Source organism: Sporosarcina sp. D27 (assembly GCF_000586555.1).
GTDB lineage: Bacteria > Bacillota > Bacilli > Bacillales_A > Planococcaceae > Sporosarcina.
Genome location: NZ_AZUC01000047.1, coordinates 173,015 through 230,685 on the forward strand (window position 1 = coordinate 173,015; position 57,671 = coordinate 230,685).

Below are 57,671 nucleotides of genomic sequence, written 5' to 3' on the forward strand. Positions count from 1 at the left end.
GTGAAGTGCGTATCCTTTAGTCCATAAAGATCCGCCTGTTCGTTCATAAGATGAACGAACCCTTCTTCAGATCCACCTGCATGCTCAGCTAGTGCCATGGCAGCATCATTTCCTGATCGAAGCATGAGTCCATGCAGTAAATCTTTCGTCGGAACGGTGCTACCCGGTTCTAAATATATCGACGATCCTTCCGCTGATGCCGCCCGCTGCGAAATCTCTATTTCTTCACCAGCTGCACCTGATTCAATAAACGTCAAAGCCGTCCAAATTTTTGTTAAGCTCGCAATCGGTAACTGATCGTGTGGATTGTCTCCATCCAGTATTCTTCCTGTATCAGCATCGATGACCACCCATGACGAATTTACTGCAGCAGTCGCTGTTGGAATGGGCATGAGTACCATTGAAGCACATAGCATCAGTATAGCTAGCACTTTTTTCAAAAACTATTTCCTCCTTCTTCTTGAGCTTCTAATATGTCTTGAAACTTAGTTAGAAATAGGTCTGTATCTTCATCTTCCTCTGTTTCTTGAAGGAGCGGCGGTAAGTCTTCAAGTGAATTGAGTCCGAACCGATCCAAAAAGTACGCCGTTGTTGCATAAAGAATCGGCCGACCACTCGCTTCTAAACGGCCTTTTTCCATGATGAATCCTTTGGAAGCAAGTGTCTGAATAGCTCGTTCGGATTTTACTCCGCGGACATCGTCTACCTCAACACGTGTAACCGGTTGTTTGTAAGCAATTATCGCCAGTACCTCAAGTGCTGCTTGTGTCATCATTTTAGATGGAGGGTTTTCAAACAATCGTTTAATATCCTCTGCGTATTCCGCTTTAGTGACTAGCTGAAAGACCCCTCCGTACTGACGTAATGTAATCCCACTCATTCTCCGTTCTTCGTATCCCGCTAGCAACCGTTCCAAAGCATCTGTCACTTCACCTTCTGTACAAACAGTCAGTGCAGCAAGCTGTTTTAACGTCAGTCCTTCTTCGCCTGCAACGAAAAGAAAACTTTCTAGGGTAGCTGTTAGGATGTCACCTTCATTCATACGTCCGTTCCTCCATTTGCATTCTAATCTGTAACCGGTCAAAATTCCCGTGTTGTTCTACGATAATATCACTTCGTTTCATTAGTTCAAGAATTGACAAAAACGTGATAATTAAACCATTAATGTCTCCTTCTTCAAACAACTCTTCAAAATCACAAGTACCACCCTTACGTTCTACTTGACTCATGATCTCATCCATCTTTTCACCGACAGAAATTTCATTATTTGTTATACTGGCAGACATAGGCGCTTTCAATCTCCTACGCTGCAACATGCGCTGAAACGCACCGATAAGATCAAACACGTTGAGTTCATCACCAGAATCTATTGGGGCCACGGCACCGTATGCTTCCACTTCAGTGGGTGGTTTGGTATAGTGGACAGCACGTTCATCAGCAGATTCTTTCAGTTGCACAGCTGCTTCTTTGTATTTTTTGTATTCGAGTATTCGTGCGATCAGTTCTTCCCGGGGGTCCTCTTCCATGTCGAACTCTTGCCCTTCGTCATCGAACACCTCCCCTTCGTGCACAGGAAGTAGCATTTTACTTTTGATTTCTATCAATGTTGCGGCAAGAACCAAGTATTCACTTAGCTCATCAAGTTCGAGTACACGCATCGCATGCAAGTGTTCTATGTATTGGTTTGTTAACTGCGCCATTGGAATATCATAAATATCAATTTCCAATCGGTTGATTAAATGGAGCAATAAATCTAGTGGACCTTCGAATGCTTCTAGTTTTACATTATAAGACATTTTTTCACCTTTTCTGCTCACAGCAGATGGACTAATGAATAGGAGTGACTGTATGCATCCTTATTTTCATCCGCTCTTCGTCGAGTTTCTTGTATATTTTAATGACAATCAAGATTATTTCGAGGGCCATGAAGTATTAGAAGAATATTGGAAGTCGATTCCTGGGTACTCAAAGGCACATCCACTTACTGCTTATATTTTACTGTCTACGGGGATGTATCATTGGAGACGCGGGAATCTGGATGGAGCTTTACGAACAATCACCAAGGCACATCAGAGATTCACCACTCTCCCATCCAAATACGATGAATATTTAGAAATAGTTGACTTTGACCAACTTATTCAAGACATTACTTTTGCAAAATCTGAGATTTCAGACGGAAATTCGTTCCGTGCTATCGAACTTTCAATCCACTCTCAGCAACTAATTGAATTAGTCCACCAAACTAAACAAAACCTATATTTACTGACCCCCGGCAGCGATGACGTTATTCATAAACATATGCTTAGAGACAGAAGTGATATTCTAAAACTTCGCAACGAAAAGAAGAAGAGCGGACGTTAGCGTTCCGCTCTTGTTTCTTCCAGAACACATTTACTGACAAATGCATCCGTATATTCATTCCCATAGGGAGTTTTGTCCGGAAATTCTTCTTGCAGTTTGGCAACCATTTCTTTCCCGATTCCTTCGCCCCTAAAGGAGGGGTTGATGGATAGGTGTTGAACGACAAATGACTGGTCTGCAACTTCTGCACCGACAATGCCAATGAGATCTTCTTGTTCCTTCACCAAATACATTTCCCAGTTATCATCTGTCTCATAACGGGCCATGGTTTCTTGGAGTTGTTTGACAGGCTGGTCACCGGAACTGTATGAAAGAAATCCCATCGCTATTTTGTGATACGCTTTTTTATAACGAACAAGTTTCATGGGTATCCCTTCACTTTCAATAATACTATCTGCTCGATTTTACAGGATTGTCGATCATTTATCAACTTGGGTCTTAGCGCGGATCAATAATCGGTACAACCAAATACCAATATACCGCTCCCCAAACTAATGCCATAATGACAATTCCCAAAAACAAAAGAAGGTTACGCTTTTTCATTACGATTCTTTCCTCACCTTCTGTTGAAGGGAGAGATCTAAACGAGTAATGTCCTCATAAGTCTCTCGTCGGATAACGATTTGGTGATGTCCTTCTTCTGCAAAAACTACAGCAGGTCTAGGAAGTCTATTGTAATTCCCCGCCATTGAATACGTATACGCCCCCGTACAAAACACTGCTAGGATATCGCCTTCAGTAACGTCCGCTAGTTTTGCATCCACAATGAGCTTATCTCCTGATTCGCAGCATTTCCCCGCTATCGTAACGGTTGTATCATGAGGATCAAACATCCGATTTGCAACTGCCGCTGAATAGTTTGCATCGTATAATGCGGGGCGGATATTATCCGACATCCCACCATCGACTGCAATGTATGTGCGTATTCCTGGCACTTCTTTTTCACTTCCAGCTGTGTAGAGAGTTGTTCCTGCATCTCCTACAAGTGACCGACCTGGCTCTATCCAAATTTCGGGAAGTGGATAGTTCCAACTTTTTGATAATCCTAAGACGACTTCAGCCATTTTTTCTACATATTGAGAGGGTTCTAGCGGGTGATCTTCCTCCGTATACCTGATTCCGAATCCTCCACCTAGGTTCAGAACTGTGCAAACAAACGAATGGCTTTCTTTCCACACTTGCATTTTTTTCATTAGTGCTTCTGCTGCATGTGTAAATGCATCCGTCTCAAAGATCTGAGATCCAATATGACAATGGAGTCCTAGCAATTGTAAATATGGTGCATCGTAAGCAAGTTCAAATGCTTTGTCTGCTTGTCCGTTTTTAAGGTCAAAACCGAATTTGGAATCTTCTTGCCCAGTCGTAATGAATTCATGAGTGTGAGCTTCTACACCCGGCGTAACTCGTAGCAAGATGTTCATTTGCTGTTTTCGGGTAGATGCGATTTCTTTCACCATGGACAGCTCTAAAAAGTTATCTACGACAATGCAACCTATTTTTTCATCGAATGCATAGTTTAATTCCATATAGCTTTTGTTATTTCCATGGAAGTGAATACGCTCTCTAGGAAAGTTAGCTTTCGCAGCTGTAAACAATTCTCCGCCTGAAACAACATCTAGGGACAATCCCTCTTGTGCGGCTAGTTCATAAATGGCAACCGAAGAAAACGCTTTGCTTGCATAAGCAACTTGAGCTTCTATCCCCATCGCTTTAAATGTACTTTGAAAACCTGCTGCTCGCTTACGAAATAACGCAGTATCATAGACGACAAGCGGTGTGCCATAAACATGCGCAAGATCAATCGCATCTGTGCCACCAATGACTAAGTGCCCTTTGTCGTTCACCTTTTGAGTTCCGTATAAGTCCATCGGTTACGCCTCCACTCCAATAATTGCGATAAATCTCCTCTTACAGATTCCTATTGTAGAAGGAGTTGTCTATGGACAAATTTATCACAACTTTTAGGGTGAGGCAATTGTTTACGGCATTCGATTACGCTTAGGAGAGTGTGTAATAAAAGGTCTTGGCATATCCGCAGTCATCGGTTGACGCAGGATTACGCGGAGCATCGCTTTCGGGAAAAATGGCAACGCCGGCCATAAGTAGGGAACATTTAACGGCTTCATAGAACTCAGGTAGTAGAACAATACCGCAAGCATAATGAAAAACCCTGGTGCTCCAGCAACAGCAACAGCTATAAGTAAGGCAATCCTGAAAATCTTAGTTGTAATACTCAATTCATAAGAAGGAATCGCAAATGTTAAAATGGCACTAACCGCTACATATAAAACCACTTCGGGTGTAAATAGGCCGACATCAATCGCCACTTGTCCAATGACGATTGCAGCAACTAGCCCCATGGCGGTCGTCATCGGAGTCGGTGTATGAATGGCTGCCATCCTCAGTACTTCTATTCCTAGGTCTGCAAGTAATAACTGGACGAATAATGGAACAGCCCCGGGATCATCCGGACCAATGTAATGCAAAAACTGAGGAATGTGTTGAGTTTTTGTTGCAAGTAAATACCAAAATGGAAGCAATAGAAGACTGAAAATTGCACCTGCCATGCGAATCATGCGAACGAACGTCCCTATAAAGGGAGCTTGTCTGTATTCTTCTGCATGTTGCATATGATCAAAAATTGTGGTCGGCACGAGGATAGCAGATGGAGAAGTATCGACAACAAGAGCAATATGTCCTTCTAAGAGGTGTGCTGCACAAATGTCAGGTCGTTCCGTGTATCGAACAAATGGCATCGGATTAAACCTCTGCTTGAATAGAAATTCTTCCAATGACTTATCCGTCATCGTTAGCCCATCTGTTTCAATTTCATCCATTCTTTTACGAATACCGTCTAATATATCTTCATTGGCCGCTCCTTTGATATAGGAGATGGCAACATCTGTTTTTCCAACCGCAGATACTTTATGCATTTCAAATCGCAGTTTCGGTGTCCGTAATCTTCTTCTTATCAAAGTTGTATTTTGAAGAATGTTCTCGGTGAACCCATCCCTGGACCCTCTTATTACTTTTTCATTATCAGGTTCTTCTGGTTGTCTCCCAGGATAACTTCTAATGTCGATAAGGAAAGTGAAACCATCATCAGACACGAACCCTGCAAGTCCACTCAAAAGTGATGTTAAAAATTCGTCCCGACTTTTTGGTTGCTCTACTGCGTGATATGGGAAGTAGGAGAGCAGCTTCTCACCTGAATGGTGAGAAGCTTCACTTCCTCTATCTGCATCTTGCATTTCAGTTAATAACGTCGTGATCGTCTGCCCATCAACAAGCCCATTAATGTATAGAAGAAGAACAGGCATTTCCCATAAATGAATTTCTCGTGTTACGGCATCATACGTTTCTCCCGTTCCAAACTTATCGACAAACCACGCTTGTGCTTCAGTCTTAGATGTAAATAATGGATTCATTTATCGATCAGCCCTCGCTTTATCCAACGTTTCTTCTGCGGTTGCACCCATCCATGTTTTCAGCTGGGCTAGAATTTTCTTTTCTAATCGTGACACTTGGACTTGAGAAATCCCAATTCGTTCTGCAATGTCACTTTGTGTGCAATCTAAATAATAGCGCATGTAAATAATTGTCTGATCTCGTTTGTTAAGTTTCGAAACAACGTCTCGCAAAGGTATGTGGTCAAATAACCGGGTAGAACGGTCATCTTTAAGCTGATCCATCAGTGTCAAACTGTCTCCATCACTGTCGTACAGTTGTTCATGCAAGGATGCTGGATCTCTCAAAGCGTCAGATGCTAAAATAATCTCATCTATCGTGACTTCAAGTGTTTTAGCGAGCTCAGAAATGGAAGGTGAAGTTCCATGCTCCTTCACATAACTGTCTGTCGCATGTCTGATTTTAAAACTGAGTTCACGAATGGATCGACTCACTTTCACCATTCCATCATCTCGTAGAAATCGTTGTATTTCCCCGACTATCATTGGAACTGCATACGTTGAAAACTTTACTTCATAAGACAAATCAAATTTATCAATCGATTTCATAAGACCGATACAGCCGATTTGAAACAGATCCTCCAAGTCTGCACCACGCGAAGCGAACCGCTGAACAATTGACCAGACGAGGCGTGTATTCCCTTCCACCATACGTCTGCGGGATTCCTTATCGCCTGCTTGGGACTGTTGAATCAGCATGCGCATTTCCTCTTGGGATAGAAGTGCTCCATTTTTTTCAACAGACATTTCCATAGGTCACCTCATTCTGCTTTTTTCCGTGACCGGAGAAAATGTTTTTTCAAACCGCACGACAGTCCCTTGTCCAATTGCGGATTCAACTGACAAATTGTCCGCAAAGCTTTCCATGATTGTGAATCCCATCCCAGATCTTTCTAATAATGGCTTCGTTGTGAACATTGGCTCCATCGCCTGATCTACGTCGAAAATACCATTTCCTTCGTCCGTAATTTTCATCGTCACTTTACTGTCTTCAATTTTCCCATGAATGGTCACTTTTCTTTTCCCATCGCAGTCATAGCCATGAATAATTGCATTGGTCACAGCTTCAGAAACAATCGTTTTAAATTCGGATAACTCTTCAATCGTCGGATCTAAAGGTGTTATGAAACACGTCATCGTCATTCTAGCTAACGCTTCGTTTTCTTCGATTGCGACAAATGACAATGTCATCTCATTGTTCATGTAAAACCCCTCCGATTTCACCTATAGCTTTTTCTACGTTGCAATGCCTCACCACTGTGCCAAGTCCTGAAAACTGAAAAATTTTCTCCATAGTAGCCGAGGGATTTAGTATGAGCGTCTCTCCATTTTGCGGAGCAAGATCTCGCATTCTCCCTAAAATCAATCCAATCCCTGAACTATCCATAAAACCGAGATGTGTCAGATCCCAAATGACCCCATGTACTTTTCCACTAAAGATTTCCGATGAAATTTGTGTTCGAATGCGATTGGCTTCATGATTTCCTAATTCTCCGCGTAACGTCACAACTATGATGCCGTTTTTTGTAATTGCTATATCTGTCATCGTCAACCCCTCCTTCTCGCCAACTATTCAACGGCGGTAAAGCGGAACCCTTCTTCATGACAAAACTAGTCAAAACTAGTGTTCACGTTACATGAACCGACAACAGAACTTACACTCAGACTGTCCAAAATTGACAGTCTTTAGACAACTATTCTTTTTTTCACATAAAAAAAGCACCATTCACAACAATCGTGAAATGGTGCTTTTCTCATTTTTAGTTCATCTTATTCCATGACTTTATGAATCAGTTTAGGACGTTTTGGCGCATGTTGTGAAATATGAATATGCTTAAGTAGCAAACTTTCGGTCTGCAAGATGTTTTCTGTATTTGAGTGGATGACGGCAATCGCTTCCCCAGATTTAACAGCATCACCTATTTTTTTCTTCAGGACAATGCCCACTGACAAGTCGATATCGTCTTCTTTCGTTGCTCTTCCAGCTCCAAGCAGCATAGCTGCAACGCCGATTTCATCCGCTTCCATCTTTGTTATAAATCCAGTAGTTGTCGATTTCACTTCAATTTGAAAAGCAGCTTTCGGCAAAAGTTCAGGATTTTTCACAATGGCAGGATTACCACCTTGTGCTTCAAGAAACTTAGCAAACAGCTCCAGTGCAGAGCCATCTTTAATGACCTGATTTAGCTGATTTCGAGCTTCTTTTGTATCTTTCGCTTTTCCGCCAGCAATTAACATTTTACTGCCAAGAACAAGACACAACTCAGTTAAATCTTCCGGCCCATTACCGTTTAGCGTATCAATCGCTTCTTCCACTTCTAGAGCATTTCCAATTGCGTATCCAAGTGGCTGACTCATATCTGAAATAACAGCCATCGTATTGCGCCCTACTTCTCTACCGATCGCTACCATCGATTGGGCAAGTGCCTCTGCATCTTCAGTAGTTTTCATGAAAGCACCGTCACCCGTTTTCACATCCAACACGATGGCATCCGCACCCGCTGCAATTTTCTTACTCATAATGGAGCTCGCAATGAGTGGAATGCTGTCTACAGTTGCTGTAACATCACGGAGTGCGTATAGCTTTTTATCGGCTGGTGTCAAATTACCGCTTTGCCCAATAACCGCTAACTTCAAATCGTTCACTTGTTTCACGAACTGTTCTTCCGTGATTTCCACATGAAATCCTTCGATTGCTTCTAACTTATCGAGGGTCCCTCCAGTGTGTCCAAGTCCTCTTCCACTCATTTTCGCAACAGGTACTCCGCATGCGGCTACAAGTGGTGCAAGAATTAGCGTCGTTGTATCCCCAACGCCTCCTGTAGAATGTTTATCGACCTTAATCCCTTCAATTGCTGACAAATCGATTTGGTCGCCAGAATTCACCATTGCCATCGTTAAATAGCCTTGTTCCTCTGCGTCCATACCAGAAAAATAAACCGCCATTAGAAATGCGCTCGCTTGATAATCGCTAATCGAGCCATCTGTATATCCATTTACGAAGAAACGAATTTCTTCTTCTGACAACATCTCGCCATCTCTTTTTTTCTGAATCACATCGACCATTCTCATTCTTATCACCGTACCTTTTCGTTAAGTGATTGTAAAAAGCTCTCTCCAAATTCAGGTGCTTTTGCTCCAAAGTTCTCTGCAATCGTTGCCCCGATATCTGCAAACGTTTTGCGAAGCGGAATAGTGCCGCCACTTGTAAAACGAGTTGAATATACGAGTAATGGAACAAACTCCCGTGTATGATCGGTACCTTCATGGATTGGATCGTTCCCGTGATCTGCAGTGATGATCAATAAATCATCCTGTTTCAATCGGCTCATTATTTCAGGCATCCGTGCATCAAACTCTTGTAATGCAAGTCCGTAGCCTTCAGGATCACGACGGTGACCGAACAGCGCATCGAAGTCAACAAGATTTGTAAAACTTAACCCTTCAAAATCCGAGTCCATTTCGACGAGTAACTTATCCACACCATCCATATTGCTCTTTGTACGGACAGCTTTTGTGACACCTTCATTATTAAAAATGTCCGAAATTTTCCCTACAGCTACTACATCTCGTCCAATATCTTGTAATGCATTCATGACGGTAGGAGAAAACGGTTTAAGCGCATAATCATGGCGATTTGTCGTACGGGTAAAGCTCCCCGGCTCTCCGATGAACGGTCTCGCAATGACACGACCAACTAGAAATTCCGGCTCTAGCGTAAGTTCACGTGCAATTTCACAAATACGATATTGCTCTTCAATCGGTATGATTTCTTCATGTGCAGCAATTTGAAGGACTGGATCCGCAGATGTATAAACAATAAGTGCTCCAGTTTCCATATGCTCTTTTCCGTATTCTTCAATAACTGCAGTACCACTTGCCGGTTCGTTACAAATGACTTTTCGACCCGTTCGTTTTTCCAGTTCTTCAATTAGTTCAGAGGGAAATCCATTTGGATATACTTTAAAAGGTTGATCTATATTAAGCCCCATCATTTCCCAATGCCCTGTCATCGTATCTTTTCCAACAGAAGCTTCTTGCATTTTACCGTATAATCCAATAGGTGACTGTTCTTCAGGAATGCCTTGAATTTTTTTAATATTAGACAAACCCATTCGAGCTAAGTTTGGCATATGTAGACCGTTTTCCATATGTTCCCCAATATGACCGAGTGTGTCGGCGCCTTCATCCCCAAATAAATGGGCATCCGGGGCTTCACCAATCCCGACTGAATCTAAAACGATTAAGTGAATTCTTTTAAATGATTGTGTACTCAATTGAATTGCCTCCTAAAATTATATGATTATGCTCTTGGATGAAACTGACTATATACGTCTTTTAGTCGTGTTCGACTGACATGTGTGTAAATTTGGGTCGTTGAAATATCAGCATGGCCGAGCATTTCCTGTACAGCCCTTAGATCAGCGCCATTTTCAACAAGATGTGTTGCAAACGAGTGACGTAACATGTGAGGCGTTAACTTTTGAGTCAATCCCGCATTTTTGGAGGCCTCTTGTAAAAGACTCCAAATGCTTTGACGTGTTAAGCGGCCACCCCTGGTATTCAAGAAGAGCGCATCTTTCCCTGATATAGAAGAAACGAACTCCGGTCTTACGTCTTCAAGATAGCTTGTACACGCTTTCACTGCTGTGTTGCCTAAAGGAATAATCCGTTCCTTACTTCCTTTACCGAAAACGCGAACAAATCCCATCGTCAAATTGATGTCTTCTGCATTCATCCCTATTAGTTCACTTACCCTCATTCCTGTTCCATATAACAATTCAAGGATGGCCGTGTCCCGAATACTTTGAAGTGTCATCGTGCCAACCGACTTGATGAGCTTGTCTATATCCGATACGGATAGAACTCGAGGTAATTTCTTTTCCAGTTTAGGTAACTCCAAGTGAACCGTCGGATCCGTGTCTGTAACTTTATCTCTTAGCATAAACTGATGAAAGGAACGGATGGATGAGATGTGTCTTGAAATTGTTCTTGAAGATTTCCCTTGTTCTTTCAACTGAAATAAGTAATTTGTTATTTGTTGTTGGTCGATTGTGTCTGTTGGTTCTATATTAGTTCCTAACCAGCTTGTATATGCGGTTAAGTCACGTTTGTAAGAAGAGATCGTGTTATCAGCCAACTGCCGTTCGACTTTTAAAAAGTGCAAGTAATCTTGCAGAGCGAATTGCAAGTCTGTCATATGCTGCGGATGTCTGTTAAAACAGCACTATGCTGCAAACACAGACTCCTTCCCTCCCTTTCCAACATAAACGTTAAAAGAGGACAGCATGCTGCCGCCCCCTCTCACTTTCCCTTTGTATCTCCTTCGGATTTGCAACGTTTGCAAATTCCGTGGAAGGTGAGCCAATGATCTTTGACTGTAAATCCAAATCGTTTTTCAACGACTTTTTCTACCTCACCGAGAAGATCTTCTTGAATTTCATCGACTGCTCCGCATTCAATACATATTAGATGATGGTGGAATCTTGCCGCGCCTTCTTTACGTAGATCATAGCGCGCAACGCCATCTCCAAAATTAATTTTGTTTACGACTTTCAATTCAGTTAACAATTCTAGTGTTCTGTAAACTGTAGCTAGACCAATTTCTGGGGCTTTTTCTTTAACAAGCAGAAAAACATCTTCTGCGCTTAAATGGTCTGCCTCGTTTTCCAGAAGTACCATGACTGTAGCTTCCCGTTGAGGCGTCAATTTATAGCTGGCCCCATGTAATTGTTTTTTTATGCGTTCAATTCGGCTTTCCATAGGACGCCCCCCTCAAGAATGATTCTATTATAGCAAATCGTCATTCGTTATGACAATAGAAAGGAAACCGCCCTATAGCGCTTTTAACCTCCTAAGATGTTGTAAACAGCTTTATCTGCGAAGAAAAGTACCAGTCCTACAGCAACAATCATCAGAGGAAGTTTGGTATTGTTAGAACGTTTGACCGATTTGCGAGTGAAAAATGGTGGTGAAAGTGTCCAACAGAATAATAAAACAAGAAACGTTCCTAGTAACTTAAATGGGAACCACCATCCAGAGTAAGCGAGCATATTCACTCCACCAGCAAGAATATGCGCAGAGGCCAGTCCAAACAAAACCGCCTTTAGCGCCCCCACTAGCATTACGAACCATCTAGTTTTCTTGGATAATGACAAAATCATCGCCACTGCGTAAAAAGAAAGAACCGTTGCTAGTTGAATCAGTAAAGAAGTGGAGCTGTTTTGTGCCGCACGACTATCGTAAAGCTGAACTAAAAATGAGAAATCAGCATCAGGAATACCTCGATAGAGTAACACGCCACCTATGTAACCTACGGCGAGAATTACAAATAACTGTAAAAACGATAACGAACGAACCATAGACAAGCACCTCCGAATAGTTTGTACTACTCTATGCTTGTCCGGTTATAATTAGTTCAATTTTTCAGGAGTTCTTTAATATAGAGGACTGCAAAAGCTGTTTTCGCATCATAGATCCTTCCATCTTTCATCATTTCCTCTGCTTCTTCAATCGTACACTCCATAAGGTTGATGAATTCGTCTTCATCCCCCGCTGCAGGGTTCTCCACTTTTTCCAAAGATCTCGCTAAATAGAGATGTATGATCTCGTCTGCAAATCCCGGAGAAGTCGCAAAAGACTGGATATATGTAAATTCGTTCGCTCGGTAGCCTGTTTCTTCTTCAAGCTCACGGATTGCAGTTTTTTCTGGTTTTTCCCCAGGTTCTATTTTACCAGCAGGAATTTCAATGATTGACCGTTCAAGGGCTTTCCTGAATTGTTCAACAAGAATAAGTTCGCCCTGTTCAGTAATGGCGATAATTGCAACTGCTCCGGGGTGTTTGACCAACTCTCGCTTTGCACGTTTGCCGTCAGGCAGTTCAACTTCGTCTACACGTAGTTCAATAATCTTGCCCTTATATAGAGTCTCACTAGACAATGTTCGTTCTTCAAATTTCTTCATAAGGTTCCCCACTTTCCTTCTTGTTTCGACCAGTATACCATGGGAGTAATGGAGGTGTTTGGATGAAGACAAGAGAACTCGGTAAAAGTAGTCTAGCTGTTTCCGAGCTGGGACTAGGGTGCATGTCACTCCCAACTAATCGCAACGAAGTAGATGATATTGTTGCAGCCGCACTAGATGCAGGCATCACATTCTTTGATACTGCAGATTTGTATGAAGGTGGTGCAAATGAGGAAGTTGTCGGACATGCAATCCGCAATCGAAGAGGTGACATCATCCTAGCTACAAAGGTTGGTAATAAGATGAACCCAGACGGAAAAACATGGCATTGGGATGCTTCAAAAGAACACATCATGGAAGGTGTCAAAGAGAGTCTTAGAAGACTTAGTACGGATTATATCGATCTGTATCAGTTACACGGTGGAACAATGGATGATCATGCTGATGAAGTGATTGAAGCGTTTGAACGCCTAAAAGACGAGGGTATAGTCCGCCAATACGGGATCTCATCCATCCGCCCGAATGTCATTCAACGATTTCTGAAGAACAGTAGCGCCGTTTCTGTGATGATGCAATACAATATGCTCGATCGGCGTCCTGAAGAATGGTTTTCAATGATCGAAGAGCACAATGCTTCTGTAATCGTGAGAGGGACATTAGCGAAAGGTCTTCTGACAGTTGAGGGTGAGCAACGAGCTGCTCAGACTGACTCGTTTGTTAGTTATAAGCAACCTTCACTAAGTGAGGCTGTACATAATTTGACAGCAAATGCGACAAATCTCCATGCGGCTGCGATTCACTTTTGTCTTCAGAAAGATGCTGTCGCGACTACATTGGTTGGAGCACGCACTCACCAACAGTTGATGGATTCTATTCACGCTTATGAAGTACCAGTTAGTGATGCAACACTTGACGACCTGACTAAGCTTCTTGAGTTACACAAATACGACCAACATCGAATTTGACTCAGATAGTGAATCAAAAAAGAGTGGGAAGCTAAAAACTAGCCCCCACTCTTTTTATGCTTCTTGTTCAGTTAACACAACTGCTTCTTTACGCTTTCGCTTCGGTAGCATATTAAAGATAATATTTAGCGTAATCGCCGTTATGCTACCTGCGACAATCCCGTTGCTTGTCAATAGTTGGACGCCTTCAGGGAGTTTCGCAAACAACTCTGGTACAACTGATACTCCAAGTCCGATTCCGACTGAACACGCGACAATCATTGCATTGTCTTGTGATTTAACAACAACAGTGCTGAGCATTTTGATCCCTTGGGATACGACCATTCCGAACATTGCAACCATCGCTCCACCAAGAACAGCATTAGGAATAACAGTAGCGAGTGCAGCGACTTTTGGCATGAAACCCAATCCAATCAGCATACCTGCGGTAATTACGAGAACTTTTCTAGACTTCACACCGGACATTTGTATAAGACCAACATTTTGAGAAAACGTCGTATATGGAAATGCGTTGAAGATTCCTCCTAGAACAGATGCAAGGCCTTCTGATCGATACCCTTTTGCAAGATCTTTAGATTTTATGTCTTTTTCACAAATATCCCCGAGTGCAAAATATACTCCTGTTGACTCTACAAGAGACACCATTGCAACTATCGTCATTGTTAAAATTGGTTGCCAATGGAATGTCGGTGTAGCGATGAAGAATGGTTCCGTAATGTGAAACACGGATGCTTCTCCGACAGCTGTGAAGTCAACTACACCCATGAACATCGCTGCGATAGTTCCACCAACCAGGCCAATTAAGATAGCTATCGCCCTTAAAAAGCCTGTGGAAAAGCGGTATACGAGAACGATGAAAGCAAGTGTTCCGAATGACAACACGATATTTGTAATTGACCCAAAATCAGCAGCTCCCTGTCCACCGCCCATGTTGTTAATAGCAACTGGGATTAGTGTGATCCCAATAATAGTTACGACAGAACCTGTAACAACTGGCGGGAAAAACTTGACGAGCTTTCCAAAGAATCCGCTGATGAGTACGATAATTACACCAGACGCAATGACAGAACCATAAATTGCAGATAAGCCAAACGTATTTCCGATTGCGATCATCGGTCCTACAGCTGTGAACGTACAACCAAGCACGACAGGAAGTCCAATACCGAAATAACGATTTGTCATAATTTGAAGCAGGGTTGCGACACCACACATCATAATATCGACAGAAACGAGATACGTAAGCTGTTTAGGTGTAAGTCCAATCGCGCCACCTACGATTAGTGGAACGAGAACTGCACCTGCATACATAGCTAACAGATGTTGAATTCCTAGAAGCGTCGTTTTCATTGTTCGACAGCCTCCTTGAAAGTGATTTGTAGGTTTTCAAGTGATTCGATAATTGCCAGCGATTCTACACGAAGCCCTTTTTCTCGTAACATTGCACCACCAGGTTGGAATCCTTTTTCGATGACAATTCCAATCCCTGCCGTTTTTGAACCTGCTTGTTCTGCAATTTCCAACAAGCCTAATACCGCTTGTCCATTTGCAAGAAAGTCATCAATAATCAGCACTGTATCTTCTGAACCCAGGTGTGCTTCCGATACCGATATTTCGTTCGATTCTTGTTTTGTGTATGAGTAAACAGATGCGCTGTAAAGGTTGCTGTTTTGTGTCAATGATTTCCGCTTTCGTGCAAACACTACAGGTACTTTTAACTGAAGTGCCGCCATAATTGAAGGAGCGATCCCTGATGACTCCAATGTCAAAATCTTTGTGATGCCCGAATCTGCAAATTTCTCCGCAAACTCGTTTCCAACAGCTTGCATGAGTTCTGCATCAATTTGGTGATTCAAAAAGGAATCGACTTTCAAGACATCTCCAGGTAACACGTTTCCTTCTTTCATAATCTTATCCTTTAACAGTTGCATCGCATTTCCTCCTCAATGGTATGGCGGACATACAAAAAAGCCGTATGACCCGCGCATCCAATCATATCTATGAGTGGAGCAAGGTCATCACGGCTCAAAATTCACCAGATGGAAACAAGCGAAAATCTGTAGTCATTCTTCAGATTCCCTCAAGTCCGTTGCTCTCATAGTCAGTTTGTTTACGGCAAACCGGTAGAAACTTGCGGACCATATCTCCGCTATTATATGAGTGAATGTATTCGATTTTGACTTTAGTATAGCATGCTCAAACAAGAAAACAAGACCTATTCTAAAATACGAAAAATGTAAGCGGATTCTTTTATAGAACTTCAATTGCTTGCTCTACTGAGTAGGGCGATAGGTCAATATCGACTTGACTATCTGAAATTAGCTGAGCTAGCAATTTACCTAAATAAGGACCTGCTGTAAGTCCGGATGCCCCTAATCCGTTTGCTATAAAAATTGCGGGATGCTCTGGTAAGGAACCAATGACCGGAAGAAATCCAGGAGTAAATGGTCGTACGCCTGTCCGTACTTCCAACAATTCTGCATTCTCTAATCCAGGTGCTACGTCCAATGCTTTGGTTAACACCTCTTGAACCCCACCTACTGTGATAGATGGTTGAAAAACATCTTCGTCTTCATGTGTCGCCCCCGCGATTACTCGTCCATCATTGAGAGAGAGTAAATATTGGTCACCAGGTGGTATCACGACTGGCCAGTTCAAACTGTTCTCATCGTTTGGATCCATATGGACAATTTGAGCTTTCTGACCTCGAACGTTGAGACGAACGTTAAGTGAGCTCAAATCCGGCGCCCACGCACCCGTAGTTAGAATAATTTTATCTGCTTCGTAGATTTGTTTTTCACATACTACTTGAATTTCATTGTTTTCTTTTCGGAGTGTCGCACTCCCCTCCAGAAAAACTGCACCATAATGCTTAGCAGCCCGTATCAAGGCTTGTTGAAGTTGGCGTCCATCGACCCGCGCGGCCCCAGATATGTATATCGATTGAAATCCTTCAGCAATCGGAGGATAATACTGCTTAGTTTGTGCTTCAGTCAGCTTTTCAATGTGACCGATTTCAGGCGCCTGTTCTCTTCTCGCATGTGCACGCTCATATGCTTTTTCAAGTTTAGTCTCATCTGCAAATAAGCTAATTGCACCTACATGACGATAACCTGTTTCTGACTCACCGAGTGCTTCAAGTTCTTCAATGAGTGTCTTATAATGCTTAGCGCCATTTCGGACAAGTTTGTACCAGTCCTGATTTCTGCGCTGAGATAACCAAGGACAAATAATCCCAGCAGCGGCCTTAGTTGCACTTCCATGATCATTTCTGTCGATCACTGTAACAGCGGCACCGCGTTTTGCAAGTTCGTATGCTGTAGATGAACCTAAAATTCCCGAACCAATAATTATAATCTGCTCCACTGTGTTCCCTCCTTTTCACCCTAACAGTGTATAACGGTCAACAACATTCCTCAAACCGAGGACTCTGTAATCGTTTTCAAAATTGTAACAAAAGTAATATACGAACTATTCTTTCATTTACGAGAGAATGGCGTATAATGGCAGTATTCGATATATCAAATGCAAGTGACATTTAACTGAAAAGGGGAAATAAGCCATGACGACATCTAAGATTGATTTCAACCTTACCGATTCCCGTAAAGAAAAACCGAACGAAGAGAATCTTGTATTTGGTCGACATTTCACAGACCATATGTTTATTGCAGATTTTGTAAAAGGGATTGGGTGGCAAAACCATCGTATCGTCCCGTATGCACCGATTTCGCTCGATCCGGCGGCCATCGTATTCCACTATGGTCAGACAGTATTCGAAGGGATGAAAGCGTATCGTGCAAAAGACAATTCCATTCGTCTATTCCGTCCTAAGGAAAACTTCAAGCGTCTGAATCGTTCATTAGACAGATTATGTATGCCTCAAGTAGACGAAGAAAAAGCAATCGAAGGGTTACTTGAATTATTGAAAGTAGAGGAAGAATGGGTCCCTAAATTAGAAGGTAATTCCCTTTACATTCGTCCATTTGTGATCGCAACGGAAGCTTTCTTGGGGGTTGCCCCAGCTACCACTTATCAGTTTTACATCATCCTGTCTCCAGTAGGATCTTACTATGAAGAAGGTATCCATCCAGTTAAAATCTTAGTTGAAAATGAATTTGTCCGTGCTGTCAAAGGTGGAACCGGTGGTGCTAAGACAGCTGGCAACTATGCTTCTGCTTTGAAAGCACAAGAAACGGCAAGTGCTCAAGGCTACTCACAAGTAATGTGGCTCGATGGAGTGGAACGAAAGTATGTCGAAGAAGTGGGCAGTATGAATATTTTCTTTAAAATCGACGGTGAAGTCATCACTCCTGCCATTAATGGAAGCATCCTTGAAGGGATTACACGTAAATCCATTATCGAGCTTCTCAATCACTGGGGAACTCCTGTGACAGAACGTAAAATTTCAATGGAAGAATTGGCTGAAGCTCATGCATCAGGAAAATTGGAAGAAGTTTTCGGTACGGGTACAGCAGCTGTAATCTCTCCAGTTGGCGAATTGAACTGGAATGGTAAAATCATGACAGTCAATGCAGGTAAGACAGGTGCTCTTTCTAAGAAATTATACGATACATTAACGCAAATACAATTAGGTGATGAAGAAGATACGCTTCAATGGGTAACCGAACTTTCGCCATCGTCTGTAAAATAAGTTGACATAAAACAACCCCCGACATGCTAAGTGTCGGGGGTTGTTTTATAGCTTAATGAGCATCTGGGAACATTCGCTTCATTGCATCTCCGACTTCATCGAAGAATCCTTCCACAGGTTCGCCTTCTCGAATCTTGTCGCTGTACTCATCAATCTGTTTTGCAGAGTCAGGATTTGTGGATACATATACTTTGTCAGTATCTACTCCTGCTTCTTTTGCTTTGTCTGCAATTTTGTCATCTAATTCTTTTGAAGAGGTCGTTCCCTCTTTAAGAGTCACACCAACATACGCACTGTTGTTCATCTTAAGAACTCTTGCATGTTCGACTTCTTCTAGGCTTGAGACTGCGTCTGCAATTTCATCGGCGTTCTCGACAGTTTGATCGTTTGTTGCATTATCGTTCGTGGTGTCATCATCAGTTCCATCCATGTCTGTCGTTGTATCGTTTTCATTCTCCACGACTCCAGTGTCGTTCGTTTGATTTTCTACATCTTTATCTTTTTTCCCACATGCAGCAAGCGATAACATCAGCAAACAAGCAGCGAATACCATCCAAAATTTCTTCATTTGTCTCTCCTCCATATCTGTTTACAGACAGTATGGACAAAAAGAGAAAAACTATGTGTATTTCTTTTAAAAATGAATTTCAGTACGTTGAGTGGTATGGCGCTCAACTTCACACAAGTCCACTTCATAGCCAATACCCTTTAACTTTGAGACCGTGATCATCCCATCTTCCACCGTGACTTCAGGTGTTATGATATCTTGATCCCAATATGATGACGACCCTGCTGTATCACCTGGAAAAGTGAAGTTGGGCAACGTGGTGAGTGCAATATTATGTGCTCGTCCGATCCCTGCTTCCAACATACCGCCACACCAGACTGGGATTCCAGCTTCCTGGCACACGTCATGGATTCGTTTAGCTTCTGTCATCCCTCCGACGCGACCAATTTTGATATTAATGACACGACAGCTTCCAAGCTGAACGGCTTTTCGTGCATCCTCAGCGGAAAGGATACTTTCGTCTAAACAAATAGGTGTTTCGATTTGTTGTTGTAATGTTGCATGATCAACGATGTCATCAGAAGCGAGTGGCTGTTCGATCATCGTTAAGTTGAACTGATCCAGCTGTTTTAGTAGCTCCAAATCATCTAATGTGTAAGCGGAATTTGCGTCCGCCATGAGTGGAATTTCAGGAAAGCGTGCGCGAATTTCTGAGAGTAACTTAATATCATATCCAGGTTTGATTTTCACTTTAATTCGTTTAAACCCTGTTTTTAAACTCTGGCTAATTCTTTCAGCAAGCGTTTCAAAATCCGCTTGAAGTCCGATGCTGATTCCAACGTCAATTTTTTCTTTCTTACCGCCTATCGCTTCTGTTAACGTAATACCTTGTCGTTTTGCCCAGCAATCCCATACTGCACACTCGACTGCAGCTTTCGCCATATTGTTTTTTCGAATCGATTTGAAAATTTCATTCACTTCATCCGGATGTTGGATGGTCTTTCCTTTTAGCATCGGTACTAAAAAGTCTTGGATTATATGTAATGAAGTCTCTGTTGTCTCTTCTGTATACCAAGGAATGGAAAAGGCTACGCCTTCTCCGTAGCCTTTATTTCCCTTTTCATCGACTACTTCAATCACTAGGAATTTGCGAGTTTGCATCGTTCCAAAGCTTGTTGAAAATGGATTCTTCATCGTCATTTCCAGTTTTCGAATAATTACATCACGGATAATCATTACGTCTTTCCTTTCTTCATGGACAAAACCGCACGTAAGAAACACATGCGGTTTTGTTCGTTAGTATTTACTTGTTTTTCTGTCGTATTCGTCTAGTAATTCAGCAAAGCTTTTATTTGCTTCTCGCTCTTTCTTCTCTTTTATCACTTGCTCCATACGAGCTTCTTCAGCTTTTGCTTCCGCTTGCGAAAGTGCTTGCTTCGCCTCTTTAAGTTTAGAAAGAACATCCTCTCCTAATGCATCTGCGAGTCGAAGTGCTCCATCATCTTTCGGTTTGCTTTCTAAACGTTGCTGATTTCTTTTTTTCGCCATGGATGTTCCCCTCTCTTCTAATTATGGACGCTCGACAATTGTCGCGACACCTTGTCCGCCACCAATACAAAGTGTAGCGAGTCCACGTTTTGCGTCACGTCGTTTCATTTCGTGTAGCAGTGTCACGAGAATTCGAGCACCACTAGCACCTATTGGGTGTCCTAATGCAATGGCACCACCATTAACATTCAATTTTTCAGTGTCAAATTTCAATTCACGATCGACTGCAAGTGATTGAGCTGCAAATGCTTCGTTCGCTTCAATCAAGTCCATATCTTCTAATTTGAGGTTCGATCGTTTCAACACATTTGTAACAGCTTGTACAGGACCGATTCCCATAACTGCTGGATCTACTCCCGCATTTGCATTCGCAGTAATAGTTGCGAGCGGTGTGATACCAAGTGCATCCGCCTTCGATTTAGACATGATGACTAATGCTGCAGCTCCATCATTCAATCCTGATGCGTTTCCAGCTGTCACACTGCCATCCTTTTTAAATGCAGGTCGAAGTTTGGACAGTTTCTCTACAGTCGTACCTTCTTTAATATACTCGTCTTCCTTGAATAGGATTGGTTCACCTTTACGTACAGGAATTTCAACAGGAACTATTTCATCAGCAAACTTTCCAGCTGTGCGTGCTGCGGAAGCTTTTCTCTGAGAATTGGCAGCGAATTCGTCTTGTTCTTCACGAGACAAACCATAGCGCTCACACAGATTTTCTGCAGTGATGCCCATGTGATAATCGTTAAATGCACACCAAAGACCATCAGAAATCATAGTATCCACCATTTTTTGATCACCCATCTTAAATCCTTCTCGTGCATTATTCAAGACATATGGTGCTTGACTCATGCTTTCCATACCACCAGCAACGATTACTTCTGCATCGCCTGATAAAATTGCTTGTCGCGCAAGCTGGACCGCTTTTAATCCTGAACCACATACTTTATTGATCGTCATCGCTGGTACCTGTTCAGGAAGTCCTGCTTTTATCGATGCTTGACGAGCCGGATTTTGTCCGAGACCCGCTTGAAGTACATTCCCCATAATGACTTCATCCACGTCTGCTCCTGTTAGCCCAGCCCTGTATACAGCCTCTTTTATGACAAGAGCACCTAGTTCTGTCGCGCTCACATTTTTCAATGCGCCTAAAAATGTGCCAATCGGTGTTCTAACAGCGCTTGCAATTACGATTTGTTCTGACATTGTGATTCCCCCTATGTGTGTTTATGAGACTTTACCCTGTTTGAAATACAGAACATTCCCACATATGAATTGCCTGCATCTGCTACAGTCCGTTAGAATAAGCTGTAGGAGGGATTGTATGTTTAGTTTACCAAAAAAAGTGACAATTATCGAGGTAGGACCCCGAGATGGTCTGCAGAACGAGAAGAACCAGGTTGAAACCGATGAAAAACTAGAATTTATCCGTCTATTGAAAAAATCCGGTGTAACCGAAATGGAGCTTACCTCTTTCGTGTCTCCTAGATGGGTACCCCAGATGGGCGACGCTGGAGAAATTATGAAGCACGCTGATTTAGTAGAACGATCGATTGTCCTTGCTCCCAATGCGAAAGGAGTAGCACTTGCCCAAGAAGCCGGTGCTAAAAGTATCGCGATTTTTGTAGGTGTGAGTAATACATTCAATCAAAAAAATATTAACCGTACGACTGCTGAGAGTGTAGAAGCGCTTGCTCCGGTAATACTTAAGCTAAAAGATGAAGGTGTTTTTGTTCGCGCTTGTATTTCTACTGCGTTTTATTGTCCATATGAAGGGAAAATTGAAGTGGAGGATTGTATTGAACTCTGTAGACAGTTTGTCGCACTAGGTGTAGATGAGCTAAGCGTAGCAGATACAATTGGAATGGCCAATCCTGTCGAGAGCTATGAGCTTTTCACACGTCTTCGTCAGTCATTTCCTTCGATACTGCTAACTGCGCATTTCCATGACACTAGAAAAATGGCACTTGCAAACATTTTTGCATCCTTGCAAGCAGGTGTTGACCGATTCGATACGGCAGCTGGCGGCCTTGGTGGATGTCCATTTGCTGATGGTGCAACTGGAAATGTTGCGACCGAAGATGTGGTGAACATGCTCGATTCGTTAGAAATCTCTACAGGCATCGATGTAAAACAAGTGTGTGAAGCAGTTGAAAAAATCGCTCCACATGTGTCACGACCTATCGAGAGCGGCATGTACCGTTTGTTTGAAAACGGAAGGATCTAAGGAGCTGAAATTATTGAGAAAGCGTCTGCTTGCAATTACAGGTGGTGTTACTTTCATTGCAACTGCTCTCGTAACTACATTTGGCATCCTAGTTACCAATCGGTTAATGTTTCTTAAAATAAAAGATGCCGAGGTGGTTTTAAAACGAGAATCCATCGCTCGGCGATTCGATGCGCACTGGTATGAAACCGTTCCGAAAACGACAATGCGCATTCAATCGCCTAATGGTTATTTGTTGCATGCAATCTATCTAAGACCGCTCGATACTACAAGAACAGTGATTATTTGCCATGGTGTTACAGAAAACAAAATAAATTCAATGAAGTTTGCCCGTATGTTCGAGCGTCTCGGATTTAACTCTGTCGTATACGATCATCGTCGACATGGAGAGTCTGGTGGAAAAACGACCAGTTTTGGTTTCTATGAAAAAATGGACCTGCGCGCAATAATCCAAGCAGTCCGTGAGCGGATTGGTAAGCGTGCATTACTCGGAATTCATGGCGAATCAATGGGAGCCGCAACGATGATTTTGACAGCGGGGACATATCCAGAAGAAGCGGATTTTTACGTAGCAGATTGTCCTTTTTCTGATTTTACGGATCAGGTTTTTCATATATTGAAAACGTCCACGCCACTTCGCACGCCAAAGGTCATTCGAATTGCTAATATCTTTTTGAAGATCCGCGATGGGTATACTACTTCTCTCGTTTCTCCAAAACAAGTCATCACTCAAGTTGCACATCCCATGCTTTTCATTCATAGTTTGGAAGATGATTTCATCCTCCCCAATATGACTGAGGAATTGTATGAGCAAAAAAATGGCGGAAAGTCTATTAAACTTTTTCCAAAAGGTGCGCATGCTAGATCTTTCAACGAAAATCCAGAAGAGTATGAAGCTACGGTTAAACGGTTCTTAAGAAAATATGGTTATTTAAATTAAAAAACCCGTTCAATTTTATTGAACGGGGTGTTGTTTGTTTTATTCATGTTAGTCATAAAAACCTATTATATCAACGTTTTTATTTCTTTTTCTTAGAGTCTTTTTCAGACGCCTTAGACATTTGAGCCATCATTTGATTAATTTTCTTTTGAGAAGGTTTCTGCCCCATCTGCATCATCATCATTCGAAGCATATCTTCATTAATCGGTGGGTTATCTTTCAAATACTTCATCATATATTGACGAGCTAAGAAGAAACCAAGAGCAACTCCTGCTGCAAGTGCAACAATAATTCCAACGATCCACCAAATAGTCATACGTACTACCTCCCCTACTGCAATAGTCCAAGTGTTTCCACCAAGAAGGATTATACAGCATCCGAACCCCAGTACGCAACGTCTCAGTTATCACAATGCGTTTTTCTTCTACCACACGACTGCAAGTTAACGAATATTTCATAAAATATTCAAACTCAAACGAAGACGTATTGGGGTTCTAACGGAGAAGACGTATAGCGAACCGGCTTTAGCCAACCCCATTCGCCAGCTTCATCCATAATAGCAAAATAGCGGTCTTCCACACTGGATAATGCTACAAACAAATCTAAATCGAGCATGCGTGAACCGTGGCAAGCTGCATGTAATGCATGAGAAGAAAAACCGATATCAATCGTGCCTTTCAATGGATGGGTCAATGTATATTTCATATCTCCCGCTTCTACTGTATGAAAATTCTTTCCGAGTTCGCTCATAATCGCTTGTTCAACATCGTTAATTTCCAATCGATCGCATAAATATCGAACTTCTTGTAAATGATTCTCACGTCCATCTGCTTTCAATAAATCATATAGAAGTTTTTCACGTCCAAGGACAAAAGTCTGGTACATTTCTTTGATTTTATAAATTCCATATGTTCGCATGTATGACCACTCCTTTACATTATCGTACAGGAGGGGTTTCGCAAAGGCTGTCACTTCACGGAATAGAACATCACTATTTATGTCGAAATGTCAAAATAGTTAGATATACAACCAGAATCTATGGAGAGTTACACTTCATCAAGATCTAAAGCGTTATAAAAAAATAAAAACAGAGGCTAAATCCGCCTCTGCTTTTATCATTTATAACTTATTTACCTACCATTGTGACTACTTTTGATACAACATTTTCAACACTGAATCCGTACTCTTTCATGACTGTTTCACCTGGGGCACTTGCACCAAATGTGTCGATAGCTAGGACGTCACCGTCGTTTCCGACATACTTATGCCAGCCGAGAGATGATCCCATTTCGAGAGAAAGACGCGCTGTCACAGCTTTTGGAAGCACTTGCTCTTTATAAGCTGCATCTTGTTCTTCAAACCGATCCCAAGAAGGCATTGATACGACTGCAACATCGATTCCCTTCTCATTCAATTCGGCTTGTGCTTCGACGGCAAGGCTAACTTCTGACCCTGTTGCGATCAAGATTGCTGCAGGCTGATCGGCTTTCGAAGGAGATACGGTATACGCACCTTTACTGACTCCTTCGGATGACAGTTCTGCTGACTTTTCAAGTACTGGTAAGTTTTGACGTGACAATACAAGGACAGTCGGTTTGTTCGTTGAAGTGACAGCTAAATTCCATGCAGCTGACGTTTCGTTACCGTCCGCAGGACGGATCACAGACAAGCCAGGCATTGCACGAAGTGAAGCTAAGTGCTCAACTGGTTCATGTGTAGGGCCATCTTCACCAACTGCGATACTATCGTGAGTAAATACATACGTTACAGGAATGCCCATTAACGCAGATAGACGGACTGCAGGACGGACATAGTCACTAAAGACGAAGAACGTTCCGCCAAACACATTCAGACCACCGTGAAGTGTCATTCCGTTCAAAGCAGCACCCATTGCGAATTCGCGCACACCAAACCAGATGTTGCGACCATCAAAACTACCCGGAAGGAAATCCCCTGCTCCTTTGATTGCAGTTTTGTTAGAACCCGCAAGGTCTGCACTACCGCCAAAGAATGATGGAAGAGCCTTCGCAATTGCATTGATTGAATCTCCTGATGCTGAACGTGTCGCAACGGACTTTCCTGCTTCATAAACAGGCAATTGCGCTTCGACTGCGCTTTTATCTGTTCCATCAATTGCTTTTTTCAGTTGAGCAGCAAGTTCGCCATGTTCCTTTTCATAAGCACCGAATAATTTGTTCCATTCGGACTCACTGTCCACACCAAGCTTCTGTACAGACGTTTTAAACGTTTCATAGACTTCTTGAGGAACGTGGAAGTCCTCTTCAAATGTCCATTTATATGCTTCTTTTGTCAATTTCATCTCATCTTCACCAAGAGGTGCGCCATGAACATCGGACTTACCAGATTTGTTAGGCGAGCCATATCCAATGACAGTTTTCACTTCGATAAGTGTCGGACCACCTGTATTTTGTTTTGCTTGTTCAATAGCGTTAGACAAGTGTGCTGTGTCATTGCCATCACCAACGTGAATGTAATTCCATCCATATGACTCAAATCGTTTTTGAATTTTCTCTGTGAAGGACATATCCAATTCACCATCTAGGGAAATGTCATTGCTGTCGTAAAGTACAATTAGCTTATCCAATTCAAGGTGACCTGCGAGTGAAATAGCTTCAGCCGCTACACCTTCCATTAAGTCTCCATCACCACAAAGTGCATATGTGTAATGATCGACAATATTAAAACCTGGTTTATTGTATGTGGAAGCAAGGTGTTTTTCAGCCATTGCCATTCCAACAGCCATTCCGATACCTTGTCCAAGCGGTCCTGTAGTCGCTTCAACTCCAGCTGTGTGACCGTATTCTGGATGCCCAGGTGTTTTAGATCCCCACTGACGGAAGTTTTTCAGTTCTTCCATTGGAAGATCATATCCACTTAAATGGAGCATGCTATAGAGCAACATCGAGCCATGACCAGCCGATAATACAAAGCGATCCCGGTTAAACCAAGAAGGATTTGATGGATTATGGTGCATGTGCTGTGTCCAGAGTACATAGGCCATTGGCGCAGCTCCCATAGGAAGGCCCGGATGGCCAGAATTTGCTTTTTCGATTGCGTCAATCGACAACGTCCGAATCGTATTAACCGCCAGTTGATCAATAGTGTTGGTCATCGGTAATTACACCCTTTCACATTCTCTTATTTTAACTAGATTCCTCATCCATTGTAATGAAAAAACCGCAGGAATACAAACTGCGGTCATAAAGATATGGGATACTTAATTTAAAAACTTCTTGTTTTGAGCATCTTTCACTTTTTCAGGTGTTACATCATTTCCATCAGGATCCACTACTTTAACATTTTCAATCGTATCTCTCATTGTTGAGCGGAAAGTTTTCAAATACTCACTACGCAACTGGGATTGCTCTTTCGCTTCTTCAATGGAAAGACCTGATGTTTTTGCTTTTTTTGCAAGTTCATTAATACGTTTAATCTTTTTTTCTTCCAGCATAACGTTCCCTCCAGTTCAACTTCGTCAATAAGAACGTAAACAAAAATGAAAGGAAGTGCAACCAATTAGCCTTCCTGCTCTGCAATATGTTCTTGATATCGTCTATGTACCGTCGCTTTGCTGACGTTATGCCCGAGGCCCTTGAGTACAGATGTAATCTCTTCAAATGTCAGTCCTTTGTCACGTAAAGAAACAATTTCTTGCACTGGTGCCTCAACTCTTTCTCTACCTTCCGCATTACCTTGGTTGCTTAGATTACGTTCTGGTCGATACCCTGCCTCCACGGCACGTTTCATCCCTCTTCTAATTTTCGCGTTATGTAGCTTCCTCTGATATTCCTCTACTATGGCAAGTATCTCAAGAAGCATGGAATCCATTTCGTTTAATTCTAATGGACCATTGTCATGATTGGTAAAAACGGCAGTGTTTGTTTTCGCAAGCAAGTGCAAAACTGCGACACGTGCATTTCCTCTACCGAGTCGTGTTTCATCTTGGATTAAGACAGCATCAACGGAATCTTCCTTGATATAATCAAGAAGATCCAATAGACCTTCTCGATCCAATTCGTATCCACTGTGTTTGTCAGTAAATGATGCAGCTATTTTAAAATCCAGTGATTCCGCCAACGTTTTCAGTTCTTCATATTGACGGGAGAGTGATAGCTCCTGTGTATCTTTTTCAGTACTAACTCTACAATACAAGACACAATTCCCTCTATTCCCCATTATTCCCCCTCCTCTGCAAGAACGAGTCGAGTATCGTCAACCTCCGACTCAAAATAAGAAGGCAACTTGAGATCTTCACCTGCAATAATAGCAGAATCAGTTAAATTATTCAGTGTCGCCACCTCTCGAATCCAGCGGTCAGTAGGCACCTCCCCTGCATAGCGTTCTGCTAGCTGCGAAAGCGTATCCCCTTCCACGATCGTCACTTCTATAATATCTTGTGGAACAGAAAGTTTATGAATAAGGACGAATGTTAATACTGTAAAAAGTGCGAAAGCTGCTACGAGATTTTTGTTTTTCCGGATAAGTGTCATGAATGATTTCCCCTCTCAGAATGTACGTTCGGTTCTATATTTTTATTATATGCGAACAAGGGTTTGTATGTCAACACTAAAAATTAGAACCTTTGTTTGCTATGTGTACGAACACCTGTTATACTATTTTCATAGAAACACTTCGCAGAGCACCGTCCGCTGCAAAAAAAGTGAAGAGGTGAACATATTGAAAAAGATCTCCAAAAGACAGGAGGATATCCTGACTTTCATTAAAGATGAAGTTCAAAAAAAGGGATACCCACCATCCGTACGGGAAATTGGTGAAGCTGTAGGACTTGCTTCCAGCTCAACTGTTCATGGACACCTGGCGAGACTCGAAAGTAAAGGTCTCATTAGACGTGATCCGACCAAACCCCGTGCAATCGAAATTTTAGATCAACATGGAATGGACGAGTTAAAAACTGGCGTTGTTCATGTTCCATTAGTCGGAAAAGTTACTGCTGGGATTCCTATCACTGCGATTGAAAATATTGAAGAATACTTTCCTATCCCAGATACGTTTGGGACTTCTGAGGATAACTTGTACATGTTGGAAATCGTAGGAGATAGTATGATTGAAGCTGGTATTTTAAATGGTGATCGCGTTGTTGTGAAACAGCAGCATAATGCGAACAATGGGGAAATTGTAGTTGCAATGACTGAAGAAGATGAAGCGACCGTGAAACGCTTCTTTAAAGAAAAAGACTTCTTCCGTTTGCAGCCTGAAAACTCTTCGATGGATCCTATAATTATTGAGAATGTCTCAATTTTAGGAAAAGTGGTCGGCGTTTACCGGACGATTCATTGATTTTGTATATAAAAACTGCGTACTCGTCACAACTGATGAGTACGCAGTTTTTTTAGTTTTTGTTATGAGGAGTTTCTTGAGTTTATGGGCACTTTTTTTGGTTTATGATCACTTTCCCGAGTTTATGAGCTCTTTCCCAGGTTTATGAGCACTTTCTCGAGTTTATGAGCACTTCCCCAGGTTTATGAGCACTTCCCCAAGTTTATGAGCTCTTTCCAGGGTTTATGAGCACTTCTCCAAGTTTATGAGCTCTTTCTCAACTTTATGAGCACTTTCTCAGCTTTATGATCACTTCCACAGGTTTATGAGCACTTCCCCAAGTTTATGAGCACTTTCCAGGGTTTATGAGCACTTCCCCAAGTTTATAAGCACTCACAAATACTACACCCGTTATGATTTGATCAATTCAAGTTCGATCAGTCGCTCGACGGAAGATAGGATGGCTACTTTTACGTGTTCGTAGGTGAGTCCGCCTTGTACATAGGCTGTGTATGGTGGACGAATTGGGCCATCAGCTGTCAACTCGATGCTGGAGCCTTGGATGAAGGTCCCTGCAGCCATGATGACATCGTCTGCGTAGCCTGGCATATAGGATGGTACTGGACTAACATGGGCGTCGATTGGTGAGTTGGCTTGAATCATTTGGCAGAATGCAATCATTTGCTCGGCATTTTGGAACGAAACTGATTGAATGAGATCTGTTCGTTGTGCAGAGAAATGGGGTGAAGTCACAAGTCCATAGGATTCAAGCATCCCCGCAGTAAATTGTGCCCCTTTTACGGCTTGGCTCACGGTATGTGGTGCGAGGAAAAAGCCTTGGTACATCTCACGTAACGTATCGAGCGATGCCCCTGCTTCCGCACCCAGACCAGGTGATGTCATACGGTATCCACATTTCTCAATTAAATCTTTTCTACCTGCAATATACCCACCAGTACGGGCAAGACCGCCCCCTGGATTTTTGATCAATGAACCCGCCATAAGATCTACGCCTACATCTGTCGGCTCGAGCTCTTCGACAAATTCACCATAACAATTATCTGTAAATATTATAATTTCAGGGTGATTTGCTTTTATTCTCTTCACCATGTCCGCAATTTCTGAAACTATGAAGGAGGGTCGATTAGCATACCCTCTTGAACGCTGAATCGCAATCATTTTTGTATTTGCATTAATTTGACGTTCCATCTCTTCAAAGTCGACATTTCCATCTTCTAATAAATCAACGTGATGGTAGCCAATATTAAAGTCTTGTAGGGAGCCAGTATCTTGATCCCCTCCTGAAACGATGGATTCTAATGTGTCATACGGCTTCCCCGTTATATAAAGCAACTCGTCTCCGGGACGCAATACCCCGAAAAGGCTAATCGCAATTGCGTGCGTTCCTGATATGATCTGTCCGCGTACTAAACTCGCTTCCGCGCCAAACACATCGGCGTATAATTGTTCAAGCACTTCTCGGCCTGCATCATCATATCCATACCCGGTGGAACCGGTTAAATGAAAGTCACTCACTCGGTTCTTTCTGAATGCTGCCAATACTTTCTTTTGATTTAGGAAAGCTATGCGTTCTGTTGCTTTTGCATACGGTTGTAGCTCGGTTTCGATTTTTTCTGCACGATTTAAGATTTCATCGTTCAATTGCTGTATACTCATTCAGGATGCTCCAATCTGTACCTTAGGTTCTTAGCCCATTTTAGCAGGTAGAACGCTTTCGGTAAACGGATGCGACATCCGTATAATCTTAAGATGTGTTGAACGGAGGAACTTTGAAGTGACATGGGATGTATTTAGTCTGATCGGTACAGCTGCATTTGCAATATCAGGTGCGATTGTTGCGATGGAGGAAGACTTTGATATGTTTGGAGTCTATATATTGGGAATGGTGACTGCATTTGGTGGAGGTGCGGTACGTAACGTGTTCATCGGTGTGCCTGTTTCAGTCCTTTGGGGGCAAGAACTGTTCTTTACAGTTGCTTCTGTTCTGATAGCAGTGATTTTCTTCTTTTCAGGATACTTACTGAAGACGTGGAATCGTTGGGGATCTTATTTTGACGCAGTAGGGTTAGCCGCCTTTGCGATCCAAGGTGCCTTGATGGCCGTAGAAATGGAGATGTCTCTGTTTGCTGTAGTGGCGGCTGCAGTTCTAACAGGTGCCGGAGGAGGAGTCATCCGTGACTTACTTGCTGGACGCCAGCCCCTTGTCTTTAAAAGCGACATATATGCAGTATGGGCAGCACTTGCCGGGCTAATTGTTGGTTTCGATGCGTATGTACATGACGCCGCGCTTTATATTCTACTAATCGTCACAACGGCTTTACGTATGTTATCTATTAAGTTTCACTGGCAACTACCACAACGTTCTTTATTGACAAAATAAAAAAGGCCAATTACGGCCTTTTTTTATTGCTCATCTTTCAGGATAACTGGTTTTGCTGGAACATACGTAGAGATTGCATGCTTATAAATGAGTTGCTGTTTGCCGTCTGATTCTAGAAGTACTGTATAGTTATCATACGACTTAATCATACCTTTCAGCTGAAAACCATTTGTTAAAAATACCGTTACAAACGTATTATTCTTTCTGAGTGAATTCAGGAACGTATCCTGCATATTGGCATTTGCCATCTCGTTTCCCCCCACAGTTCTTATTCGCAATTATTGCCTGCTTTTTGTATTCGCTACATGCAACTGAAATTCCTTTACTTCGTTACATATTTTCTGAACCAGCTGATTTTTCTCTGTTGTGGCATCATACCAATTGACTTCAAGCTTGTTCCGGAAGTAGGTCATCTGACGTTTTGCATAATGACGTGTATTCTTTTTAATAAGTTCAACTGCTTCCTCTACATGTAATGCGCCTTCAATTGCTTGGTACAATTCTTTGTATCCAATCGCCTGCACAGATTGAACGTCTCGGATACCTTGTTTCCACAAACCCTCGACTTCACCTAATAATCCTTTTTCCATCATGAGGTCAACTCGTCGGTCAATCCTTTCATAAAGGAGCTCTCTTGGCAGCTCAAGGCCGATAATATAAGAATGGTACATTGGTGTCGTCCCTTGGTCTGCTTCGTGATTTGCCTTTGTTTCCCCACTCACTTCCAGGATTTCTAATGCCCTTACGAGACGTCGATGATTGTTCGGATGAATTTTTTCAGCACTCACTGGGTCTTGTTGAAGAAGGCGTTCGTATAATACATTTGCACCTAGGGTTTCAAGCTCACCTTCTAATCGAGCCCGTACTTCCAAGTCGGCTGCGGCTTCAGTGAACCTATAATCGAAAAGCACGGATTGCATATATAATCCGGTACCGCCCGCTAGAATAGGAAGTTTTCCCCGGGATTGAATCTCAGAGATCTTTTCCCTGACAATCTGCTGATACTCTGCTGTTGAAAACGATTCCATCGGAGATTTGATATCAAATAGATGATGAGGAATGCCTTCCATTTCGTCTGCAGTGATTTTCGCTGTCCCAATATCAAGACCACGATATACTTGCATTGCATCGCCATTAATCACTTCCCCATCCAGGCAATGAGCAAGTCCTACCGCAAGGGCGGTCTTACCTGAAGCTGTCGGACCAGCAATGGCTAGTACTTCCGCTGAACGAGTCATAGTTTATCCACCCACTGCTTCATCATATTTAGTACAGATTCTCTAGAAGGTCCTTGTAAGGGTTCATGCCTTACACCTTCAAAAAGATACGCAGTGACATTTTCAACGCCTGCGTCCTTATACATACCTGCCGCTTCAAAAATCCCAATTCCCATATTTCCTACAGGATCTTCAGTACCTGAAAATAAAAGTATAGGCAATTTCTTAGGAACAGATTCGTAAGCGGATGTTGTACTGATTAATTTTAATCCGTCGAATAAGACATGGAAGAAACTATTTGTAGAAACTGCACCAGAAAGTGGATCTTCAATATAGTCGCGCACAGTCTGTCGATCTGTTGATAACCAATCGAACTTCGTCTCGGGACTTGAGACTGTTTTATTGTAGCCTCCAAAACCGAGCGTATCGAGAACCTTGCTCGGAGCATGTGGGCCATCTTTGATGGATAAAATTGAAGCTAATAGACTTCCACCTACTCTTGTCAGACCAGGTCTCCCAGCGGTTGCTGAACAAATGAGTGCGTCTATTTCCGTTCCGTATTTTTGTGAAAAACGACGTACAACAAACGATCCCATACTATGTCCGAACAAAATACGAGATAGATTGGGATACTCCACTTTGTACGCATCCATCACTTCGCGCACATCTTCAACCAGTCTATCAAATGTAACTCCATCTTCAAAATCGCCAAGCTGGTCATGATCCAGTGCCCGTTGCCCGTGCCCACGCTGATTATAGCCAGTTACGAAATAGCCTGCACGTGCAAGGTCGTTCATCACTGCCTCATATCGCCCTATATGCTCGGCCATGCCATGAACGAGATGGATGTGTCCTCGTGGAATTCCAGGTGGTTCCATGAAATAGGAATCGAGTATAACACCGTCGGACATTGTGAGTAACTGTTCTTTCATTTTCATTCCTCCCTTACATTACACGTTTGAACATTTTTTCAAGTTCATATGTTGTGAAGTGGATTAATACAGGACGACCATGGGGGCAGGTATAGGGATTTTCTGCCTTACCGAGATCATTCAATAGTCGATTCATATCCTCCATCGTTAAGTAATGATTTGCTTTAATGGATTTTTTGCAACTCATCATAATCGCGGTGTCTTCTCGTAATTTCGCAATGTTCACCTGCCGAGTGTGTAAAACTTGTTCAATCATTTCTTCAATAATTGACGAGGCTTCTGCAGCAGGAAACCAAGATGGATATTCTTTTACGGTGTAGGATGAGGGACCGAATTGTTCAAGATAAATGCCTACTTCCTCTAGTGCATCCAGCCGTTCCTCAATTTTGAGTTGCTCATCTGCTGAGTAATGGAAAATCAAAGGCATTAAGAGCATTTGTCGTTCTTTATGATCCACTTCCGCAATCTTCGTTCGGAAATATTCATACTTAATGCGCTCTTGTGCAGCATGCTGATCAATCATATAAAAGCCATCTTCATTTTGTGCCACGATATAGGTCCCGTGGACTTGTCCGACTGGTAATAGTCTTGGGAATGATGATTTTTTTTGGTCAGAGCGTTCGTCAGTATGTACCACTTCTTCCTGCTCCGAAATCGGCTCAAAATCATCTTCAGTGATAGATGTTTCAGTTATCTCAAAAGCTTGTGGCTGAACTACTGGATTGATACTCAAGTTTTCATTTTGAGGAAGTTCTTCAACCGTCCAAGCAGTTTTTTGTTGTGATGGATATTCACTTGTTGTTTGAAAGTTTTGCGTTGGTTTTACACTACGTTCTGGATGCTTCCAAAACGATTCTTGTACGCTAGGTGTACTTGGTTTTTTTTTCTCTTTTACAATTGCATCAGGAACAATTATTGCTTTTTTTACCGCTGCATGAACACCTTCGCGAACAGCTGCAAGCAGTTCCCCTTCTTTACTCACTTTAATGTACTGCTTGGAAGGATGAACGTTGACGTCTGTTAGGTATGGATCCGCCTCTGCCTGCAATACAATGATCGGGAACCGGCCAATCGGCAAATACGTATGCAATGCATCCAATACAGCTTTATTTACAGGATAGCTTTTAACCCATCTCCCATTAATAAGCACTGTCATGTAGTTCTTAGAGGCCCGTGTCATTTCGGGTAAGGTTACATAACCACTAACTTTATAGTCAGCATTTTCAGCATGGAAGGGGATCATTTTTTTTGCAACTGCAATTCCATACACATCAGATAGTACTCGAAGCAAATCTCCAGATCCCGACGTTTTTAGCAACACTTGCTGACCGTGGGCTAAGCGAAATGATATATCAGGATGGCTGATCGCGAGCCGATTGACTAAGTCGATTGTATGACCGATTTCCGTTTGGATCGTCTTCATATATTTCAATCGGGCGGGGGTGTTGAAGAAGACTTGTGACACCGTAATATCCGTTCCTTGACGGAGAGATGCCGCACGATGGTTCATGACCTTTCCACCTTCAATATCTACTTCCGTTCCACTTACGCCATCAGACGTCCATAGGTGTACTTTCGAAACGGCTGCAATACTAGCAAGAGCCTCTCCACGAAAGCCGAGTGTACGAATTCTGAACAGGTCATGCTCATTATCGATTTTGCTCGTTGCATGCCGTTCAAACGCTCGAACTGCGTCTGTTGTGGTCATACCCTTCCCATTATCTGTTATGCGAATGCTTGTTAATCCTGCTTCTTCAAGCGTGATTTCAATCGATGTACTTCCTGCATCGATTGAATTCTCAACAAGCTCTTTCACGATGGATGCAGGTCGCTCTACAACTTCTCCAGCCGCAATTTTATTAGCCAATGGTTCGTCCATCACCTTAATGATATCCATCGTCTCGCTCCCTTCTTACTTCAGTTTTGCTTTTAGTTCAAATAATAACTGCAAGCCTTGTAGTGGTGTTGTATTCGCTAAATCTATAGCTTTCAGATTCTCAAGAATTTCGATTTCTTCAGCTGGCTGTACAGCAACTGGTTCTTCTGTTCGTAAGTCAAAGAAGCTAATTTGTTCACTCGGTGGAAGCTGAATTTTTTCAGAAGTTTTCTGATTCTCGAATCCTTCCAGTAGTTCTCTTGCCCGTTGCAGTAATTCAGACGGTAAGCCTGCGAGCTCAGCGACGTGTATTCCGTAACTTTTATCAGCTGGACCTGCCATCACTTTGTGAAGGAATACAACTTTACCTTCTTGTTCCATTGCAGCGACATGGACATTCATCAGTCTATCCAATTGTTCATCGAGAGCAGTTAACTCATGATAGTGTGTTGAAAAGAGTGTATTCGCACCGATTTCGTCATGGATGTACTCCATCATCGCTTGCGCTAAAGACATGCCGTCATACGTAGACGTCCCCCGTCCGATTTCATCGAACAATAATAGACTTCGATCTGTGGCATGCGTAATCGCTTGCTGGGATTCCAACATTTCCATCATGAAGGTACTTTGACCTGATGCTAAATCATCCGCTGCACCAATTCTCGTGAAAATTTGGTCTGTAATCGGTAACGATGCAAACTCACAAGGTACGTAACAACCGATTTGCGCCATGACTACTGTCAATGCGACTTGACGCATGTATGTACTTTTACCCGACATATTGGGACCTGTGATTAATAACATATTGGCATCGGTTGCTAACTTACAGCTATTCGGTACATACAGCGAGTGGTCCATCATTTTTTCGACGACTGGATGTCTACCGTTGCGAATATCGAGAGCCTTATCTTCTGTAAAAACAGGTTTTACATAGCTTTGTGATTCAGAAATCTCAGCGAACGCGAGCAAAACGTCCAGTTCACTAAGGACAGACGCAAGTTGCTGGATTTGTTCGATGCCCTGTTTCATTTGCTCCCGAACTTTTGCAAATAACGTGTATTCGAGCTCCAAGCTCTCTGACTCTGCACTTAGAATTAGCTCTTCTTTTTCTTTCAGCTCAGGCGTTATATATCGTTCAGCGTTTGCTAAGGTCTGCTTACGTTCATATCGCGTCAGGTCCGCAAGATGTAAATTCGATTTTGTAATCTCGATGAAGTAGCCAAAAATTCGATTGTAACCGATTTTCAATCCTTTAATGCCTGTTTTCTGACGCTCTTTTTGTTCCAGTTCAGCAAGCCATAATTTGCCGTTTCTGGAAGCATCCCGATACGTATCCAATTTTTCATTGTACCCATCTTTAATGACGCCTCCTTCTTTTGCGGAAAGAGGTGGTGCCTCTGCAATAGACGTTTCAAGGACTGCGCATTGTTCTGTACACGGATCGATACGCTTGGAAAACTCCACTAAATGCTGCTTATCTGATTCAGCAAGTTGTTGTTTTAAGTCGGGAACTGTTCGAAGCGAATTTCGTAGTTGTGCAAGATCACGTGCACTGGCGCTTCCCATTGAAATCCTTCCAGCCAATCGCTCCAAATCATACACTTCACGTAGTGCTGATTTCACATCATCCCGTAAAAAGTATGCGTCCATCAGTTCGGAAACCGTATCCAATCTATGCTCGATTTCTAGGCGATCTGCAAGCGGTTGGCGGATCCAAGTTTTCAATTTCCGTGCGCCCATAGCTGTATTGGTTTCATCGAGTAACCAAAATAACGTTCCCTCTTTCCCACCAGAACGAATCGATTGCACAAGCTCCAAGTTTCTCATGGAGTTTGCATCGATCGTCAGTTTAGCTTCCCTAGCTAGAAATTTGAAAGGTTGTAAGTGTTCTAAGCTTGTCTTTTGGGTTTGCTGAAGATAGGCGACGAGGCGTTTACATGCACCAGTCGCCATTTCCGGGATTGCTTCAAAAAGTTCCCTGCCGTGTGGCTTATATAGCTCCCTATCACAAATGGATAAAACAATGCCCTTATTTTGGCTAATATCCCCAAGCATGAGCTGCATTTGTTCATCAACGACCGCTTCTTTCATTCCAAGGGATTCCACTGCTACTGCAAGCGCACTCTCGTCACCTTGGACGTGTTCCACCGTGCCTTCACCGGTTGCAAGGTCTACATAGGCAAACGCAGACAAGTTTGCAGAAATCCGATCGAAGGACCCGATGAAATGATTGGAATTGGAATCGATATTTTTACCTTCTGTAATCGTCCCTGGTGTAATGACTTTCACGACTTCCCGTTTGACGATACCTTTTACAGTTCTTGGGTCTTCTGTTTGCTCACAAATCGCAACTTTATAGCCCTTGCCGACAAGTGTTTCTATGTAACCTTGAGCGGAATGATATGGAACGCCACACATAGGAATTCTTCCAGACTCTCCACCTTCACGGCTCGTCAATGTAATTTCAAGTATATGAGATGCTTCTGTAGCATCCGTAAAAAACATTTCATAAAAGTCACCTAATCTAAAAAAGAGAAAGGCGTCTTCATATTGAGATTTTATTTGTAAGTATTGTTGCATCATCGGTGTATGTGTTGTCATTCTATTTCCCTCACAGCCTAAATAGTATTCCTTAAGTATAACAGAAGATAGATACAATCGTTGACGAAAGCGCTATCGTTTTCAATCCAAAAAAAGAAAAAAGCCGAAACATGCTTCGGCTTTTAAAACTGAGAATTATCTTTTCCTACTCTTGAACCGCCCTCATTCGAATGACTCTGATGGTGCGATGACTCATCGAATGACCACTCTTCTTCGAAGTCATTCGGATGAACCGTAATCATCACCTTCGTTTCCCCGATCACTTCCGCCACGAGCTCGCGTTCTACTTTGATTAAGAATTTTTCTTTACAATCCGAAATGATTGCCTCTGTGCAGTTTGGTTGTTGCAACACTTCTACTCGAATTTCTTCTTTAGATGAAGAGGGTTCATCCCGATAGCGTAATCGAATTACATCTTTGTACGTCACTGTTTCCGTGAATACTGAAGTTTTGGAATGATCGTGGTGAGAGTACCAGACATTGACATCAAACTTCCCCGATACTTCAATGGATGAGCCAGTTTTTTTGGCACTATGGGTGTGATTGATGACCCAGCAGCCAAGAATACTGGAAGGACGGTTAGGCGGGATGAGCGTGACTTCCTTTTCTGTACGCTGCTTCCCTTTAGCAATCACTGCCTTCGTAACGACTTGTCGTAGATTCTTCAGTTTTCTTCCTCCTTCGTGGACTTCTTTACATCCTATGCAACAGGAGCCCAGAAAGTGAAAAAATCGGAGGAGAATTTTTCTCCCCCGACTTAAAAGTTAGGTTAAAGGCTTATGCTGTGTGCTTTGTACGTAAGAACCTGTCTGACCTTTTAGTACATCTCCACCAGTAGACTCAATGATTTCATCAGTTACTCGGTTGGAAATCGTATTTGAAATCAATTGCAGTAAATCGTTCACATCATTTTGAGATTGCTTGAATTCTTGAACTAAAGGAATCTCGTCGATTTCGTTTTCGATTTGCTCAATTTTCTTTTCAATAATCCCAAGGGCGCGCTCTTTGTCATATTCTTGAAAATTGACGGCTTGTTTTTGTAAGGACTTCAAGCTTGCAATTTTTTCTCTCACTTTTTTGTTTTCATTAATATGAGCTTCCGTTTTCTTGAACAATTCTACTTGCTCTGTGTTTGCGACCATATGTGCAAGCTCTCTTGATTTTTCAATAATCTCATCTTTTGTATATAATTTTTCCATTATAATACCACCTTTTCCTCTTCTTTTACTCCGATATATTCTCCGTCGAGTGACCAAGATTTCGCTTCAGTTATACGAACTTGAACAATTTTACCGATGACACTAGCTGGCGCTCGGAAGTTCACCAATTTGCTTTTTTCGGTATATCCAGAGAGTACTTCTTTATTTCGTTTACTTTCCCCTTCTACCAACACATTTACAATTTTGCCTTGATAGGGTTTCATCCCGGCTGCTGAGAAGTCATTGACAACTTTGTTTAGTCGCTGAAGTCGATCCTTCTTCACTTCCATTGGGACATTATCTTGCATCTTCGCTGCTGGTGTACCTTCTCTAGGAGAATAGATATATGTGAAGGCCATGTCAAATCCGACTTCATTATACAACGAAATGGTTTCTTGAAATTGTTCTTCGGTTTCATTTGGAAAACCGACTATAATATCCGTTGTCAGCGTGACGTTGGGAATTGCCTTCTTAATCTTCGTAACGAGGTTTAAGAAGTGCTCCCTCGTATATTTTCTAGACATTAACTTCAAGATCTCACTAGAACCAGATTGAACTGGTAAGTGAATGTGATTAACTAAGTTACCACCTTTGGCGAGGACCTCGATGAGATGATCATCAAAGTCACGCGGATGACTTGTCGTAAAACGGATTCGCGGAATATCAATCTTGCGAAGCTCGTCCATCAGATCTCCTAATCGATAATTCCCATCTTCAAAATCTTTTCCGTATGCATTTACATTTTGACCAAGCAATGTAATTTCCTGATAGCCAGCAGCAGCTAGCTGACGCACTTCCAGAATAATGTCTTCTGGACGTCGACTACGCTCTTTCCCTCGAGTGTACGGCACGATACAGTACGTGCAGAATTTATCACAGCCATACATAATGTTAACCCAGCCTTTAATATTGCCTTTTCGCACTCTCGGAAGGTTTTCTATGATATCTCCTTCTTTTGACCATACCTCAACTACCATTTCTTTTGAGAGATACGCCTCCCGTAAAATTGCAGGCAGCCTATGGATGTTATGCGTTCCGAATACCATATCAACTTGGTCGTACGTTTTTAGGATTTTATTTACAACTGATTCTTCTTGTGACATACATCCGCATACACCAATCAGCATATCCGGACGTTCAAGTTTAAGTGGCTTCAAATGCCCAAGTTCACCGAACACTTTGTTTTCAGCGTTTTCACGGATTGCGCACGTATTCAATAGAACAACATCTGCGTCTTTGACTGTGTCCGTCGGTTCATAGCCAAGTCCCACTAAAATCCCGGCAATAACTTCCGTATCGTGTTCGTTCATTTGACAGCCGTAGGTCCGTATGTAAAATTTGCGTCCAATTCCCATTCCTTGAAATTGTTCATCAATCTCAAAATCATCGTGATAGGAAATTTCTTCTTTGCCCCGTTTTTTAGCATCTTTTAAAGATGGCGGTGTATAGACAGATTCGAAATACTGACTGTAGTCTTTTTCTGTGGTGGTAGGTGCTTGTCCCGCTAGCCGTTGTTCTTCGTTCATGTAATGATCCCCTCTCTTGATTCTGTTCATCTAGTTGAAACCAAACAGTAGGTACCCTCATTATACTGAAGGGATTGACGTCTGTATACGAGCATAAGGGATTGTCCCCCATTTGTCACAGAAAAAAACTGCGGAGGAAAGTTCTCCACAGTTTCGTTTTCATAATGCTTGCTGTCGCGTTCTTTTCTCAACGAATAATTTTAAGGCAGTCCGGCCTTCTCCATTAATTTCAATATCTGCAAAAGCCGGTGCACATATCAAATCACTCCCACTCGGAGCTACAAAACCGCGTGCAATTGCAACTGCTTTCACTGCCTGATTTAAGGCACCTGCACCTACAGCCTGCATTTCAGCAAATCCCTGATCTCTAATGACTGCAACGAGAGCGCCTGCAACTGAATTAGGATTCGAGCGTGATGATACTTTTAATGGATTCATGGTATTTCCTCCTTGTAAAGAATAGTGTATGGAATGCAGTTCTCCATGCACTATCCTATGAAGGAGATGGAACAATTAGACGCTCAATTCAAGACTGAAACGGTGAATCTTCATTGATCATTATTCGTTCAATAGAACGCGCGCGTCCTGTCTGATTATCAATGTCAATGATGACGCCGTTCAATTGAACTCTTCCTTGTTTCGGTACTTGGAAACGGACGGGCATATTTGTCTGGAATCGATAAATGACATCCTCTTTTTTCATGCCTAATATAGCGTCGTACGGTCCCGTCATGCCGACATCTGTAATATAAGCCGTTCCTTCTGGTAAAATTCGGCTGTCCGCAGTTTGTACATGTGTGTGTGTACCAACTACACCAGAAGCACGTCCGTCTAGATGCCACCCCATAGCGATTTTTTCACTCGTTGCTTCTGCATGAAAATCGACGAAAACAAGTGGTGTGCGCTCTTTCGCTTCTTTCAAAAGATCATCCGCTTTTTTAAAGGGATCGTCATGTGGTGGTAAGAATGTACGTCCGTGTAAATTCATGACTGCTAATGTGACACCGCCACGCTCAATGTATGTCATTCCTTGACCAGGTGCTTCATCTGAAAAGTTTGCAGGACGGATTAGTGAGTCCGTTTCGTCGATGAAATCATAAATCTCTTTATGATCCCACGTATGATTTCCCATCGTGACTACGTCTACTCCAGCTCGAAGTAAATCGTCAAAAATTGCTTTCGTAATCCCTCTTCCGGAAGCCGCATTTTCACCGTTTACAATCACTGCATCCGGTTCGTATTTTCGTTTCAATCGAGGTAGGTAGTCAAATACCATATCTCTCCCCGGCGAACCGACGATATCTCCAATAAATAACACTTTCATTTCTTTTCCTCTTTTCCAAAAAGAAAAAGGCTCCCAGTATTCAGCAGGAAGCCTTTTCCCTTATTTTGCGTACTCAACCGACCGTGTTTCCCGAAGAACGGTAATTTTAATATGACCTGGATAATCCAACTCTTCTTCAATTCGTTTCCGAATGTCACGAGCAAGACGATGAGCTGTAATATCATCAATGATATCGGGGCGTACAATAATTCGAACTTCGCGACCTGCTTGAATCGCGAATGATTTCTCAACGCCTTCATAAGACTCTGAGATTTCCTCCAGTTTCTGGAGACGTCTAATGTAGTTTTCAAGTGTTTCACTCCGTGCACCCGGTCGCGCTGCTGATAATGCATCTGCTGCTGCGACAAGTACTGCAATAACGGATGTCGCTTCTTCGTCACCGTGGTGAGAAGCGATACTGTTAATGACAACAGGATGTTCCTTGTACTTAACTGCAAGTTCCTTACCAATTTGTACGTGGCTACCTTCAACTTCATGGTCAATCGCTTTTCCGATATCATGAAGCAAACCTGCACGTCGAGCCAATGTAACATCTTCGCCAAGTTCTGCTGCCAATAAACCTGCAAGATAAGCAACTTCAGTAGAGTGTTTCAATACATTTTGACCATAACTAGTACGGAATTTCAAGCGACCTAAAATCTTAATAAGGTCAGGATGTAAATTATGAACACCAATGTCGAAAGTAGTTTGCTCTCCTGTTTCCCGGATCAGCTCATCAACTTCTCGTCTAGCCTTGTCCACCATCTCTTCAATTCGAGCAGGGTGAATTCTTCCATCTGCTACAAGTTTTTCGAGTGCCAGTCTTGCAATCTCACGTCGAACTGGATCAAAACCAGAAAGAATAACAGCTTCAGGTGTATCATCAATGATAAGATCGATTCCAGTTAACGTTTCGAGTGTACGGATATTCCGTCCCTCTCTACCAATGATACGTCCTTTCATTTCATCATTTGGCAAGTTGACGACAGATACTGTCGTTTCAGCCACATGATCTGCTGCAAACCGCTGGACAGCAAGAGATAGAATTTCTCGTGCTTTCTTTTCGGATTCTTCTTTAGCACGTTGTTCGGACTCTTTTGTCATCACTGCGATATCTGTAGATAGTTCTCTCTCTACATCATCTAGGATCAGACGTTTTGCCTCATCACGAGTCAAAGCTGAAATTTTCTCAAGCTCTGTCTGCTGCGTGGCAACCAGCTCTTCCGCCTTGCGTTCCATCTCTTCAATATGCTGTTGTCTGCCGGATAACGCATCATCCTTGCGCTCCAGACTTGCTTCTCGCTTGTTGAGTGAGTCATCTTTGCGGTCCATATTTTCTTCCCGCTGCAAAAGACGGTTTTCCTGCTTCTGAAGTTCTGTTCTTCGTTCGCGGATATCCGTTTCTGCCTCAACGCGCAATTTGTGATTTTCATCCTTCGCTTCAAGAAGTGCTTCTTTTTTTAATGCCTCCGCTTCGCGCTTCGCCTCTTCAACGATTGTTGCGGCGGAGTGCTTTGCACCTGTCACTTTTGATTCATTCACGTTTTTGTTGTACACAAACATAACAACTGCACCGACGATGAGACCGATCAAAGCGGAGATGATAGTAATACCCATTCAGGTCACCTCCTCTTGCTTATTTTTTCATTTTCAGTCAGCTTGTACATCAACTTTCAACGTACTGCCAATTTCTTTTCAATTGGTGAGAATTATACAATTCTAATTGTATCGATGTCATATACCCATGTCAAGACGGGAGAGGTGATAAGACTATGATTCTACAATGATGAGTTGTAGTTCGGTTTATGAAAAATTTATTAAAAAACCGGCACTCCCTCCGAGAGGGAAGCCGGCTTAGAATAATATAGTAATGTGTTATTCCTTTTCGTCAAATAACTCTAATTCATCCTCATCCTCTGATTCGTGAGCGGCAATTACATAATTATCACTCGTCAATCCATAACTACTACGGATTTTACCGGAGATTTCAGCACGGATTGCCGGATTTTCTTTTAAGAACTGCTTCGCATTTTCACGACCTTGTCCCATACGCTCGCCTTCATAAGAATACCATGCGCCGCTCTTCTGAACGACTTCTACTTCAACACCTAAGTCGACGATTTCGCCTTCTTTGGAAATACCTTCACCATACATAATATCTACTTCAGCGGTACGGAAAGGCGGTGCCACTTTGTTCTTCACAACACGGATTCTAGTTTTATTACCCATGATTTCGTTGCCGTGTTTAATGGCTTCTCCACGTCGAACTTCAAGTCTAACAGATGCATAGAATTTAAGTGCGCGACCACCTGGTGTGACTTCAGGGTTACCGAACATAACTCCGACTTTTTCTCGAATCTGGTTGATGAAGACAGCAATCGTTTTCGATTTGTTAATAGCACCGGAAAGTTTACGTAAAGCTTGAGACATCAGACGTGCTTGCAGACCTACGTGTGAGTCTCCCATTTCTCCTTCAATTTCAGCTTTAGGTACTAGGGCAGCAACAGAGTCAATAACAACGATATCGACTGCACCACTTCTTACAAGAGCTTCAGCGATTTCTAGTGCTTGCTCGCCTGTATCAGGTTGTGATAAGAGGAGCTCATCGATATCCACTCCAAGTTTTTGTGCATAGACAGGATCTAACGCATGCTCCGCATCGATAAAAGCAGCTGTTCCTCCTGAAGCTTGAACTTCTGCAATTGCATGAAGTGAAACAGTTGTTTTACCTGAACTCTCAGGTCCGTAGATTTCAATGACGCGTCCTCTCGGGTAACCGCCAACTCCAAGTGCAGAGTCAAGTGCTAGTGAACCGGTAGATGAAGTTGAAATTTCTCTATCCGTCTTCTCTCCTAGTTTCATGACAGAGCCTTTTCCAAACTGTTTTTCTATTTGTTTAAGTGCTTGATCTAAAGCCGCTTTACGTTCGCTCAAAAATAATTCCTCCTTCAAGGTGTTTTCTATCTGTCTCTACTATACTCCTATTGAGAAAAATAAACAAGAAAAAAGCGAACGAGTATTCGACTTTTTATTAGATTTTCTCATTTTAATTGAGAATTCGGCTTATATATGAATTTTAATTGAGAATATAGCATAAATCTCAATTTTGAGTCTTGTACAATTCCATCTCACGAATGAGATAATATAGAGCAAAGTTCGCTGCACGCATACGGTTGGAATTTCGAGACCCAGATAATCGAAGCTGATAAGATTTCAATTTTTCTTTGAATGCAAGACCTATCCAAACCGTTCCTGCGGGTTTTCCATCATGTGTATCCGGTCCTGCAGCACCAGTTAATCCTATTCCGATATCTGTATGGAAATATTCCCGGCTTTTTTCTGCCAATGCTTCCGCACATTCCGCACTAACAGTACCGTATGTTTCGATTAGTTTTGGATTTACTCCAAGTTGCTCTGTTTTAGCCTGTACATCATAAACCGTCATCCCGCCTTTTAAGGAAGCACTGATACCTGGCTCTTCTGCGAGCAATGCTGTGAAAAGTCCTGCCGTTAAACTTTCTGCTGCGGAAATTGTAAGACCTGACCCCAGTAATAAAGAAGCCGCTTTGGAAGACAACGTATCGTCATCAGTTCCATAAATGAACTCGCCAACTTGGTTATACAGTTCAGATAGAACCGGTTCTATTAAACGGTGTGCGTCTTCTGCTGTTTGGGCTTTAGCAGTAATACGAAGTGTAACAGCATTTTTGGAAGCCAGAGGAGCAATAGTTGGATTCGTTTGAGCTTCCAATAAGTCTTGGACTTTATATTCAAGTTCTGCTTCCCCGATTCCAAAAAACTTAACGACAGTCGAAACAATTATTTCCTGGTTGCCTGATAGTCGCTGTAAATATGGTATAGCTTCATCTCTGAACATGGGTTCCATTTCATGGGGTGGGCCTGGTAAAAGCATATACGTTCTTTCGTTTGCTTGAATCGCCATTCCAGGTGCCATCCCAAACCGGTTTTCCAAAACTGTTGAACCTTTAAGAACTAAAGCTTGCTTTTTATTGTTTTCTGTCATTGTTCTTCCCGTCCGCTCAAAATAAGCTTGGATAGACAGTAGGGCAAGTTTGTTGGATTCAAGTTCAATATCAATATGATTTGCAATCGTCTCTTTAGTTAAGTCGTCTTTCGTCGGCCCCAATCCACCAGAAAAGATAACCAGATCCGCCCTACCTTCCGCAATACGGATTGCTTCTTGCAGCCGTTTCGGATTATCTCCGACAACAGTTTGAAAATGAACATCGACTCCGATATCAGCAAGTTGCGCAGACATGAATTTAGCATTTGTATTGGTTATTTGACCGAGCAATAACTCTGATCCAACTGCAATAATTTCTGCTCTCATGAACGATCTTCCCCTTTACATAGACTTCGTAAGGACGTGCTTATTTTTCATGAAGTAATCTAGGCCAGACCATATTGTAAAGAAGAGACAAATGTATAACATGATTGTGCCAAATGGAACGTGAATAGCTTCAAAGAAAATATTATTCAATAGTAAGGATGAAATGGCTAAGATTTGAGTAACTGTTTTGATTTTCCCTAGCTGATTAGCAGCTACGACTTCCCCTTCGCCTGCTAATAGAAGTCGTAATCCCGTAACAGCAAATTCACGACTAATAATAATTATGACGACCCAAGAAGGTGCCAATCCGAATTCAACCAATATGATAAATGCTGCAGAGACAAGCAATTTGTCTGCTAACGGATCCAAAAACTTTCCCATATTGGTAACTAAGTTGTTCTTCCGAGCAATGTATCCATCCAGCCAATCTGTTGCAGAAGCAAATATGAATATAAGACCACCAATGAATTGTTCGATTGGTAATGTAGTTCCACCGATTGAAAGTTGACCCATTCCAAAGTCAGCTAACATGAATACGATAAATACAGGAATCAGTAAGACGCGAGAAACGGTTATTTTATTAGGCAAGTTCATAGTGTAATGCACCCTCTTTTCGTTAGATTTACTCTTTGAAAAGCCCTGCCATTCAGCAGGGCTTAAAGAAAAAAGTCATCTTCGCAGATGACTATTTTCATTTTTTATATTCAATAATAATATTTTGAGTGACGGTATCATTTGGATAAGTTAGTGGCTGCCCATTTACAAGAATTTCTGTAAATTGTGTACGCCCTACTCGAACTCTTGCAGATTGTTGGTCTGTTAGTTCAAGTTCAGCTTCTTCTCCATTTTTCATTACGCGTGCACCTTGAGGTAGAAGTTCTTCGCCACTTTGGTTAGTAACTCCAATCCATGATTCTCCGTCATCTTTTACCTTGACCGACAACGTAAATGTATCAGTATTTTCTAGCGTAAATGTCGTAGTAGGACCGTTTACCGTACCTTGTGTAAGCGTCTGTTCAGGAGCTGGTTTTTCTTCTGGCTCCTCTTCAGGTTCGTTTGGCTTAGTTGCATCATCTTTAGATTCCGCATCTTTGCCATCCTCATCTTTTTTCCCATCTGCTTTCGAATCTTCTGGTTTGTTTTTATCAACTGTAATCTCATCGGATTTCCCTACTTCAGGTTCCGGCGTATTTGCCTGGTGTTGATAAAGAAAAATAACAACAGCAAGAATAACGATGATGAACAAGGCTACAATAATTTTAGGTAGGACTTCGTTCATTCTACCGGATTTCATATAGCCTGTTTTTTGTGACAGTTGGGGAGCACTTCGTTGAATCTCCTCTTCTTTCATTTGCTCTGAGGATTCGTTCTCACGGTACAACGACAACATTTCTTGAGCGTCGAGCCCAACTGCTTCAGCGTATTGCTTGATGAATGCACGAACATAAAATGAACCTGGCATCATACTGTAGTCTTCGTTTTCAATTCCAGTCAAATACCGTTTCTGAATCTTAGTAATTGCTTGTAAGTCATCCAAGGTGTACCCTTTTGCTTTTCTCGCCTCTTTAAGGCGATCGCCTAAACCGGACAACTTTATCACCTGCCTGTTTTAAAAATTGAACATACCAAAGCCGCCCGCGCCATCACGGCCAGAAATCATCCCGTTATTTTGGATAACTTCATATGTAATCTCCTGTTCGGGTGTTGTACGCAGTTCGATAATGTAATCAAAATCTTCGATTGAATATTCCGAGTGTTGAACAAACATATCAGGATGCTCCACAACTTTTGTTGAAGGGAGTCGCATCATTTCTCTAACTAACTGCATATGACGCTCATCTTCAGCTTTTCTCGTTACGATTCCGTCTAAAATGAAAATATTATCTTTTGAAAACTCATCACCCATTAAACTGTTGCGGACTGTCTGTTTTATCATCGTTGACGAAAGAAAAATCCACTTTTTGTTTGCACAGACACTTGCTGCGACAACAGACTCTGTTTTCCCAACTCGAGGCATTCCTCTAATCCCAACAAGCTTATGTCCCTCTGTCTTGAAGATCTCTGCCATAAAGTCCACTAAGACCCCTAATTCACTACGTAAGAATCGGAAGGTTTTACGCTCATCCACTGTTCGTTGGATATATCGTCCGTGTCGAACTGCAAGAACGTCCCTTAGTTTCGGTTCTCTAATTTTACGGATTTCAATTTGTTCCATCGTCGATGCAATTAGTTCAAACCGTCTGATTTGGTCATCATCTTCAGTCCGTACAAGCATACCGCGTGTATTCCCATCTACTCCGTTGATGGTGACAATATTGACTCGGAGCATCCCAAGCAATGTAGCAATATCCCCCAAAAGACCAGGGCGATTCACTTGCAATTTGTATTCCAAGTACCACTCACCCAATGGAATCCCTCCTTCGTCTGTTCACCACTCATTGGATAGGACGCAAAAAACAACAGCTTAGTTTCTATAATAGCTGAATTAGTGCTTGAGTGAAAGCGAAAAACTAAAACAAGGAGACCCAGTTGTCCACGAACTGGTCAGATATACCAGCCGCCATTCAACTTCAGGATCTCCCCAGTCATATAATCGGCTTTTCCACTTGTTAAAAAGTGGACAAGTTCAGCTACTTCTGCAGGTCTTCCTGGAATCATAAGTGGAATTTCTTCCATGACCATTTGTCTTTCATCTTCAGGGATTTCTCCATTCATCCGTGTTTCAATCCATCCAGGGGCAATACCATTCACGCGAATCCCACCATATGCAGCTTCCTTAGCATAGGCTTTCACAAACGCATGCTGTGCACCTTTAACACTCGAATACATCACTTCACCTGCGGCTCCTGTGTTACCCCATATAGATCCAATAAACACAACATAGGAAGTTGAATAGGACCGTAAGCCCGCAGAAAGTAAACTAACCATTCGAACTGGGTTTTGGACATGAACACGCCACAGTGATTCCATCTCTTCTTCTGTTGTTTCTGTTAAGAGTTTCAGCATCGATTGCCCGTTCGCTACAATTATAGCTCGGACATCAGTCAGCTGAGCAGCTAGCCGTTCGGCAGCTCCTAGCTGACAAAAATCCGATTGAACACATTTAAAATCTCCAGAAGGATAACTCTCGCTGAGTTCCTTTTGCATCTTGTTGACCCTCTGTTCCCCGCTGTTGTAATGCATATACAAAGACCAGCCCTCTGTTGCTAAGCTCTTGCAAATGGCTTCGCCTATCCCACCAGACGCTCCGAGAACGAGGGCATAGTTTTTAAAACTCACTTAGATTGCTCCGAAGGATAAATTGTCATGATTGTTTGACCGTCTTCATAATAAAGATCGTCATATGCAGCTTTCAACTGATCTGTTGTTAGTCCTTCTAACACCGGAACAACGTCAAACAAATTCATCTCATTGAAATTGTAATGCGTGAATTGATTCGCAATATACTCCGGAGAATTCAAGGCTCTCATAAATAAACCGATTCGTTTCTTGCGAATTCGCTCAAGTTGCTCATCTGTAATGGACCAATTATTTTTGGCATCGTCGAGAACACGTTTTATCAGTTTTTCAAGTTCGTCAGGCTTTTCTGTATCAGACCCGATTGCTGCAAAGCCAAATCCGTTTTCAAGATTGAATTCATAGGCGAATGATTCATCTATCAAGCCCTCATTATAGGCTTGTGTGAAGAAATCTGAAGATCTGCCGAACAATATATCCAGCGTCACATCAGATGCCAACTCTCTGATAAGCATATCTTTTCCGGACATATCGGTATTGCGGCATTTTGTTCCAACCATCAATTTAGGTTTGGACACGTCCATATACAGCTCACTTCTTTTTTTGGCAGCATAATCTGGTTCGTTCGGGAAACTACGAACAACAGGTTCTGGCACTTCAAATGACTTCGCTTGCTGATCTTGTTCTACAAACTTCATCATTTCTTCAGGATTTACGTTACCGACAGCAAAGAACACCATGTTGGATGGGTGGTAAAATGTTTCATAACACTCATACAAATGCTCTGCAGTAATGTCTTGAATTGTTTCCACGGTACCGGCAATGTCTATCCGAACTGGATGGTTTTCAAACAAATTCTCGATAGTACCAAAGTATTGGCGCCAATCGGCCTGGTCGTCATACATCGTAATCTCTTGAGCGATGATCCCTTTTTCTTTCTCCACTGTTTTTTCAGTGAAATAAGGTTGTTGAACAAAATCGAGTAAAGTTTTTGTATTTTCATACAGCTCAGATGTGGATGAAAACAAATACGATGTCCGAGTAAACGAAGTGAATGCATTCGCTGCTGCCGCGTTTTCACTGAACTGTTGAAAAACATCTCCATCTTCTTTCTCAAACATCTTATGCTCTAGGAAGTGAGCAATTCCGTCAGGCACCGTTACCAGTTCTTTCCCACCACGGGGTATGAATGTCCGATCCACTGAACCGTACTTTGTTGTAAACGTTACATACGTTTTTGAAAACCCTTCTTTCGGGAGGACATATACATTGAGTCCATTTTCAAGTTTCTGATGATACAGCGTTTCTTGTAGTTGGTCAAAGTGAATTTTATTCATGATCCATTGCCTCCCTTCCAGAAAGAAGATATGTGATTTCCTTCGTCAATAACGCGGCCATCTCCTGAATATCCTCTTTCGTTACCCGCTCCCATTTTTCAATGAGCTTATCCGATGAAAAGTTTTCATCTAATAACTTGTATTGGTCGTAAATTTCAATCTGTCCCTTCGCGGAATCAAATGAACTACGGATGCTATTTGACAAAAGCGCTAGCGTTTGTCGAATTTCCAAGTCAGAAATATCACCATTTCGAAGTGCTTCGATTTGTTGGTCAATGAGCGCAGCTGTTTTTTCTTCCTGTTCAGCATCAATTCCAGACATGATATAAAGCAATCCATAATGAGATGCATATGAGCTCGAACAATAATAAGCGAGACTCTCTTTCTCACGTACATTGATAAACAATTTACTATGGGCAAATCCACCTAATACACCATTCATCATTTGCATTTTTGGGTAATCTGGATGCTTAAAACCGACTGGCGTACTGAAAGCCATGTTCAGCTTACCTTGCTTCATCTCTTGTCTTTCGCGGATATGTTTAGCAGTTGGGACTTCTTCACTCATTTTCGATACTGTTACAGGTACAGATTTACGTGTTCCTTTCGTGAAAGGGAATAATGTTTTTGCACGATCTGTCAGCTGATCCACATCGACATCTCCAAGAATATAGATATCAATTGTATCATCGCTCAACATCTGATCATAGGTTGCTTTTAGCGACTCCTTAGTAATAGCAGCGACCGCCTTTTCCGTTCCGGAAGCAGATAATGAAGCTGGCTGACCTGAGCGAATCAGTTCGAGCATCCGTTTGTTCGCAAATCGGGTTTTATCATTATAAATGGAACCGATTCGATCAATAACCGTTTGTTTTTCTCTTTCTACAATGGCTTCATCGAAAAGGTCATCTTTCAAATTGGGTTTAAACAAACTCTCTGTGACAAGTGTTAAAAGCTGCTCAAAAACAGGCATCTCAGGATTACGTAAATACTCTTCGTTTACGCTTTCAGCATAAATTGTAAAGATATGCTCATTCCCTCTTTTACTTGTGTCTGTATAATACACAGCGCCATATAACTCTTCCAACGCTTGTCGCAACTTTGTACGGGTTGGGTAATGTGCAGAAGAATCCTCCAACACATTAGCAAGTACTGTACGTGCCGCTGCGTTTTCTTCTGTCAAAGGAGCCGTAAATTTAATGGCAACGCTCACGGTTTTAAACTGTGCAGTCTGACGTGTATACAAATTTACGCCAGATTGAAGTTCGGTTTTATGGAACATGCAAAAAACACCTCAATCTATAGGATAGGTATATGCCGATATTCTCACGCAAATCGCGTGTTCTAGTAGTATGCTTCTTTCCAACTTCACTATACATTTCCAAACGTTCTCATACAAGTGAACAGTTCCAACAAAAAACTGCCCGAAGTGTCCTTAGTGGGACATTTCGAGCAGTAAATGATTATCGAGAACCTTTGATGTAGGGATCTCCAATCGCTTTCGGTCCATTCGCTTTTCCGATAAATCCAGCAAGCGCAATAATCGTAAGCGCATAAGGCAAAATATACAAAAATACAGAAGGGACGTTTTGCATAAATGGTATTCCAGAAGAACTGATTGCGAGCGCTTGAGCAAATCCGAAGAATAGCGCTGCGCCCATCGCTCCAATTGGATGCCACTTACCGAAAATCATTGCTGCTAATGCCATGAATCCTTGACCGTTAATAGTTGCATGGCCAAAATCATTTGTCATAGTTTGTGCATAGACAGCTCCACCTATACCAGCAAGACCACCAGAAATGATCACTGCAATATAGCGAATTCGATTGACTTTAATCCCCATCGTATCCGCCGCCATCGGATGTTCCCCTACAGAGCGAAGACGCAATCCGAACGGTGTCTTAAAGATGATAAACCAAGCAAGGATTGCAATTGCAACCGCTAAAATAGATGATCCATATACCGACTTAAAGAACATTGGTCCTATTACCGGGATATCCTGTAAAAAAGGTATGTTAAACCGTGGAATTTTCTCTTGGATAAAGTCGGTTTGTCCTTTACCATAAATCATTTTTACTGAGAACAAAGCAATTGCAATACCTAGTAAGTTTATTGCAACACCCGAGACGACCTGATCAGCACGAAATGAAATAGATGCAACTGCATGCATGAGTGAGAAAACTGCCGAAACAAGCATCGCAGCTAAAATCGAAACCCAAGGAGTCCATGCACCAAATGTATCCGCAAAAAATAGATTGAAGACAATTCCTACGAATGCACCCATAACCATTAATCCTTCGAGTCCAATGTTAATGACACCTGAGCGTTCAGAGAATACACCGCCAATTGCGGTGAAAATTAGAGGCGCAGCGTAAGCAATCGATATTGGAACGATGAAATAGAGTATATCGAGAAAGCCACCCATCTTACTTCGCCTCCTTTTTCTTGCTAATTCGTTGTAATCCTACGCGAATGATATAACCAGATGCTACAAAGAAGATTATTAACGCAATAACAATTGATACAATTTCAATCGGTATATTTGCAGCATTCGGCATATTGTTTGCACCATATTTAAGCGAACCAAACAAACTCGCTCCGAAAACTACACCTAGTGGAGTATTTGCACCCAACAAGGCAACCGCGATTCCGTCAAAACCGATTCCAGTAAATCCAGCTCTTGTAGACATGTTGCCGAATGTTCCAAGTGCCTCCATTGCACCCGCCAGACCAGCGAATGCTCCTGAAATGAGCATGGCCATGATAATGTTTTTCTTAACACTCATTCCTGCATATTGTGCAGCATTTTCGTTAAAACCAACTGATTTAAGCTCGTATCCTAGTTTCATCTTTTCTAGGATGAACCACATTACGAACACCATTAAGAGTGCGACAAAGATTCCGTAGTGAAGCGTAGAGTAATCTGTAAGCTCCGATAAGAAGTCCGAACGCAATGATGCCGTATCATGGATTTTTTCTGTTTTAAATCCGCCATTAGCCAACACTTTAATAAGCGCGTTCACAACATACAGTGCAATATAGTTCATCATAATAGTGACAATTACTTCGTGAACTTTCAAAGTCGCTTTCAGCAAACCCGGAATTAGACCCCAAATTGCTCCTGCTGCTGCCGCTGCAAGCAATGCTAGCGGCAAGTGAATGATTTTCGGTAATTCGAAAGCCATACCTACGTAAGCTGCTGCGAACCAACCAACGATCAGCTGACCTTCAACTCCGATATTAAATAGACCTGTTCGGAAGGCAAAAGCAACCGCTAGTCCAGCAAGGATATATGGGCTGATTTGACGAATGGTTTCTCCAATCGCATAAGCATCACCAAATATACCGTTCCAAAGTGCAATATAACCCGCTACAGGATCGTAGCCACTTACAAGCATGACAACCGCTCCGACTAGTAATCCGAGGATAATTGAAATCACCGGAACGAGCACATTTATTAATCGATTAGACATGATCGTCATCACCTTCTTTCAATACAGCACCGTCATTGCCTTCAACAATTTCACTTTTGTTATGTCCTGCCATGAACAGACCGAGTTCTTGTTCACTCGTTTCAGCAGGGGTTACCGTGTCAACAATCGCGCCATCATAAATAACGGCAATCTGATCGGATACGTTCATTACTTCATCTAGCTCGAACGAAATTAACAGAACTGCTTTCCCATTATCACGCTGTTCAATGAGACGTTTGTGAATAAACTCAATAGCGCCCACGTCAAGTCCTCTGGTAGGAAGTGCCGCAATCAGTAGATCTGGGTTCCGGTCCACTTCACGACCGATAATCAACTTCTGTTGATTTCCTCCAGAAAGAGCACGAGCAAGTTCGTGTTCACCTTGTGTTCGAACATCAAAGTCCGAAATTAGTTTGTTTGCATGTTTCGTTACTTCCTTGTAGTTCATAAGACCATTCGCGGAAAATGGTTTTTGATAATAGGACTGCAAAGCAGCGTTATATCCAACACTGAAATCCAGAACAAGACCATGTTTATGACGGTCTTGCGGGATATGCCCCAATCCATTTTCGGTAATATGTCTTGGGTTCTTATTCGTAACGTCTTTATCACCCATGATGATTTTACCGGACTTCACTTTGCGCAGTCCTGTAATTGCTTCAATCAGTTCGGACTGACCATTGCCATCAATTCCAGCGAGACCAACAATTTCACCTCGACGGACAGATAGGTTTAGGTTTTTTACTTTTTCAATACCTCGATAATCTGTTACGACAAGGTTTTCAATCTTCAAAATTTCTTCTGTAGGATGCGATGGTCCTTTTTCTGTTTTGAATGTAACTTGGCGCCCAACCATAAGCGTAGCAAGTTCTTCAGGATTCGTTTCAGCAGTAATAACCGTACCGATCCCTTCCCCTTTACGAATAACAGTTACACGATCTGAAACTGACATAATCTCTTGTAGTTTGTGAGTAATTAGAATGATTGACTTTCCTTCTTCAATCAACTTGTGCATAATTCTAATTAATTCATCTATCTCCTGTGGCGTTAAAGATGCTGTCGGCTCATCAAAAATTAGAATTTCTGCTCCACGATAAAGTGTTTTCAGAATTTCCACACGTTGTTGCATTCCGACCGAAATGTCTTCAATCTTCGCATGCGGGTCAACATCCAACCCATATAGTTTTGAAATTTCCGCTACTTTCTTAGCAGAGTCCTTGATGTTGAGCATCCCCATCTTGGTAGGTTCACTGCCAAGAATAATATTTTCAGTAACTGTTAGATTCTCAACAAGCATAAAGTGTTGATGCACCATTCCGATTCCCAAGTCGTTGGCTACGTTAGGATCTGTGATGTCTACTTTTTTGCCTTTAACTCTAATCTCTCCGCCATCTGGCTGGTATAGACCGAATAATACATTCATCAATGTGGACTTACCTGCACCATTTTCTCCGAGGAGAGCATGAATCTCGCCTTTTTCCAACTGGAGAGTAATATTGTTATTCGCATAGAAAGTGCCAAATTTCTTTTTGATATTCAGCATCTCGATGACGTATTCCACTGATCTCACTTCCTTGCTTATAGTTTCTACTAGTTTTGTTTGTTAAATTAACACAATAAAAGATTCCAAACAGAACCTTTTAGTCTGTCAATTTAGGAATTTCTGATTCTGACTATGTATATAAAAACAACGAAGGCCGGTATGAACCGGCCCCCATTCTTTTCATTAGAGAGTCCTCTTACTTTTCACCTGGAACCTCGATTTTGCCATCGGAAATATCTTTGTCATACTTCTCGATTTCAGCAAGTACATCTTCAGGAATCGCACCGCGTGAATCTGCAAGCGCTACACCTTCATCATGCAAACCGTAAACTTTTGTTTCGCCGCCAGGGAATTTACCTTCCTTAGAAAGCTTCGCGATATCGTTTACAGCGTTATCAACACGCTTCAACATTGAAGTCAATGTTACGTTCTCGTCTCCAACTTGACCTTCGTCGTACTGGTCAGAGTCGACTCCGATTACCCATACATATGCATCTTTGTCTGCTGATTTACGTTCTTTAGCTTCACTGAATACACCGTTACCACTACCACCAGCTGCGTGGAAAATAATATCTACGCCTGATGAATACATGCGGTTAGCTGCTGCTTTACCAAGTTCTGCTTTATCAAATGCACCTGTGTATTGAACATCTACTTTAATGTCTGGACGAACGGCTTTAACACCCGCTAAGAAACCAACTTCAAAACGTTCGATTACTGGAATTTCCATACCGCCAACAAAACCGATTTTATCGGATTTAGTCATTAGAGCTGCAGCAACACCTGCAAGGTATGCACCCTCTTGTTCTTTAAAGAGCACGCTTGCTACGTTTGGCTGTTCAACAACACCATCAATGATAGCGAACTCAGTATCTTTTTGTTGTTGAGCAATTGTGTCAATTGCATCTTCCATAAGGAATCCAACACCAAAGATCAAGTTGAAATCACGTCGAGCGAGCGCATTTAGATTTGTTGTGTAGTCTGCATCACTTTGTGATTGCAAGTAGTCAAATCCTCCATCGCCCTTTTTCAAGCTGTTTTCCGAACCAAAGTCCTGAATTCCTTTCCAAGCGGATTGGTTGAAAGATTTGTCGTCAATACCACCGACATCCGTTACCATTCCAAGAGAAAATTCAGATGTATTGCCTCCGTCAGAAGATGAACCTTTGTCACTTCCCTTGCCTTCTTCTTTGTCTGAACCACAAGCTCCCAAAACTGTACCTGCAGCAAGTACAAGAGACAGTGCAAGACCAAATCTGCGTTTACTCATTTTGTGACCTCCCTATTTATATGTTGGTATGATTATGGCGAAATCGCCTTATACCCGTTTACGTACTACGTGGAAGCTGAATTTGTCCGCGCGAAAATAGTTCTTCGAGAATAGGACCATCTCACCAGTTTCTGTGTAGTGTTTTTGTAGCAATACAAGCAGTGGGACATCGACGCCACACCTAAGTATGGAAGATGCTTCATGATCGTATCCTACAGGTTCAATATGCGCTATCGCTTGGGTAATGTGAATTGACCCATCTTTTTCTAGCGCATCAAAAATCGAATTCTTCATAAGAGTTGACGCTTCCGTTTGAAGATCCTTCTCGTTTACTTGATCAACACAATATACGACGGGTTCACCGTCAGCTGTTCGAACTCTCTTAATTGTAACAATGGAGTCCTCATAGGTGCAACCGAACTTTTCAATACTCTCTTCCGTTGCAAGTGCATCTGAA

60 protein-coding genes and 1 riboswitch (2 of these 61 running past the window's edge) are annotated in these 57,671 nt (G+C 42.2%); of the genes, 7 read left to right on the forward strand and 53 right to left on the reverse strand.

Translation table 11 applies throughout. The annotated features are described in order from the left end of the window. The 3 genes in view from N693_RS0111435 to N693_RS0111445 are tightly spaced (at most 5 nt apart) and all read right to left on the reverse strand, a layout consistent with a single transcriptional unit that may run on beyond the window. Nucleotides 1-431 carry the beginning of a D-alanyl-D-alanine carboxypeptidase family protein gene (locus N693_RS0111435; protein WP_253271192.1) on the reverse strand. Its footprint begins 565 nt before the window's first position, so the window shows 431 of its 996 coding nt (coding positions 1-431); its start codon is at nucleotides 429-431; its stop codon lies off the left edge, out of view. A gap of 5 nt (nucleotides 432-436) precedes the next feature. Beyond that, entirely contained in the window at nucleotides 437-1,042 is a 606-nt protein-coding gene (gene scpB / locus N693_RS0111440) for an SMC-Scp complex subunit ScpB (protein WP_025784935.1), read from the reverse strand. Next, a complete protein-coding gene (locus N693_RS0111445; RefSeq protein WP_025784936.1) occupies nucleotides 1,035-1,796 on the reverse strand; it encodes a segregation/condensation protein A in 762 nt (253 codons plus the stop codon). The genes scpB and N693_RS0111445 overlap by 8 nt, the downstream gene beginning before the upstream one ends. A 52-nt stretch (nucleotides 1,797-1,848) precedes the next feature. On the opposite strand from N693_RS0111445, the gene N693_RS0111450 reads away from it, so the two are divergent. After that, a complete protein-coding gene (locus tag N693_RS0111450; protein WP_025784937.1) occupies nucleotides 1,849-2,361 on the forward strand; it encodes a DUF309 domain-containing protein in 513 nt (170 codons plus the stop codon). Here the strand turns inward: N693_RS0111450 and N693_RS0111455 are convergent. The 12 genes from N693_RS0111455 to N693_RS0111515 form a co-directional block, all read right to left on the reverse strand. Beyond that, a complete protein-coding gene (locus N693_RS0111455; RefSeq protein ID WP_025784938.1) occupies nucleotides 2,358-2,726 on the reverse strand; it encodes a GNAT family N-acetyltransferase in 369 nt (122 codons plus the stop codon). The genes N693_RS0111450 and N693_RS0111455 overlap by 4 nt on opposite strands. A gap of 177 nt (nucleotides 2,727-2,903) precedes the next feature. Beyond that, complete coding sequence (gene lysA / locus N693_RS0111465; protein ID WP_025784939.1) at nucleotides 2,904-4,229, reverse strand: diaminopimelate decarboxylase; 1,326 nt, start codon at nucleotides 4,227-4,229, stop codon at nucleotides 2,904-2,906. 111 nt (nucleotides 4,230-4,340) lie between these two features. Beyond that, on the reverse strand, nucleotides 4,341-5,789 hold the full coding sequence (locus tag N693_RS0111470; protein ID WP_025784940.1) for a spore germination protein: 1,449 nt from the start codon (nucleotides 5,787-5,789) through the stop codon (nucleotides 4,341-4,343). Further along, complete coding sequence (locus N693_RS0111475; RefSeq protein ID WP_025784941.1) at nucleotides 5,790-6,581, reverse strand: SigF/SigG family RNA polymerase sporulation sigma factor; 792 nt, start codon at nucleotides 6,579-6,581, stop codon at nucleotides 5,790-5,792. Nucleotides 6,582-6,584: 3 nt separating this feature from the next. Next, nucleotides 6,585-7,031, reverse strand: a complete 447-nt coding sequence (gene spoIIAB / locus N693_RS0111480) for an anti-sigma F factor (RefSeq protein ID WP_025784942.1) — start codon at nucleotides 7,029-7,031, stop codon at nucleotides 6,585-6,587. Then, nucleotides 7,021-7,374 (reverse strand): anti-sigma factor antagonist, encoded by a 354-nt coding sequence (locus N693_RS0111485; RefSeq protein WP_025784943.1) that lies wholly within the window; start codon nucleotides 7,372-7,374, stop codon nucleotides 7,021-7,023. The genes spoIIAB and N693_RS0111485 overlap by 11 nt, the downstream gene beginning before the upstream one ends. A 224-nt stretch (nucleotides 7,375-7,598) precedes the next feature. Next, nucleotides 7,599-8,900 carry a pyrimidine-nucleoside phosphorylase gene (locus N693_RS0111490; protein ID WP_025784944.1) on the reverse strand — a complete coding sequence of 434 codons (1,302 nt, stop codon included), beginning with the start codon at nucleotides 8,898-8,900 and terminating at the stop codon, nucleotides 7,599-7,601. A 5-nt stretch (nucleotides 8,901-8,905) separates the two neighbouring features. Then, a complete protein-coding gene (gene deoB / locus N693_RS0111495) occupies nucleotides 8,906-10,105 on the reverse strand; it encodes a phosphopentomutase (RefSeq protein WP_025784945.1) in 1,200 nt (399 codons plus the stop codon). Between the two features lie 26 nt (nucleotides 10,106-10,131). After that, complete coding sequence (gene xerD / locus N693_RS0111500; RefSeq protein ID WP_025784946.1) at nucleotides 10,132-11,028, reverse strand: site-specific tyrosine recombinase XerD; 897 nt, start codon at nucleotides 11,026-11,028, stop codon at nucleotides 10,132-10,134. A gap of 104 nt (nucleotides 11,029-11,132) precedes the next feature. Continuing rightward, nucleotides 11,133-11,591 carry a Fur family transcriptional regulator gene (locus tag N693_RS0111505; protein WP_025784947.1) on the reverse strand — a complete coding sequence of 153 codons (459 nt, stop codon included), beginning with the start codon at nucleotides 11,589-11,591 and terminating at the stop codon, nucleotides 11,133-11,135. Between the two features lie 83 nt (nucleotides 11,592-11,674). Further along, the gene (locus N693_RS0111510) at nucleotides 11,675-12,190 is read right to left on the reverse strand and encodes a hypothetical protein (RefSeq protein WP_025784948.1); all 516 of its coding nucleotides are present in this window, start codon (nucleotides 12,188-12,190) and stop codon (nucleotides 11,675-11,677) included. Between the two features lie 56 nt (nucleotides 12,191-12,246). Beyond that, nucleotides 12,247-12,792: an NUDIX domain-containing protein gene (locus tag N693_RS0111515; protein WP_025784949.1), complete on the reverse strand. Its 546-nt coding sequence runs from the start codon at nucleotides 12,790-12,792 to the stop codon at nucleotides 12,247-12,249. 62 nt (nucleotides 12,793-12,854) lie between these two features. Here N693_RS0111515 and N693_RS0111520 point away from each other — a divergent pair, with 62 nt between their 5' ends. Next, entirely contained in the window at nucleotides 12,855-13,757 is a 903-nt protein-coding gene (locus N693_RS0111520) for an aldo/keto reductase (RefSeq protein ID WP_025784950.1), read from the forward strand. A gap of 54 nt (nucleotides 13,758-13,811) precedes the next feature. Here the strand turns inward: N693_RS0111520 and N693_RS0111525 are convergent, their stop codons facing one another. From N693_RS0111525 to N693_RS0111535, 3 genes are all read right to left on the reverse strand, one after another. Beyond that, the gene (locus N693_RS0111525) at nucleotides 13,812-15,104 is read right to left on the reverse strand and encodes a nucleobase:cation symporter-2 family protein (RefSeq protein ID WP_025784951.1); all 1,293 of its coding nucleotides are present in this window, start codon (nucleotides 15,102-15,104) and stop codon (nucleotides 13,812-13,814) included. Further along, a complete protein-coding gene (locus N693_RS0111530; protein ID WP_025784952.1) occupies nucleotides 15,101-15,685 on the reverse strand; it encodes a xanthine phosphoribosyltransferase in 585 nt (194 codons plus the stop codon). The genes N693_RS0111525 and N693_RS0111530 overlap by 4 nt, the downstream gene beginning before the upstream one ends. Nucleotides 15,686-15,832: 147 nt before the next feature. Beyond that, nucleotides 15,833-15,934: riboswitch (purine riboswitch) on the reverse strand. A 70-nt stretch (nucleotides 15,935-16,004) separates the two neighbouring features. Next, nucleotides 16,005-17,120, reverse strand: coding sequence for an FAD-binding oxidoreductase (locus N693_RS0111535; RefSeq protein ID WP_025784953.1), 1,116 nt, complete (start codon nucleotides 17,118-17,120; stop codon nucleotides 16,005-16,007). 196 nt (nucleotides 17,121-17,316) lie between these two features. Here N693_RS0111535 and N693_RS0111540 point away from each other — a divergent pair, with 196 nt between their 5' ends. Continuing rightward, on the forward strand, nucleotides 17,317-18,405 hold the full coding sequence (locus N693_RS0111540; protein WP_025784954.1) for a branched-chain amino acid aminotransferase: 1,089 nt from the start codon (nucleotides 17,317-17,319) through the stop codon (nucleotides 18,403-18,405). Nucleotides 18,406-18,457: 52 nt separating this feature from the next. Here the strand turns inward: N693_RS0111540 and N693_RS19225 are convergent, their stop codons facing one another. The 4 genes from N693_RS19225 to N693_RS0111560 all read right to left on the reverse strand — a co-directional run bounded on the left by N693_RS19225 (nucleotide 18,458) and on the right by N693_RS0111560 (nucleotide 21,667). After that, the gene (locus N693_RS19225; RefSeq protein ID WP_025784955.1) at nucleotides 18,458-18,973 is read right to left on the reverse strand and encodes a YhcN/YlaJ family sporulation lipoprotein; all 516 of its coding nucleotides are present in this window, start codon (nucleotides 18,971-18,973) and stop codon (nucleotides 18,458-18,460) included. Nucleotides 18,974-19,039: 66 nt separating this feature from the next. After that, nucleotides 19,040-20,149 carry an o-succinylbenzoate synthase gene (gene menC / locus N693_RS0111550; protein WP_025784956.1) on the reverse strand — a complete coding sequence of 370 codons (1,110 nt, stop codon included), beginning with the start codon at nucleotides 20,147-20,149 and terminating at the stop codon, nucleotides 19,040-19,042. A gap of 60 nt (nucleotides 20,150-20,209) precedes the next feature. Then, nucleotides 20,210-20,461 (reverse strand): YqkE family protein, encoded by a 252-nt coding sequence (locus N693_RS0111555; RefSeq protein WP_025784957.1) that lies wholly within the window; start codon nucleotides 20,459-20,461, stop codon nucleotides 20,210-20,212. A gap of 21 nt (nucleotides 20,462-20,482) precedes the next feature. Continuing rightward, nucleotides 20,483-21,667: an acetyl-CoA C-acetyltransferase gene (locus tag N693_RS0111560; protein ID WP_025784958.1), complete on the reverse strand. Its 1,185-nt coding sequence runs from the start codon at nucleotides 21,665-21,667 to the stop codon at nucleotides 20,483-20,485. Between the two features lie 118 nt (nucleotides 21,668-21,785). On the opposite strand from N693_RS0111560, the gene N693_RS0111565 reads away from it, so the two are divergent. After that, complete coding sequence (locus N693_RS0111565; RefSeq protein WP_025784959.1) at nucleotides 21,786-22,688, forward strand: hydroxymethylglutaryl-CoA lyase; 903 nt, start codon at nucleotides 21,786-21,788, stop codon at nucleotides 22,686-22,688. 13 nt (nucleotides 22,689-22,701) lie between these two features. Further along, entirely contained in the window at nucleotides 22,702-23,628 is a 927-nt protein-coding gene (locus tag N693_RS0111570) for an alpha/beta hydrolase (protein WP_025784960.1), read from the forward strand. A 79-nt stretch (nucleotides 23,629-23,707) separates the two neighbouring features. Here the strand turns inward: N693_RS0111570 and N693_RS0111575 are convergent, their stop codons facing one another. The 6 genes from N693_RS0111575 to N693_RS0111600 all read right to left on the reverse strand — a co-directional run bounded on the left by N693_RS0111575 (nucleotide 23,708) and on the right by N693_RS0111600 (nucleotide 28,139). Further along, nucleotides 23,708-23,944, reverse strand: coding sequence for a YneF family protein (locus N693_RS0111575; protein ID WP_025784961.1), 237 nt, complete (start codon nucleotides 23,942-23,944; stop codon nucleotides 23,708-23,710). A 155-nt stretch (nucleotides 23,945-24,099) separates the two neighbouring features. Then, nucleotides 24,100-24,546 carry a sporulation inhibitor of replication protein SirA gene (sirA, locus tag N693_RS0111580; protein ID WP_025784962.1) on the reverse strand — a complete coding sequence of 149 codons (447 nt, stop codon included), beginning with the start codon at nucleotides 24,544-24,546 and terminating at the stop codon, nucleotides 24,100-24,102. A gap of 208 nt (nucleotides 24,547-24,754) precedes the next feature. Beyond that, nucleotides 24,755-26,761 (reverse strand): transketolase, encoded by a 2,007-nt coding sequence (gene tkt, locus N693_RS0111585; RefSeq protein WP_025784963.1) that lies wholly within the window; start codon nucleotides 26,759-26,761, stop codon nucleotides 24,755-24,757. A 105-nt stretch (nucleotides 26,762-26,866) separates the two neighbouring features. Then, a complete protein-coding gene (locus N693_RS0111590) occupies nucleotides 26,867-27,100 on the reverse strand; it encodes a DUF896 domain-containing protein (protein WP_025784964.1) in 234 nt (77 codons plus the stop codon). A 65-nt stretch (nucleotides 27,101-27,165) separates the two neighbouring features. Beyond that, a complete protein-coding gene (locus N693_RS0111595; RefSeq protein ID WP_025784965.1) occupies nucleotides 27,166-27,825 on the reverse strand; it encodes a recombinase family protein in 660 nt (219 codons plus the stop codon). Next, nucleotides 27,825-28,139, reverse strand: a complete 315-nt coding sequence (locus tag N693_RS0111600) for a LysM peptidoglycan-binding domain-containing protein (protein ID WP_025784966.1) — start codon at nucleotides 28,137-28,139, stop codon at nucleotides 27,825-27,827. Before N693_RS0111600 ends, N693_RS0111595 begins: the two co-directional genes overlap by 1 nt. Nucleotides 28,140-28,326: 187 nt before the next feature. Here N693_RS0111600 and lexA point away from each other — a divergent pair, with 187 nt between their 5' ends. Beyond that, on the forward strand, nucleotides 28,327-28,947 hold the full coding sequence (lexA, locus tag N693_RS0111605; protein ID WP_025784967.1) for a transcriptional repressor LexA: 621 nt from the start codon (nucleotides 28,327-28,329) through the stop codon (nucleotides 28,945-28,947). Between the two features lie 390 nt (nucleotides 28,948-29,337). Here lexA and N693_RS0111610 read toward each other — a convergent pair whose 3' ends face one another. Beyond that, the gene (locus N693_RS0111610; RefSeq protein ID WP_025784968.1) at nucleotides 29,338-30,603 is read right to left on the reverse strand and encodes a methionine gamma-lyase family protein; all 1,266 of its coding nucleotides are present in this window, start codon (nucleotides 30,601-30,603) and stop codon (nucleotides 29,338-29,340) included. A gap of 118 nt (nucleotides 30,604-30,721) precedes the next feature. Here N693_RS0111610 and N693_RS0111615 point away from each other — a divergent pair, with 118 nt between their 5' ends. Next, on the forward strand, nucleotides 30,722-31,327 hold the full coding sequence (locus N693_RS0111615; RefSeq protein ID WP_025784969.1) for a trimeric intracellular cation channel family protein: 606 nt from the start codon (nucleotides 30,722-30,724) through the stop codon (nucleotides 31,325-31,327). A gap of 23 nt (nucleotides 31,328-31,350) precedes the next feature. On the opposite strand, the gene hfq is transcribed toward N693_RS0111615, so the two are convergent. The 24 genes from hfq to N693_RS0111735 all read right to left on the reverse strand — a co-directional run. Further along, complete coding sequence (gene hfq / locus N693_RS0111620) at nucleotides 31,351-31,575, reverse strand: RNA chaperone Hfq (protein WP_025784970.1); 225 nt, start codon at nucleotides 31,573-31,575, stop codon at nucleotides 31,351-31,353. A gap of 30 nt (nucleotides 31,576-31,605) precedes the next feature. Then, the gene (gene miaA / locus N693_RS0111625; RefSeq protein WP_025784971.1) at nucleotides 31,606-32,565 is read right to left on the reverse strand and encodes a tRNA (adenosine(37)-N6)-dimethylallyltransferase MiaA; all 960 of its coding nucleotides are present in this window, start codon (nucleotides 32,563-32,565) and stop codon (nucleotides 31,606-31,608) included. Continuing rightward, nucleotides 32,562-33,476: an alpha/beta fold hydrolase gene (locus tag N693_RS0111630; protein WP_051508737.1), complete on the reverse strand. Its 915-nt coding sequence runs from the start codon at nucleotides 33,474-33,476 to the stop codon at nucleotides 32,562-32,564. The genes miaA and N693_RS0111630 overlap by 4 nt, the downstream gene beginning before the upstream one ends. Nucleotides 33,477-33,489: 13 nt before the next feature. Further along, nucleotides 33,490-35,373 (reverse strand): DNA mismatch repair endonuclease MutL, encoded by a 1,884-nt coding sequence (gene mutL / locus N693_RS0111635; RefSeq protein ID WP_025784973.1) that lies wholly within the window; start codon nucleotides 35,371-35,373, stop codon nucleotides 33,490-33,492. Nucleotides 35,374-35,388: 15 nt separating this feature from the next. Next, a complete protein-coding gene (mutS, locus tag N693_RS0111640) occupies nucleotides 35,389-37,953 on the reverse strand; it encodes a DNA mismatch repair protein MutS (RefSeq protein ID WP_025784974.1) in 2,565 nt (854 codons plus the stop codon). Nucleotides 37,954-38,075: 122 nt separating this feature from the next. Continuing rightward, nucleotides 38,076-38,588: an outer spore coat protein CotE gene (gene cotE, locus N693_RS0111645; protein ID WP_371257559.1), complete on the reverse strand. Its 513-nt coding sequence runs from the start codon at nucleotides 38,586-38,588 to the stop codon at nucleotides 38,076-38,078. A gap of 129 nt (nucleotides 38,589-38,717) precedes the next feature. Next, nucleotides 38,718-39,152 carry a RicAFT regulatory complex protein RicA family protein gene (locus N693_RS0111650; RefSeq protein ID WP_025784976.1) on the reverse strand — a complete coding sequence of 145 codons (435 nt, stop codon included), beginning with the start codon at nucleotides 39,150-39,152 and terminating at the stop codon, nucleotides 38,718-38,720. Further along, entirely contained in the window at nucleotides 39,152-40,678 is a 1,527-nt protein-coding gene (gene miaB / locus N693_RS0111655; RefSeq protein ID WP_025784977.1) for a tRNA (N6-isopentenyl adenosine(37)-C2)-methylthiotransferase MiaB, read from the reverse strand. Before miaB ends, N693_RS0111650 begins: the two co-directional genes overlap by 1 nt. 159 nt (nucleotides 40,679-40,837) lie before the next feature. Further along, nucleotides 40,838-41,116, reverse strand: a complete 279-nt coding sequence (locus tag N693_RS0111660; RefSeq protein WP_025784978.1) for a stage V sporulation protein S — start codon at nucleotides 41,114-41,116, stop codon at nucleotides 40,838-40,840. 88 nt (nucleotides 41,117-41,204) lie between these two features. Next, a complete protein-coding gene (locus tag N693_RS0111665) occupies nucleotides 41,205-42,002 on the reverse strand; it encodes a TIGR00282 family metallophosphoesterase (protein WP_025784979.1) in 798 nt (265 codons plus the stop codon). Nucleotides 42,003-42,062: 60 nt separating this feature from the next. Further along, nucleotides 42,063-43,619: a ribonuclease Y gene (rny, locus tag N693_RS0111670; protein ID WP_025784980.1), complete on the reverse strand. Its 1,557-nt coding sequence runs from the start codon at nucleotides 43,617-43,619 to the stop codon at nucleotides 42,063-42,065. A gap of 258 nt (nucleotides 43,620-43,877) precedes the next feature. After that, on the reverse strand, nucleotides 43,878-44,936 hold the full coding sequence (gene recA, locus N693_RS0111675; protein WP_025784981.1) for a recombinase RecA: 1,059 nt from the start codon (nucleotides 44,934-44,936) through the stop codon (nucleotides 43,878-43,880). Between the two features lie 166 nt (nucleotides 44,937-45,102). After that, nucleotides 45,103-46,353 carry a competence/damage-inducible protein A gene (locus N693_RS0111680; RefSeq protein WP_025784982.1) on the reverse strand — a complete coding sequence of 417 codons (1,251 nt, stop codon included), beginning with the start codon at nucleotides 46,351-46,353 and terminating at the stop codon, nucleotides 45,103-45,105. 15 nt (nucleotides 46,354-46,368) lie between these two features. Then, the gene (pgsA, locus tag N693_RS0111685) at nucleotides 46,369-46,947 is read right to left on the reverse strand and encodes a CDP-diacylglycerol--glycerol-3-phosphate 3-phosphatidyltransferase (RefSeq protein WP_025784983.1); all 579 of its coding nucleotides are present in this window, start codon (nucleotides 46,945-46,947) and stop codon (nucleotides 46,369-46,371) included. 97 nt (nucleotides 46,948-47,044) lie between these two features. Continuing rightward, nucleotides 47,045-47,944, reverse strand: coding sequence for a helix-turn-helix domain-containing protein (locus N693_RS19230; RefSeq protein ID WP_037593170.1), 900 nt, complete (start codon nucleotides 47,942-47,944; stop codon nucleotides 47,045-47,047). An 18-nt stretch (nucleotides 47,945-47,962) separates the two neighbouring features. Then, nucleotides 47,963-48,760: a DUF3388 domain-containing protein gene (locus N693_RS0111695; protein ID WP_025784984.1), complete on the reverse strand. Its 798-nt coding sequence runs from the start codon at nucleotides 48,758-48,760 to the stop codon at nucleotides 47,963-47,965. A gap of 137 nt (nucleotides 48,761-48,897) precedes the next feature. Beyond that, nucleotides 48,898-49,632, reverse strand: a complete 735-nt coding sequence (gene ymfI, locus N693_RS0111700; RefSeq protein ID WP_025784985.1) for an elongation factor P 5-aminopentanone reductase — start codon at nucleotides 49,630-49,632, stop codon at nucleotides 48,898-48,900. After that, nucleotides 49,629-50,927, reverse strand: a complete 1,299-nt coding sequence (gene yfmH, locus N693_RS0111705; RefSeq protein WP_025784986.1) for an EF-P 5-aminopentanol modification-associated protein YfmH — start codon at nucleotides 50,925-50,927, stop codon at nucleotides 49,629-49,631. The genes ymfI and yfmH overlap by 4 nt, the downstream gene beginning before the upstream one ends. Further along, on the reverse strand, nucleotides 50,920-52,209 hold the full coding sequence (gene yfmF, locus N693_RS0111710) for an EF-P 5-aminopentanol modification-associated protein YfmF (RefSeq protein ID WP_025784987.1): 1,290 nt from the start codon (nucleotides 52,207-52,209) through the stop codon (nucleotides 50,920-50,922). Before yfmF ends, yfmH begins: the two co-directional genes overlap by 8 nt. A 181-nt stretch (nucleotides 52,210-52,390) precedes the next feature. Continuing rightward, a complete protein-coding gene (locus N693_RS0111715) occupies nucleotides 52,391-53,353 on the reverse strand; it encodes an ABC transporter permease (protein WP_025784988.1) in 963 nt (320 codons plus the stop codon). Between the two features lies 1 nt (nucleotide 53,354). Beyond that, entirely contained in the window at nucleotides 53,355-54,401 is a 1,047-nt protein-coding gene (locus N693_RS0111720) for an ABC transporter permease (protein ID WP_025784989.1), read from the reverse strand. Further along, nucleotides 54,394-55,962, reverse strand: a complete 1,569-nt coding sequence (locus N693_RS0111725) for an ABC transporter ATP-binding protein (RefSeq protein WP_025784990.1) — start codon at nucleotides 55,960-55,962, stop codon at nucleotides 54,394-54,396. Before N693_RS0111725 ends, N693_RS0111720 begins: the two co-directional genes overlap by 8 nt. Nucleotides 55,963-56,140: 178 nt before the next feature. Beyond that, nucleotides 56,141-57,214, reverse strand: coding sequence for a BMP family protein (locus N693_RS0111730; protein WP_025784991.1), 1,074 nt, complete (start codon nucleotides 57,212-57,214; stop codon nucleotides 56,141-56,143). Between the two features lie 48 nt (nucleotides 57,215-57,262). After that, nucleotides 57,263-57,671 carry the 3' portion of a GntR family transcriptional regulator gene (locus N693_RS0111735; RefSeq protein ID WP_025784992.1) on the reverse strand. Its footprint extends 320 nt past the window's final position, so only the last 409 of its 729 coding nucleotides appear in the window; its start codon lies off the right edge, out of view — the gene reads right to left on this strand; the stop codon is at nucleotides 57,263-57,265.

What these genes read in the sequence shown, in the direction of transcription:
- scpB (WP_025784935.1), bottom strand. Translation starts at nt 1,042, where the DNA reads ATGAATGAAGGTGACATCCTAACAGCTACCCTAGAAAGTTTTCTTTTC.
- N693_RS0111445 (WP_025784936.1), bottom strand. Translation starts at nt 1,796, where the DNA reads ATGTCTTATAATGTAAAACTAGAAGCATTCGAAGGTCCACTAGATTTA.
- N693_RS0111450 (WP_025784937.1), top strand. Translation starts at nt 1,849, where the DNA reads ATGCATCCTTATTTTCATCCGCTCTTCGTCGAGTTTCTTGTATATTTT.
- N693_RS0111455 (WP_025784938.1), bottom strand. Translation starts at nt 2,726, where the DNA reads ATGAAACTTGTTCGTTATAAAAAAGCGTATCACAAAATAGCGATGGGA.
- lysA (WP_025784939.1), bottom strand. Translation starts at nt 4,229, where the DNA reads ATGGACTTATACGGAACTCAAAAGGTGAACGACAAAGGGCACTTAGTC.
- N693_RS0111470 (WP_025784940.1), bottom strand. Translation starts at nt 5,789, where the DNA reads ATGAATCCATTATTTACATCTAAGACTGAAGCACAAGCGTGGTTTGTC.
- N693_RS0111475 (WP_025784941.1), bottom strand. Translation starts at nt 6,581, where the DNA reads ATGGAAATGTCTGTTGAAAAAAATGGAGCACTTCTATCCCAAGAGGAA.
- spoIIAB (WP_025784942.1), bottom strand. Translation starts at nt 7,031, where the DNA reads ATGAACAATGAGATGACATTGTCATTTGTCGCAATCGAAGAAAACGAA.
- N693_RS0111485 (WP_025784943.1), bottom strand. Translation starts at nt 7,374, where the DNA reads ATGACAGATATAGCAATTACAAAAAACGGCATCATAGTTGTGACGTTA.
- N693_RS0111490 (WP_025784944.1), bottom strand. Translation starts at nt 8,900, where the DNA reads ATGAGAATGGTCGATGTGATTCAGAAAAAAAGAGATGGCGAGATGTTG.
- xerD (WP_025784946.1), bottom strand. Translation starts at nt 11,028, where the DNA reads ATGACAGACTTGCAATTCGCTCTGCAAGATTACTTGCACTTTTTAAAA.
- N693_RS0111505 (WP_025784947.1), bottom strand. Translation starts at nt 11,591, where the DNA reads ATGGAAAGCCGAATTGAACGCATAAAAAAACAATTACATGGGGCCAGC.
- N693_RS0111510 (WP_025784948.1), bottom strand. Translation starts at nt 12,190, where the DNA reads ATGGTTCGTTCGTTATCGTTTTTACAGTTATTTGTAATTCTCGCCGTA.
- N693_RS0111515 (WP_025784949.1), bottom strand. Translation starts at nt 12,792, where the DNA reads ATGAAGAAATTTGAAGAACGAACATTGTCTAGTGAGACTCTATATAAG.
- N693_RS0111520 (WP_025784950.1), top strand. Translation starts at nt 12,855, where the DNA reads ATGAAGACAAGAGAACTCGGTAAAAGTAGTCTAGCTGTTTCCGAGCTG.
- N693_RS0111525 (WP_025784951.1), bottom strand. Translation starts at nt 15,104, where the DNA reads ATGAAAACGACGCTTCTAGGAATTCAACATCTGTTAGCTATGTATGCA.
- N693_RS0111530 (WP_025784952.1), bottom strand. Translation starts at nt 15,685, where the DNA reads ATGCAACTGTTAAAGGATAAGATTATGAAAGAAGGAAACGTGTTACCT.
- N693_RS0111540 (WP_025784954.1), top strand. Translation starts at nt 17,317, where the DNA reads ATGACGACATCTAAGATTGATTTCAACCTTACCGATTCCCGTAAAGAA.
- N693_RS19225 (WP_025784955.1), bottom strand. Translation starts at nt 18,973, where the DNA reads ATGAAGAAATTTTGGATGGTATTCGCTGCTTGTTTGCTGATGTTATCG.
- menC (WP_025784956.1), bottom strand. Translation starts at nt 20,149, where the DNA reads ATGATTATCCGTGATGTAATTATTCGAAAACTGGAAATGACGATGAAG.
- N693_RS0111555 (WP_025784957.1), bottom strand. Translation starts at nt 20,461, where the DNA reads ATGGCGAAAAAAAGAAATCAGCAACGTTTAGAAAGCAAACCGAAAGAT.
- N693_RS0111560 (WP_025784958.1), bottom strand. Translation starts at nt 21,667, where the DNA reads ATGTCAGAACAAATCGTAATTGCAAGCGCTGTTAGAACACCGATTGGC.
- N693_RS0111565 (WP_025784959.1), top strand. Translation starts at nt 21,786, where the DNA reads ATGTTTAGTTTACCAAAAAAAGTGACAATTATCGAGGTAGGACCCCGA.
- N693_RS0111575 (WP_025784961.1), bottom strand. Translation starts at nt 23,944, where the DNA reads ATGACTATTTGGTGGATCGTTGGAATTATTGTTGCACTTGCAGCAGGA.
- sirA (WP_025784962.1), bottom strand. Translation starts at nt 24,546, where the DNA reads ATGCGAACATATGGAATTTATAAAATCAAAGAAATGTACCAGACTTTT.
- tkt (WP_025784963.1), bottom strand. Translation starts at nt 26,761, where the DNA reads ATGACCAACACTATTGATCAACTGGCGGTTAATACGATTCGGACGTTG.
- N693_RS0111590 (WP_025784964.1), bottom strand. Translation starts at nt 27,100, where the DNA reads ATGCTGGAAGAAAAAAAGATTAAACGTATTAATGAACTTGCAAAAAAA.
- N693_RS0111595 (WP_025784965.1), bottom strand. Translation starts at nt 27,825, where the DNA reads ATGGGGAATAGAGGGAATTGTGTCTTGTATTGTAGAGTTAGTACTGAA.
- N693_RS0111600 (WP_025784966.1), bottom strand. Translation starts at nt 28,139, where the DNA reads ATGACACTTATCCGGAAAAACAAAAATCTCGTAGCAGCTTTCGCACTT.
- N693_RS0111610 (WP_025784968.1), bottom strand. Translation starts at nt 30,603, where the DNA reads ATGAGTATACAGCAATTGAACGATGAAATCTTAAATCGTGCAGAAAAA.
- hfq (WP_025784970.1), bottom strand. Translation starts at nt 31,575, where the DNA reads ATGGCAAATGCCAATATGCAGGATACGTTCCTGAATTCACTCAGAAAG.
- miaA (WP_025784971.1), bottom strand. Translation starts at nt 32,565, where the DNA reads ATGACTCGTTCAGCGGAAGTACTAGCCATTGCTGGTCCGACAGCTTCA.
- N693_RS0111630 (WP_051508737.1), bottom strand. Translation starts at nt 33,476, where the DNA reads ATGAAAGAACAGTTACTCACAATGTCCGACGGTGTTATACTCGATTCC.
- mutL (WP_025784973.1), bottom strand. Translation starts at nt 35,373, where the DNA reads ATGGATATCATTAAGGTGATGGACGAACCATTGGCTAATAAAATTGCG.
- mutS (WP_025784974.1), bottom strand. Translation starts at nt 37,953, where the DNA reads ATGACAACACATACACCGATGATGCAACAATACTTACAAATAAAATCT.
- N693_RS0111650 (WP_025784976.1), bottom strand. Translation starts at nt 39,152, where the DNA reads ATGGAAAAATTATATACAAAAGATGAGATTATTGAAAAATCAAGAGAG.
- miaB (WP_025784977.1), bottom strand. Translation starts at nt 40,678, where the DNA reads ATGAACGAAGAACAACGGCTAGCGGGACAAGCACCTACCACCACAGAA.
- N693_RS0111660 (WP_025784978.1), bottom strand. Translation starts at nt 41,116, where the DNA reads ATGAATCCATTAAAAGTATCATCACGCTCGAATCCTAATTCAGTTGCA.
- N693_RS0111665 (WP_025784979.1), bottom strand. Translation starts at nt 42,002, where the DNA reads ATGAAAGTGTTATTTATTGGAGATATCGTCGGTTCGCCGGGGAGAGAT.
- rny (WP_025784980.1), bottom strand. Translation starts at nt 43,619, where the DNA reads ATGGGTATTACTATCATCTCCGCTTTGATCGGTCTCATCGTCGGTGCA.
- N693_RS0111680 (WP_025784982.1), bottom strand. Translation starts at nt 46,353, where the DNA reads ATGAGAGCAGAAATTATTGCAGTTGGATCAGAGTTATTGCTCGGTCAA.
- pgsA (WP_025784983.1), bottom strand. Translation starts at nt 46,947, where the DNA reads ATGAACTTGCCTAATAAAATAACCGTTTCTCGCGTCTTACTGATTCCT.
- yfmH (WP_025784986.1), bottom strand. Translation starts at nt 50,927, where the DNA reads ATGAATAAAATTCACTTTGACCAACTACAAGAAACGCTGTATCATCAG.
- yfmF (WP_025784987.1), bottom strand. Translation starts at nt 52,209, where the DNA reads ATGTTCCATAAAACCGAACTTCAATCTGGCGTAAATTTGTATACACGT.
- N693_RS0111715 (WP_025784988.1), bottom strand. Translation starts at nt 53,353, where the DNA reads ATGGGTGGCTTTCTCGATATACTCTATTTCATCGTTCCAATATCGATT.
- N693_RS0111720 (WP_025784989.1), bottom strand. Translation starts at nt 54,401, where the DNA reads ATGTCTAATCGATTAATAAATGTGCTCGTTCCGGTGATTTCAATTATC.
- N693_RS0111730 (WP_025784991.1), bottom strand. Translation starts at nt 57,214, where the DNA reads ATGAGTAAACGCAGATTTGGTCTTGCACTGTCTCTTGTACTTGCTGCA.